The organism is Paenibacillus solani (assembly GCF_050475945.1).
GTDB lineage: Bacteria > Bacillota > Bacilli > Paenibacillales > Paenibacillaceae > Paenibacillus_AQ > Paenibacillus_AQ solani_A.
Genome location: NZ_JBCMXJ010000007.1, coordinates 115344 through 173014 on the forward strand (window position 1 = coordinate 115344; position 57671 = coordinate 173014).

The 57671-nt window shown below is 44.8% G+C and carries 45 protein-coding genes and 2 pseudogenes (2 of these 47 cut by a window edge); 28 read left to right on the forward strand and 19 right to left on the reverse strand.

Annotated elements, in window-relative coordinates; translation table 11 throughout:
- The 3 genes from ABEQ74_RS08765 to ABEQ74_RS08775 form a co-directional block, all read left to right on the forward strand.
- A protein-coding gene (locus ABEQ74_RS08765) for a sensor domain-containing diguanylate cyclase (protein ID WP_430121517.1) crosses the window boundary here: on the forward strand, positions 1 to 2103 show its 3' portion. Its footprint begins 39 nt before the window's first position; the window shows 2103 of its 2142 coding nt (coding positions 40–2142); its start codon lies beyond the left edge, outside the window; its stop codon occupies positions 2101 to 2103.
- A gap of 106 nt (positions 2104 to 2209) precedes the next feature.
- The gene (locus ABEQ74_RS08770) at positions 2210 to 3883 is read left to right on the forward strand and encodes a DUF6138 family protein (protein WP_430121519.1); all 1674 of its coding nucleotides are present in this window, start codon (positions 2210 to 2212) and stop codon (positions 3881 to 3883) included.
- A gap of 115 nt (positions 3884 to 3998) precedes the next feature.
- Entirely contained in the window at positions 3999 to 4487 is a 489-nt protein-coding gene (locus tag ABEQ74_RS08775; RefSeq protein WP_430121521.1) for an imm68 putative immunity domain-containing protein, read from the forward strand.
- Positions 4488 to 4739: 252 nt separating this feature from the next.
- On the opposite strand, the gene ABEQ74_RS08780 is transcribed toward ABEQ74_RS08775, so the two are convergent.
- From ABEQ74_RS08780 to ABEQ74_RS08805, 6 genes are all read right to left on the reverse strand, one after another.
- On the reverse strand, positions 4740 to 5219 hold the full coding sequence (locus ABEQ74_RS08780; RefSeq protein ID WP_430121523.1) for a MarR family winged helix-turn-helix transcriptional regulator: 480 nt from the start codon (positions 5217 to 5219) through the stop codon (positions 4740 to 4742).
- Positions 5216 to 6049 (reverse strand): N-acyl homoserine lactonase family protein, encoded by an 834-nt coding sequence (locus tag ABEQ74_RS08785; protein WP_430121525.1) that lies wholly within the window; start codon positions 6047 to 6049, stop codon positions 5216 to 5218. Before ABEQ74_RS08785 ends, ABEQ74_RS08780 begins: the two co-directional genes overlap by 4 nt.
- 283 nt (positions 6050 to 6332) lie before the next feature.
- Complete coding sequence (locus ABEQ74_RS08790; RefSeq protein WP_430121527.1) at positions 6333 to 7136, reverse strand: hypothetical protein; 804 nt, start codon at positions 7134 to 7136, stop codon at positions 6333 to 6335.
- 224 nt (positions 7137 to 7360) lie between these two features.
- Complete coding sequence (locus ABEQ74_RS08795; RefSeq protein WP_430121529.1) at positions 7361 to 8095, reverse strand: hypothetical protein; 735 nt, start codon at positions 8093 to 8095, stop codon at positions 7361 to 7363.
- Between the two features lie 408 nt (positions 8096 to 8503).
- The gene (locus tag ABEQ74_RS08800) at positions 8504 to 9838 is read right to left on the reverse strand and encodes a hypothetical protein (RefSeq protein ID WP_430121531.1); all 1335 of its coding nucleotides are present in this window, start codon (positions 9836 to 9838) and stop codon (positions 8504 to 8506) included.
- A complete protein-coding gene (locus ABEQ74_RS08805; RefSeq protein ID WP_430121533.1) occupies positions 9828 to 10361 on the reverse strand; it encodes a sigma-70 family RNA polymerase sigma factor in 534 nt (177 codons plus the stop codon). Before ABEQ74_RS08805 ends, ABEQ74_RS08800 begins: the two co-directional genes overlap by 11 nt.
- Before the next feature lie 288 nt (positions 10362 to 10649).
- On the opposite strand from ABEQ74_RS08805, the gene ABEQ74_RS08810 reads away from it, so the two are divergent.
- The 3 genes from ABEQ74_RS08810 (at position 10650) to ABEQ74_RS08820 (ending at position 13408) form a co-directional block, all read left to right on the forward strand.
- On the forward strand, positions 10650 to 10931 hold the full coding sequence (locus tag ABEQ74_RS08810) for an ArsR/SmtB family transcription factor (protein ID WP_430121535.1): 282 nt from the start codon (positions 10650 to 10652) through the stop codon (positions 10929 to 10931).
- A 105-nt stretch (positions 10932 to 11036) separates the two neighbouring features.
- Entirely contained in the window at positions 11037 to 12104 is a 1068-nt protein-coding gene (locus ABEQ74_RS08815) for an LLM class flavin-dependent oxidoreductase (protein WP_430121537.1), read from the forward strand.
- A 128-nt stretch (positions 12105 to 12232) separates the two neighbouring features.
- Entirely contained in the window at positions 12233 to 13408 is a 1176-nt protein-coding gene (locus tag ABEQ74_RS08820) for an MFS transporter (protein WP_430121540.1), read from the forward strand.
- 269 nt (positions 13409 to 13677) lie between these two features.
- On the opposite strand, the gene ABEQ74_RS08825 is transcribed toward ABEQ74_RS08820, so the two are convergent.
- A complete protein-coding gene (locus ABEQ74_RS08825) occupies positions 13678 to 14112 on the reverse strand; it encodes a hypothetical protein (RefSeq protein WP_430121542.1) in 435 nt (144 codons plus the stop codon).
- A gap of 305 nt (positions 14113 to 14417) precedes the next feature.
- Here ABEQ74_RS08825 and ABEQ74_RS08830 point away from each other — a divergent pair, with 305 nt between their 5' ends.
- The 4 genes and pseudogenes from ABEQ74_RS08830 to ABEQ74_RS08845 all read left to right on the forward strand — a co-directional run bounded on the left by ABEQ74_RS08830 (position 14418) and on the right by ABEQ74_RS08845 (position 24423).
- Positions 14418 to 18809, forward strand: coding sequence for an AAA family ATPase (locus tag ABEQ74_RS08830; RefSeq protein WP_430121544.1), 4392 nt, complete (start codon positions 14418 to 14420; stop codon positions 18807 to 18809).
- A gap of 217 nt (positions 18810 to 19026) precedes the next feature.
- Positions 19027 to 22491: a stalk domain-containing protein gene (locus ABEQ74_RS08835; RefSeq protein WP_430121546.1), complete on the forward strand. Its 3465-nt coding sequence runs from the start codon at positions 19027 to 19029 to the stop codon at positions 22489 to 22491.
- A gap of 81 nt (positions 22492 to 22572) precedes the next feature.
- Positions 22573 to 22722: pseudogene (locus ABEQ74_RS08840) on the forward strand (BBE domain-containing protein); the annotation flags it as partial.
- Between the two features lie 453 nt (positions 22723 to 23175).
- The gene (locus tag ABEQ74_RS08845; protein ID WP_430122144.1) at positions 23176 to 24423 is read left to right on the forward strand and encodes an RICIN domain-containing protein; all 1248 of its coding nucleotides are present in this window, start codon (positions 23176 to 23178) and stop codon (positions 24421 to 24423) included.
- A 282-nt stretch (positions 24424 to 24705) separates the two neighbouring features.
- Here the strand turns inward: ABEQ74_RS08845 and ABEQ74_RS08850 are convergent.
- From ABEQ74_RS08850 to ABEQ74_RS08860, 3 genes and pseudogenes are all read right to left on the reverse strand, one after another.
- Positions 24706 to 24876, reverse strand: a pseudogene (locus tag ABEQ74_RS08850) (helix-turn-helix domain-containing protein); the annotation flags it as partial.
- Positions 24877 to 24970: 94 nt separating this feature from the next.
- A complete protein-coding gene (locus tag ABEQ74_RS08855) occupies positions 24971 to 25114 on the reverse strand; it encodes a hypothetical protein (RefSeq protein ID WP_430121548.1) in 144 nt (47 codons plus the stop codon).
- 82 nt (positions 25115 to 25196) lie between these two features.
- Complete coding sequence (locus ABEQ74_RS08860) at positions 25197 to 26360, reverse strand: alpha-hydroxy-acid oxidizing protein (RefSeq protein ID WP_430121551.1); 1164 nt, start codon at positions 26358 to 26360, stop codon at positions 25197 to 25199.
- Between the two features lie 316 nt (positions 26361 to 26676).
- Between ABEQ74_RS08860 and ABEQ74_RS08865 the strand changes: the two genes are divergently transcribed.
- Together ABEQ74_RS08865 and trpB are read left to right on the forward strand one after the other, a co-directional pair.
- On the forward strand, positions 26677 to 28104 hold the full coding sequence (locus ABEQ74_RS08865; RefSeq protein ID WP_430121553.1) for a PQQ-dependent sugar dehydrogenase: 1428 nt from the start codon (positions 26677 to 26679) through the stop codon (positions 28102 to 28104).
- A 179-nt stretch (positions 28105 to 28283) separates the two neighbouring features.
- Entirely contained in the window at positions 28284 to 29444 is a 1161-nt protein-coding gene (gene trpB, locus ABEQ74_RS08870; protein ID WP_430121555.1) for a tryptophan synthase subunit beta, read from the forward strand.
- 65 nt (positions 29445 to 29509) lie between these two features.
- Here the strand turns inward: trpB and ABEQ74_RS08875 are convergent, their stop codons facing one another.
- Positions 29510 to 29935 carry an exosporium protein C gene (locus ABEQ74_RS08875; RefSeq protein ID WP_430121557.1) on the reverse strand — a complete coding sequence of 142 codons (426 nt, stop codon included), beginning with the start codon at positions 29933 to 29935 and terminating at the stop codon, positions 29510 to 29512.
- Between the two features lie 804 nt (positions 29936 to 30739).
- Here ABEQ74_RS08875 and ABEQ74_RS08880 point away from each other — a divergent pair.
- Positions 30740 to 31909, forward strand: a complete 1170-nt coding sequence (locus tag ABEQ74_RS08880; RefSeq protein WP_430121559.1) for a stalk domain-containing protein — start codon at positions 30740 to 30742, stop codon at positions 31907 to 31909.
- 174 nt (positions 31910 to 32083) lie between these two features.
- On the opposite strand, the gene ABEQ74_RS08885 is transcribed toward ABEQ74_RS08880, so the two are convergent.
- Positions 32084 to 32629, reverse strand: a complete 546-nt coding sequence (locus tag ABEQ74_RS08885; RefSeq protein WP_430121561.1) for a TetR/AcrR family transcriptional regulator — start codon at positions 32627 to 32629, stop codon at positions 32084 to 32086.
- A 166-nt stretch (positions 32630 to 32795) separates the two neighbouring features.
- Between ABEQ74_RS08885 and ABEQ74_RS08890 the strand changes: the two genes are divergently transcribed.
- The gene (locus ABEQ74_RS08890) at positions 32796 to 34232 is read left to right on the forward strand and encodes a DHA2 family efflux MFS transporter permease subunit (protein WP_430121563.1); all 1437 of its coding nucleotides are present in this window, start codon (positions 32796 to 32798) and stop codon (positions 34230 to 34232) included.
- A gap of 130 nt (positions 34233 to 34362) precedes the next feature.
- Here the strand turns inward: ABEQ74_RS08890 and ABEQ74_RS08895 are convergent, their stop codons facing one another.
- Entirely contained in the window at positions 34363 to 35715 is a 1353-nt protein-coding gene (locus tag ABEQ74_RS08895; RefSeq protein ID WP_430121565.1) for an MATE family efflux transporter, read from the reverse strand.
- Positions 35716 to 35845: 130 nt separating this feature from the next.
- Between ABEQ74_RS08895 and ABEQ74_RS08900 the strand changes: the two genes are divergently transcribed.
- The 10 genes from ABEQ74_RS08900 to ABEQ74_RS08945 all read left to right on the forward strand — a co-directional run bounded on the left by ABEQ74_RS08900 (position 35846) and on the right by ABEQ74_RS08945 (position 45966).
- Positions 35846 to 36532, forward strand: a complete 687-nt coding sequence (locus tag ABEQ74_RS08900; RefSeq protein ID WP_430121567.1) for a TetR/AcrR family transcriptional regulator — start codon at positions 35846 to 35848, stop codon at positions 36530 to 36532.
- A 448-nt stretch (positions 36533 to 36980) separates the two neighbouring features.
- Entirely contained in the window at positions 36981 to 37973 is a 993-nt protein-coding gene (locus tag ABEQ74_RS08905) for a glycosyltransferase family 2 protein (RefSeq protein WP_430121569.1), read from the forward strand.
- A 7-nt stretch (positions 37974 to 37980) separates the two neighbouring features.
- On the forward strand, positions 37981 to 38997 hold the full coding sequence (locus ABEQ74_RS08910; protein ID WP_430121571.1) for an ABC transporter ATP-binding protein: 1017 nt from the start codon (positions 37981 to 37983) through the stop codon (positions 38995 to 38997).
- Positions 38994 to 39779, forward strand: coding sequence for an ABC transporter permease (locus ABEQ74_RS08915; protein WP_430121573.1), 786 nt, complete (start codon positions 38994 to 38996; stop codon positions 39777 to 39779). The genes ABEQ74_RS08910 and ABEQ74_RS08915 overlap by 4 nt, the downstream gene beginning before the upstream one ends.
- 73 nt (positions 39780 to 39852) lie before the next feature.
- A complete protein-coding gene (locus ABEQ74_RS08920) occupies positions 39853 to 40590 on the forward strand; it encodes an ABC transporter permease (RefSeq protein WP_430122145.1) in 738 nt (245 codons plus the stop codon).
- 41 nt (positions 40591 to 40631) lie between these two features.
- Complete coding sequence (locus ABEQ74_RS08925) at positions 40632 to 41732, forward strand: glycosyltransferase (RefSeq protein WP_430121575.1); 1101 nt, start codon at positions 40632 to 40634, stop codon at positions 41730 to 41732.
- A 23-nt stretch (positions 41733 to 41755) separates the two neighbouring features.
- Positions 41756 to 42565, forward strand: coding sequence for a hypothetical protein (locus tag ABEQ74_RS08930; RefSeq protein ID WP_430121577.1), 810 nt, complete (start codon positions 41756 to 41758; stop codon positions 42563 to 42565).
- A 19-nt stretch (positions 42566 to 42584) separates the two neighbouring features.
- Positions 42585 to 43574: a radical SAM protein gene (locus ABEQ74_RS08935; protein ID WP_430121579.1), complete on the forward strand. Its 990-nt coding sequence runs from the start codon at positions 42585 to 42587 to the stop codon at positions 43572 to 43574.
- Between the two features lie 814 nt (positions 43575 to 44388).
- Positions 44389 to 44625 (forward strand): DUF3977 family protein, encoded by a 237-nt coding sequence (locus ABEQ74_RS08940; protein ID WP_430121581.1) that lies wholly within the window; start codon positions 44389 to 44391, stop codon positions 44623 to 44625.
- A gap of 678 nt (positions 44626 to 45303) precedes the next feature.
- Positions 45304 to 45966, forward strand: coding sequence for an MgtC/SapB family protein (locus ABEQ74_RS08945; protein ID WP_430121583.1), 663 nt, complete (start codon positions 45304 to 45306; stop codon positions 45964 to 45966).
- A gap of 197 nt (positions 45967 to 46163) precedes the next feature.
- Here the strand turns inward: ABEQ74_RS08945 and ABEQ74_RS08950 are convergent, their stop codons facing one another.
- From ABEQ74_RS08950 to ABEQ74_RS08975, 6 genes are all read right to left on the reverse strand, one after another.
- The gene (locus ABEQ74_RS08950) at positions 46164 to 46739 is read right to left on the reverse strand and encodes a hypothetical protein (protein ID WP_430121585.1); all 576 of its coding nucleotides are present in this window, start codon (positions 46737 to 46739) and stop codon (positions 46164 to 46166) included.
- A gap of 147 nt (positions 46740 to 46886) precedes the next feature.
- Entirely contained in the window at positions 46887 to 48113 is a 1227-nt protein-coding gene (locus ABEQ74_RS08955) for a phenylacetate--CoA ligase family protein (RefSeq protein ID WP_430121587.1), read from the reverse strand.
- Positions 48114 to 48151: 38 nt separating this feature from the next.
- Entirely contained in the window at positions 48152 to 49270 is a 1119-nt protein-coding gene (locus ABEQ74_RS08960; protein ID WP_430121589.1) for a 3-dehydroquinate synthase II, read from the reverse strand.
- Positions 49271 to 49342: 72 nt separating this feature from the next.
- Complete coding sequence (locus tag ABEQ74_RS08965) at positions 49343 to 50104, reverse strand: amidohydrolase family protein (RefSeq protein ID WP_430121591.1); 762 nt, start codon at positions 50102 to 50104, stop codon at positions 49343 to 49345.
- Positions 50105 to 50132: 28 nt separating this feature from the next.
- Positions 50133 to 51506, reverse strand: a complete 1374-nt coding sequence (locus ABEQ74_RS08970; protein ID WP_430121593.1) for a phenylacetate--CoA ligase family protein — start codon at positions 51504 to 51506, stop codon at positions 50133 to 50135.
- Between the two features lie 19 nt (positions 51507 to 51525).
- Entirely contained in the window at positions 51526 to 52332 is an 807-nt protein-coding gene (locus tag ABEQ74_RS08975) for a class I fructose-bisphosphate aldolase (RefSeq protein ID WP_430121595.1), read from the reverse strand.
- Positions 52333 to 52795: 463 nt separating this feature from the next.
- Here ABEQ74_RS08975 and ABEQ74_RS08980 point away from each other — a divergent pair, with 463 nt between their 5' ends.
- From ABEQ74_RS08980 to ABEQ74_RS08995, 4 genes are all read left to right on the forward strand, one after another.
- Positions 52796 to 54601 (forward strand): putative bifunctional diguanylate cyclase/phosphodiesterase, encoded by a 1806-nt coding sequence (locus ABEQ74_RS08980; RefSeq protein WP_430121597.1) that lies wholly within the window; start codon positions 52796 to 52798, stop codon positions 54599 to 54601.
- Positions 54602 to 54801: 200 nt separating this feature from the next.
- Positions 54802 to 55188, forward strand: a complete 387-nt coding sequence (locus tag ABEQ74_RS08985) for a hypothetical protein (RefSeq protein ID WP_430121599.1) — start codon at positions 54802 to 54804, stop codon at positions 55186 to 55188.
- Between the two features lie 155 nt (positions 55189 to 55343).
- Entirely contained in the window at positions 55344 to 56432 is a 1089-nt protein-coding gene (locus ABEQ74_RS08990; protein WP_430121601.1) for a GtrA family protein, read from the forward strand.
- A gap of 2 nt (positions 56433 to 56434) precedes the next feature.
- Positions 56435 to 57671, forward strand: partial view of a glycosyltransferase family 2 protein gene (locus tag ABEQ74_RS08995; RefSeq protein ID WP_430121603.1) — the 5' portion only. It continues 1055 nt past the right edge of the window; the window shows 1237 of its 2292 coding nt (coding positions 1–1237); its start codon is at positions 56435 to 56437; its stop codon lies beyond the right edge, outside the window.

Below are 57671 nucleotides of genomic sequence, written 5' to 3' on the forward strand. Positions count from 1 at the left end.
AAATATGATGAAAATTACATCATCAAAATTTGTGAAAAAATACGAGGAACTGAGTCTAAGGTTGCAATCGAAGCCTATGAGGTAGCAACTAAATTTGTAATCGAACATAATATGCTAACCTGTGCTTATCCATGGATTCTTTATAATAAAGGCTGGCTATACTTTGATTCTACAGACTTTGAAGCTGCTACTACTCTTTATGAAGGCGCTTACCACATTTTCAAAGAAAATAACAATATAGATGGCCAATTGGCGACTAGCGCTGCTCTGGTAAGTGGTTATTCGGTACAACAGAAACTCTCCAAAGCCATTGAGCATGGTATGGAGGGTATAGAGCTAGCAGAACAGGTGGGTAACTATGAGCGACTAACTCAAATCAAAGGGAACCTCGCAGCCCTGTATATGGAGATCGATGAGTATGTAAAGGCTAAAGAGCTGTTAGATCAGATCGAAAACACACCTCGTATTTATACTAATGCTTTTAAAGTGGTTTGTTACACGAATCAAGCGGAGTGCTGCAACCATTTGGGAAATCCGGATCAGGCGATCGTGTATATAACGAAGGCTCTTGAGTTAGCGGAAGAATATACACCCAAAATGGTGCCCAATGTGTTAAAAGAAATGGCTCATATTTACGCGACTAGAGGGTGCTATCATAAAGCAGAAGAATACTTCGTCAAGAGCGTAGAATTGGCGAAAGCAGCAGGCGCACAATTGTATCTCCAAGATGCACTATTGTACTGGACAGAGCTGGATTTGGTACAAGGTCGATATAAAGAGACTGTCGATAAGCTGCGGCAAGTAGAAGAAGGGATAGAAAAAGCCAAATCGATAAGGAATTTAAATAAAGTGTATTTGAATATGAGCAAGGGTTATAAAGGACTCGGTGATTATGAACAAGCCTATGACTATTTAGAAAAACATATGGAATTGGAAAAACAGATGCAGGCGATTCGCAGTGCTGAGAGCATGGAATTGTTGAATCGAAAAAGAGAAGAGGAAGAGGGAAAAATCTACAAGTTTCTCTACAATCAAACGGAAGCATTGAATGGCGTGGGTCACACCATCCTGTCTAACCTGGACAAGGAAGGTATCTTTAATATTGTTGCCAAAGAAATACAAGGCTTGATCCAGGCGGATATTATCCAAATTGGCATCTATAACGAGGAGGAAGGAATTCTCTATAATGAGCTGTCTATCGAAAAGGGACAACGCTTGGTCATAGGACCCAGATCTATATTTGACGATAGCTTTTGGGCATATAGTGTTAAGCACAAGCAGGATATCCTTGTAATGGACATCGAAAAGGAATATAGCCGTTATTTTGATAATTTTAAAGAATACCTGGAGAAGATAAGGAAGAAAAAGGAGTATGTAGTAGAGACCATACCTTATTCTCTTATATTTGTGCCTATTATTATGAAAGATAAGGTAATCGGGGTGATAAGTACCCAGGCATATAAGAAAGATTCGTTTAACTTAAAAGACTTGAGTACATTAAAGACGCTATCTAATTTTCTAGGGATTGGGTTAGAGAATGCCAGACTATATATGGAAGTTGAATATGCATCCAAGTATGATGTGTTAACCAAAGTCTTTAATCGAAAAGAGCTATTTAAACAAACAACTCAAATGTACGAGCAACTTAAAGAAAGCAAGAACGCTGATAGGGCGCTATGTATTCTGATGATTGATGTGGATGATTTTAAGAGAATAAATGATGTCTACGGTCACCAGGAAGGAGATAAGGTACTAGAGCGCGTTGCGGATCTGATTCAAGCTAGTATAGGAGAAGAGGACAGGGTAGGCAGATATGGCGGGGAAGAGTTCATGGTGGCAATTCCCGATGGGACCGTAGAGCAATGTATTCAAAAAGCAGAGATGATCCGCAAAAATGTTGAGAAGGCAGTTATAACATCAGCTCTTGGGATAAGCATTCCTATCACCGTGAGTATAGGGGGAGCTACCCTGAATACAAGGGAATATACCTTAGAGCAAATGATTAATTGTGCGGATAAAGAATTATTCATAGCTAAAAACTCAGGAAAGAATAAAGTATTTATACATCATCAGAAAGAAGATGTGAGCGATAGGGCACTCTGATTAGAGTGCCCTTTATTCATTTGAGAGAGTTTCCACAAGGTTTTCCATTTTCATAGTATGATTAGGTTGTTGAGAAAAGATGGAATACGTTGAAAGGTGAGAGAGAATGAACGAATTGCAGAGGGAAGCCCTGGAAGAGATGAGAACGGCCATTCATAAATGGTTTGACGAGCAGGAGAATCGAACGAACGTAGAGGAAGTGGTCCTTCGTACCACGCTGCAAGCAGGCATCTTTGACTTTATCATGCTCGATTATCGGCCGGGCAGGACTAGCGTTGACAGTTCGAGATCTATGGGAAGCGCAGCAGGCAAAAGGTCGATGAAAGTTTCACCCTTTACTCGGGAACAGATAGTGCATGAGGTTCAGCCACTGCTGGTGGAAATCATAAGGGAGAGGCTGAACAAGGTTGAAGCATCGCCGTTGATCAACTACCGTTTTACCTTCCAAGGGAGCTTCGCGACGACAGACGGGCTTGTGGAATTAACGGTACTGGATACAGTATATGAAGAGAAAAGGCAGCAGCTTCTGGAGCGGATTCAGTCCTATATCGAGAACAAACTGGAGAAGGGATCTTACCCCACAAAGCCGCTGGAAACTTTCTTTTTGGCACGTCATCTGCTGGATCCGAATTTGTTTCCTGAACCGGAAGCCGCAAAGACGATCGCTTTATTTGACCGAGTTCAGGAGTTGAATAAGGGACGGGTCGAGGCTCTTGCAGAACATCGAAGAGATATCATTAGAGCTTTGACTAGTTGGACCGAGGATGTATTTCTACCCTGTTACTTTGAGGTCACCCGTTCCGAATACAGGACCAATGAGTATGTGATCAAGCCGGATGCTGTTCTTGAGAATAAGGATGAGCCCAATCAGCCTATTGACCTTCTGTTGTATGGCGCGGTTATGATTATTCGTTATGAGCCGAACTACAGCAAATCTAGGGGACAGACTTTTTTAGAGCTGGCGGAGCAGCTTGGCAGCGGTAAAGCTGCACGTATGATGAAGGAGGGTAGCGACAGCTTCTCGACCGACGAAGTTCAACTGCGCAATGAGTTGGTTGAATGTAAGGCTAACGATGTTTTTTCCCTCTTCACCATCGTTATTCACAGGGAAGAAGCTGGAGCGTATGAAGGGGCGATATCGTTTATTCTCTCCCTGCTTCGAAAGGGCTTCCCGAAGAGCTATAAAATCAAGTTAAAATCCAAGGTAAGAGAGTATCTGCCCATCAAGGGGCTAGCCAAATCGGACACACACCGTTTGTTTGCGAATGCTCTGGCTTATTCTGAGCTGCATCCGTTATTAGAGGAATATGCTCGTGAGGCGATGGTAGAGTTTGAATGGTATGAAGATACAGAGGACGAAAAAAGCGTCATGCCGGGCAGTTATGCTGTGTTCGGGCTGGGACTTTCATCCGAGTCGTATTTTCCGCTTGTAGAAGCTTATATGGACCTTGTGGATGATGAGCATCAGCTGATGCATGATAAGTTCACAGCTGTTTTTGCCGAAACCTATGGCATAACGGAGCGCTCGATGCCCACTTTGATCGCCTGTTTGCTGCGCTCCCATGATTCGTTAAAGCTGAAGATACAGCCTGAGCTGGAAAGCGAAGACAAGCTGTCGATATTTGTACAACAAATAGAGACTCTATCGGATGACGAGGCCGAGCGAGTACTATACCCGATCTGGGGTAAGCTTGAGAAGCTGGCTACATTGGCTCGCAAGGCACAGGGAACGCGCAAGGAGCTGCTGCTTCGTCTGTTAAAGGCAGCGGGGGTAGAGTGATGGTGGCTGGGTGAAAGTGGTATTTGATTAAATATGCTTTTGTGGGATTACGCGTAGTTAAAGCAATGAGAAGATCTTGATAATTACAAATGCTAAAAGAAAGCGGGAGAAGAAGATGTACATCAGCAAATGGTGGGGAGAATTAATTGGCGGTTCCGATGACTCGCTGGCATTAATAGACTATTTGGAACAATTGGAATCAACGAATGTGACGCTCAATCAGATTTTAGAGAACTTAGGCTTCGATGTCCTGCTTTCTAAGGGGGATCTGGAAAACGGAGGAAGTATTGGGTTTGATATAAAAAATGCTAACGGTACGTTTCGAGCAGAGATTGATGTTGCCTGTTCAGCTCTAATTGATCTTTCGGCCATTGTGTTGGAGTCTTACAAATCAGGCTATGTTGATTTACATGATTTAGATGAGGCTAGGCAGCCATGCAAGCTTTATATAGATTCATCCCAAGAAAAAAGGAACCTGCTTCGGGATGAATTATACAAGTTTTCCCGTAATCCGCTGGCTTACGAATTAGCCGAGCTTGTTCCAGCTGATGATATGAGAGAGCTTGCGGAAAAGGCAAAAATGATCGCAGATGAGCTGGTATAAAACACCATAAGAAAGCCTTTCGTACAAACAGAGAGAGCAACACGCAGTGGCAGTCACTCGTGTTGCTCTCTTTTCTAAGCACTAGGCTTGTTAACGACGGGAATTCAAACCCCCATTTCGTATTTGCAGATGCCACGTTTATTCAGACCAAAGACTCTGTGCCTATTCGTGTTCGATGACCTGCTGGCTCTTAAATTTATCTGCTGCTAGTTCAAACTTCAAAGGCCTTATTACTAAGACCTTGTTTGTTAATCAATTTCGTTCTAATAAGCCTCGGCGACGTAATGGCTCGGCGGCCGACATGGGTGAGAGTAGCTTTTCGAATAATCTAGTTAGTTGCTGAAGTTCCTCATCAGAAAGTAAAGAAGCTAGTTGATCACAAAACATTCCTTCTAAATCTTCCAAGTACATTGCGAGCTCCTTGGCTTTTGGTGTCAAAGTGAGTTCGACAGCTCGACCATCCGCTTTTGAACGGCTTCTTTCAATGAGCCCGAGCGACACCATATGAGTGATTAACCGCGATGGTGAACCCGACTCGCAGATAAGCTGTGCACCAAGTTCCTTCAGAGTAAGTGGATCACTCTTTGAAAGTACACGGATTACCTCATAATGGGATCCAGTCAGGCCATGAGGATCAAGCAGTTCATCGAGCATCCGTGCTCCCTGTCGTTGGGCTGCCAAAATCATATAACGGAGACGTTCTGCCAGCAATCTTTTCTCAACTTGGTTCATATAACTAGTGCCTCATCCTCGAGAATCATTGGCAGTATGTCTGGGTCATGATTAGCATAAACACCTAAACAATCAGCACTATAGGTGAAGTCTCGTACCCATCTTAGCGAACATGCAGCCTCTTCACGGTTGTCAGCGACACCAGGCAGGATCATTTCCCTCCATGATCGTGATGAATAACCGACATCGCTAGCAAGGAGGACCCATCCTCCGGACATTTTGGCGAGAACGGAAAGCTGTCCTCGGCTATGACCAGGCGTATGGACGAGGAAAATAGATTCATCTCCAAATAGATCTAGTCCGAGTCCGTAAGGACCAAATGGAATAGAGTTCGGGCGAAACGAGTCAAATTTGACGCCTTCCCACATGGTTTGGGTGTAACCAGGAGATCGTTGTGCTGCCTCAATTTCCAGTTCACTAACGATTATCCGCTTCGCTCCGGCGACGTGTTTTAGTCCACTTACATGATCGGCATGAAGATGGGTTAACACAATTGCCTCCAAGTCGAGTTCACTGAGTCCAATCTTGGCGAGTTGCTCATGAATGGCGGCGCCTTCCGGCAAAGATCCTTGAAACATTGTCGAGGCCAGAAAGCCAAGATGCCGCCGTTGATCTTTGCGTATGTCCGAATGCCAGCCAGTATCGATCAGCACAGGACCATGTGAATGTTCAATTAAGTAAGCCGACACGGGAACTGTTATTCGAGTAGATGCTGGTCGCATCCAACCGGTATATGGCATCGGATGAAATGTGCGCTCGCGATAGGCAAGAGCCCGGTCTATTTTGACGGACCCGGTCTGTAAAAAGTGAATTCGTGAAATTACATTCATAAAAGCATCCCCTTTAGCAGGAAATAATGATGACATGTCATATATTGGATTTTAAATGACATGTCATGTAAATTCAATGCTATATTGAGTATAAATACAGTGGGGCGAAATCTTCACTAAGGGAAGCGTCAAAGAACATTTCAATGTCCTTGACACTTTTTTAGCTGAATTAAGGGAGTGGAACATTGCACCTCACCCCTTTTGGAATAAAAAAGGACCCCTTGAAAGAGGTCTTGATGACGGATCAATTATGATAGTTGTCCTTTTCTATCGCCTGTCATCCTCACTGTTTAAGCTTAATATCCCTCCAGTTAGTACGGCCATCCTTGTCGTAGCCAGTCATTTCGCTGGCGCTCAATATCTCGCCTGTGGTGACATCAAAGAATACGTTCATTCTTAAGCTGTCATTCTCAAGGTTGGGAGAATTCGGTGAGATGCCCGTAACTCTTAGAAGCAATCGCGGTTTGGAGGATTTGGGATCAGTAATAAATCCGGCGATATTAAAATGATAACCCTTGATCCAGTCATCCTCTATTTGAGGATTCCCGGGCTGCATACCCAGTACTTCAATAGCTTTTTTGATTACCTCGGGAGAATCAATTTTCACATCAGAAATAGCATAATGCCCTTTCATAAGTAAATGGGTCTTGTTCTTTTTTACATTATCAACAGTGGCTTTTCCATTTCGAATCGATATCAGAATACTAATATTTCCATTCTTGCTGCCAAAAAGAGCATTCCACGCATTCCTTTTTCCGTCCATACCATCGTTTCTCTCTTGGGGTAAAACAACACTATCCGTGCTTGTCAAGTCAATAAGCAATGGATCTTCTTCCGTATGCTTCTTTGCTTCCTCGTATCCAAGGCGCCACGCTTCCATTGCGGTTAAGTATTTCTTGTCATCGGTCTTCACATCGGTTTTCTCACCGGTATTCTCATTGGTCTTATCACTGGTTGTTGACAGTACCGGTTCCACTGGTTTTTGGGCAGGACTGTTAAACGGACCGATCTTGAGAGCGTATAAAAGGAAGACCATACTCACGATTATGATAGTAAGACCGATCCCGATGTATTTATTTTTTAACAAGGTTTCTTCTCCTAAATTGTATTTTTTGAAGCGAAGTTTTAGAAACTCGGAAAAGGGAGCGAGGTATCCCCTTGTGAAGAGAATTGGGGGCGTGGTAGCCGACAAGTTCTCACTCCAATGGTAATAACCTTCTCCCTTTTCGTTTCTCGATGAAGTTCTAAAGTCCGAGTTAACCCTCCATTAGTGAACGGCGATGTTTTTGCAAAAATCAGGTAAGCTTAAGGTTACAACGAATAAGTATAGTCAAGTTTAATGACACCATATTTAATGGCGGAGGCAGTATCCTTATGATAGTAGATATCGATCCAATAATCTGTCCTCTTCGGACCAGAGCCTGTATCATCTACTTTAAAAGTGCTTGTGTAGCCGACACCATCAGGCAACCAAATACTTTTGTTTGTAGTTAACTGTGTACCAAAAGGAATAACGGGTTTGTAGTCGCTGCCACCGAGATCTTTATTCCTATGGACGGCACAAATCCCTAGCACCGGCACGTTATTATTCGCTGTATTGTTACCTGTCCAATTGTATGCCGTGGAGTCTTGGTCCTTCTTGGAATATGAGGTGGCTAGAGGGCTCACCATAGACGCTTCACTTGCAGTTATAGGCTCAACGAGAGGTACCCCCGTTGAGGATAGCTTACTCGCATCAGATTTATTTGCCTGTTCTGTCGTAAGTGCTTTTTTGGTAGCAAGGTGTGAAAATGGTGAAAATCTTCCTTCTGCATCCGGTCCGCTTTCAATCGCCTTCCTTAGTTCATTAGCATCAACATTATTCAATTCTGCCAGCTTTGTAATCTCTGAACTGGTAAAGCTTGTCGTCTCTCCGTCTAACGTCACTGACACAACAGATGCTTCCTCCGTTCCCTGATTCACTGGTTGGGCAAATGCACTGGACGAAAGAGCTAGCAACATGACGGAGGATAACGCCGCTCCTGATATGACTTTGAGTAGTTTCATTGGTTCAATCCTCTTTTCTGTTTATTTTGAGGTTCCTCCAAAAAAACTTTAATTTGTTTAATTTTGGAAACCTCTAGATTTAGAGTACTTCTATTTCTCCGCTTAGTAAATAGTAATATTTTCCCATATATATTCTATCGATCGCATAACACGGTTGAACGACGTCGTTGCCGAGATGCTTGCAGTCCATCCATTTAGCATATGACATATGGATCAAAATTTTCCTTAAACGGCGACTGATGCTGGTGGAGAAGGTACGGGCGGTGAGGATTAATCGGGGAAATCCGTATCATTAGTAGGGCGAAAGACGAAAGGTCCGTCTCCAGCCGAGGCAGACCTTTCGTAATTGTTAACGGTAGCGCCGAAAGAATGCTTGAATATCGCCCATGAGCAAATCTGGCTCTGTACCTATTCGTGTTCGACGACCTGCTGGCTCTTAAATGTATCTGCTGCTATTTCAAATTTCCATGGCCCCTTCATGTCAATCATCGGCTTGGATACTTTAACATCCAGTTTTGTCGAGTTAGGATCATATTTAACCTCGAAAAATTTCATCACGCCAGTTGTTGAATCATATGCACCACCATTTTCAATTGAGGTATCTGTGGAAACATAGAAATACTTTAAAGAACGACTTAGCTGAAGAGTATTTGGCATCTCTACATAGATAGCTATGTAGTCTTCGTTAAACCTTGATTTGAGCTTTTTAAATTTGGTCAGTTCTACTGGGAAACCAGCTATGTCAAAGGATTGGTTTAATGGACCTTCTTCTCCGTCCGGAATGTTGATCGATAATTTGACTTCCTCTCGCCCGACACTAATCAATTGCGGGATTGATAACGTGTAATTCTTAACATCTGAGCTTCCCAGGTTGAAGTAAATGTCTTTAAAAGAAATCCATGTACCTTTGTTATCAATGGGATAGTCATTACCCAATTCATCTGTAACGCTGATATTTTCATTCATTATAACAAGATCACCTTTCTCAAAACTACTAAAGACATATTCAGTATATCTGAATCGATTCGAGTCTTCCGTACTTAAAAATATTCTGCCCTTATCACCTGCAGGCGTTGGAATAGCAGTAATCTTTAGATCATGGTTTTCCACGGATTCTCCGATCGCATTTAGGTTGTCGATGGTGTCCACCTTGCTGAGCGGAATCGTAAAGACTTCATTCGGTTTATCTGCAAAAAATAATTGTACATGATCTTTAACATCAATCTGAGCATTGAATTTATATGTGACATATTCATAACCTTCTTCTCCACCGGTGTCACCAGATGAGATTTTGTGGACCTTACCAGATTCGTCCTTGATTTTAATATCATAATAATCATTGGAATATTTGATCATTTCAAGCGTAGTCAAATCCTTTTGCACCAACATAGCCGTTATGGTAGCACTTTGCTTGCTATTTTTAATATCAACGGGTTCTGTCAGCATATAAGAATCTGTGGTATTGTCTGACTTCTGAACAACGCCGATTCCTGGGATGAATTGCAGTGCCCTTTGAATGGCTTCTGAAATTTGGGGATTGAATACAGCTGCTGCGCTAATGGAGATTACGCCGATCATAGAAGCAGAAATTATTCGATTCTTCAACCGCTTCCGCTTCCTCTTTGGAGTAACTAATGCCGTCTCCCATTCCGCTTTCGCTTGGTGAATGCCCATTACACTTCGTTCATGAAGCGATGCAGGAATAGGGATATCGTCAATCGCTTGTTTTATGTTATTGCTCATATACATTCTCCTCCTTAACTACCTTCCTTAACTTATGCAAGGCGCGGTATAGTATCGTTTTGCTGCTTCCGAGGGGGATTTGCAGGACTTCGGCAATCTCCTTAATCGTGAAGTCATGATAAAATCTCAGCAGGATTACACTTCGTTCATCCTCATCTAGTTGTTCAATTAATTGTTTCAATGAAATTGAAAGCGGCATATCGTAATCCTCATTACTGACAGCGAACTCCAAGTGTTCGGGCTTTAGATGAACGACTTTTTTCCGCTTACGAAGCAGATCGATTGCACAAGTTATACAAATTCGGATTAACCATGTTTTAAAATATTTTGGTTCCCTCAGGGTCGCAATCAGCTTGAATGAGCGATAGGCCGTTTCCTGGATGACATCCAAAGCATCCTGCTGGTTGTTCACGTATACGTAGGCTGTTCGATACAATTGCTCTTCATATTGCTGAAAGAGTATGATATACGCCTTGTGATCACCTAATCGTGCTTTATGTACGAGATCTTCGATTCTCCTCACCCACTTTTTGGTTCATATATCTATTAGACGTATCAAATTAGGGGTTGGCTTTATTATCCAAAAGAATTAATTCGAGAAAATTGTTTAGAGGTGTAATGGTGAAGTCAACAAAGCACATCCGTTTTGCGCACTTATTTACCATGAGCAGGATCGGGGGCTGTCTGGTTACTTTCTATCGGCGCTGATCGGGCGTAAATCAATGTTTCCCCTTTACTTTAGAACGGAGCGGTGCTAATATAGATTTCGATAGTTATAGAACTGCGGAATGGATGCGGGGAGGTGCTAATAGTGGGAGAAAATCAAGAAGATATCGGGCAAGCGGTTAAAGTGTATAAAGCTTTGGGGGAACCAACCCGGCTGAAAATCGCTTTACTGCTCGCGAAAGAGAGCAATTTATGTTTCACTGCCGTCGGTGAAAGGCTTGAATCGGTTGCAGGCTCGACGCTATCGCATCATTTGAAGCAATTGACGGACTCTGGCTTGATTGATTTTCGCAAGAATGGATCGTTTATTCACTATAACGTCAATCGAGAAATAGCAGAAAAATTTGCGCCCTTTTTGTTGGCGTAATTTTTTCGGATATCAATTCTATAAATTTAGAACTGTGGAATTGATGGAGATTTATATTTGAATGAAGTTTTAGCGAACGAATCGATTAAGAAGGAGAGAATGACTATGAGCGGTCAAACGAATACGATGGAGATTGGAATGAGTACCTTTCTCCATGCAAATCCCGGAAATGGCGGTGTCTCACATGCCGAGAGGCTACGCCAGGCGATCGAAGAGATGCAATTAGCAGATCAAGTTGGCCTCGACGTCTATGCCGTCGGCGAGCACCATCGAATCGACTATACAAGCTCGTCGCCAGCTGTCATTCTGGCCGCTGCTGCCGCTACAACGAAGCGGATCCGGCTCTCGAGCGCAGTGACGGTGCTATCTTCGGATGATCCGGTGCGGGTGTACCAGGACTTTGCAACGCTGGACGGGCTATCGAACGGGCGAGCGGAAATCATGGCCGGACGGGGTTCGTTCATCGAATCGTTCCCGCTATTCGGCTATGACCTGAAACATTACGAGGAATTGTATGAAGAGAAACTGGAACTGCTGCTGAAGATTCGTGCTTCCGAAAAGGTGACATGGCGCGGCGGTCATCGCCCGGCGATTGACAACATGGGCGTCTACCCGCGTGCACAGCAGGAGCCTTTACCTGTCTGGATCGGTACGGGGGGGAGCCCGGAATCGGCTGTTCGCGCTGGCTTGCTGGGACTTCCGGTTGTCTTCTCTATCCTGGGCGGTGAGCCGCGGAGATTCGCACCCTTGGTGGAGCTCTATAAAGAAGCCGCCGTGAAAGCCGGTCACGATCCGAATAAGCTGCAAATTGCTACGCATTCGCATGGCTTTATTTCGGATACGACACAAGAGGCAGCTAAGCGGTATTACCCTGTTATGGCCACTCAAATGAACCAGCTTGGACGGGAACGAGGCTGGCCTCCTTATACACAGGACTCGTACGATGCAGCCCGCAGCCTTCAAGGCGCTCTTTATGTTGGAGATCCCGAATATGTCGCAGAGAAGATCGTGCTGCTGCATAAGAACCTAGGCTTGACTCGATTCATGATGTATAACGATTTTAGTTCATTGTCGCATCGCGACTTGCTGCGGACAATTGAACTTCTCGGCACCAAAGTAGCGCCGATTGTCCGTAAGGAGCTCGGCCGTCAGACGTCTGGAGATAACGCTTAAAGCCGAGTGCAAACGCTTGGAACGAGGAGGCTTGATTGAGCCGAGAAATGAAGTCGGCGAATTAAGCATTATTTTTTAACTATGACTTCTATAGATTTAGAACTGATGAAATGAAAAGGGGAAAACAAATGAGAAATTCATGGAAAATTTATATTCTGGCTATTGTCAGCTTTTTAGTCGGAACTTCGGAGTTTGTGATTACTGGCATTTTGGATATGCTTGCAAGCGATATTGGAGTGTCGGTAGTAGCGGCCGGGCAGTTGATTACGGTCTACTCGCTTGCTTATGCCATTGGTACCCCGATTCTTATTGCACTCACGGCAAAAATGGATCGAAGAAAGCTTATGCTATCGGCTTTGGGATTATTTTTCGTTGGGAATTTGATCACTGTCACAACTACAGGCTACGGCATGCTGCTCGGAGCAAGAATTATTTTGGCGATCAGCACGGGGGTATTTATGGTCGTCGCCATGACGGTTGCCGCCAAAATGTCTCATCCTGGAAAACAGGGCAGCGCTATCGCCACGGTTTTAGTGGGCTTTAACCTCGCACTTATTCTAGGGGTCCCGCTTGGGAGGATCATTGCGGGCTCACATGATTGGAAAATCATCTTTACGGGAGTCGGGGCCCTAAGCTTGGTCGCGATGGTGGTCCTTTTGCTTACGATTCCGAAATCGGAAGGAGAGGCTCCCGTTCCTATTCGGGAACAGCTCGCCTTATTAAAAAACCCCCGAATCGCTGTCGCGCTTTCCATCAGTTTTTTCTGGATATTGGGCTATACGATGCTGTACACCTATATAACGCCGTTTCTTCTGGACATTACGGGGATGAGCGAAGGGATGATAAACGTCGGGTTGTTTGCGTTTGGGCTGGCCAGTCTCATAGGCTCCCAAGTTGGCGGCTACGGTGCAGATAAATGGGGCATCCCCCGTACGATGATTGGGGGCCTGCTCTTTCACTCCGGAATATTATTGTTACTGACTGCGTTCTCCCACTCGTCCATGTTCGTGTTGCCTTTGCTTATGTTATGGTCCTTTTTTGCTTGGTCGATGGGGCCGGTTCAACAGGTTTATTTAATCGGCATGGCTCCTCAGGCTTCGGGGATCGTCCTGAGTTTGAACAATTCTATCGTGCAGTTGGGAATGGCCGTAGGGGCTGTAATTGGGGGTATCGTTGTAGAAAGCATCTCTCTTGCAGCAGTTGGTTGGTTTGGCGGAGTTGGCGTCGCAATGGCACTCATCCCGGCTATTATTTCTTTATCCATGCGTCGCCGATCTGCAACGGCGGAACGAAACGGAGCGTAACCGACTAATCGGAGACAGAGAGAGCAACACGTAGTGGCGGTCACTCGTGTTGCTCTCTCTTTTTTAAGTACTAGGCGTCTTAACGACGGGAAATTAAACTTCCATTTTCGTACATGCAGTTGCCACGATCATCCAGACCAGAGACGCAGTGCCTATTCGTGTTCGATGACCTGCTTGCTCCTAAATTTATCTGCCGCTATTTCAAATTTCCATGGCCCCAATATAATAAGATCACCTTTCTCAGCAGAACTACTATAAAAATCTTCAGATTACCTGAATGAATTCGAGTGTTCCGTACTTAAAAATATTCTGCCCTTATGACCTGCAGGAGCTGAAATAGCCGTAATCTCTAGATCTTGGACTTCCACGGATTCTCCGATCGCATTTAAGCTGTCAATGCTATCCACCTTGCTAAGTGGAATGGTAAAGACTTCATTCGGTCTATCTGCGGAAAACAATTGTGCCTGATCTTTAACATCAACCTCACTAGCGAACTTATATGTGACACGTGCAAATTCATTGCCACCATATGTGTGAGAAGATGAGATTTCATGCACCTTGCCAGATTCGTCCTTGATACTAATATCATAATAATCATTCGTATATATGTTCATTTCAATCGTAGTCAAATCCTTTTGAACTAACATAGCAGTTACGGTAGCGGCTTGCTTGCTATTTTTGATTTCTATCGGTTCTGTCAGCATATAAGAATCTGAGCTGCTGTCTGCCTCCTGAACGACACCGATTCCTGGAATAAACTGTAGTGACGACTTTCATGAGCTTGTGCAAGGCGCGGTATAGTATCGTTTTGCTGGTACCGACCGACTGCTTGCCCAGGGTCCGAATTCCATTCCTCCTATGGGGCTGATTATAAAAACCGTTGGACTCGGAAAGTACGAGAGATTAAAATTTAAATAATAAGTAGATATACTCATTCCCTTATCAGAGAGAGTTAGTAGCTCCGATAATATCTATAACTCGAGTTGAGAATACCATTAGACAGGTGTGTATGATCATTAGCAGTGGTAGAAAATTAAAAGACTTTATAACCAATCATCCCATAGCACTGGCGGATCTCATTGAACTCTCCATAATATTGTCGGAAATGGTGCTTCGCGAGCATCAACAGAGTGCGTTGATTGGAGGCTTGAGCCCCTTCAACGTCATTATTCAATGGGAAGAAAAGAAAGCATACATAATGGAGATCGGGGAAGGGCATCCGGCTTACAAGTCTCCAGAACAATCGGGCCGGATCAATCGAGTACCGGATGAACGAAGTGACCTATACGCATTAGGTGTCATTATCTATGAGCTGATGACAGGCCAATTGCCTTTTCTTCCTGAGAGTGGTGAAGATTGGAGCACTGTACATATTCGCAAGACTCCCCGGTTGCTGTCTGATAATCGACCGGAGGAAGAGGGACCGCTGCAGGCCATTTTGATGAAGCTGCTGTCCAAATCCCCGGAGGACCGTTACCAAACCGTATATGGGTTACTAGATGACCTGAAGAGGTATCAGGAAATGCTGAACAACGGCAGATTGCTGGTGCCATTCGAACTGGGTCGCTTAGACAAAATCCGGTCTCTGGGTGTGCCAGATGCATGGTACGGGCGCAGCGAAGCAGTAGAGCGGATGGAAGCCGGGCTAGAGCAGGCTGTTCAAGGAAAGAATGCACTTTTATGGGTGACAGGCCAGAAGGGAGTCGGCAAAACGGTACTCGTTCGTAGACTTCAATCGAACGTCGTCCGGCAAGGTGGTAGGTTTGTAGAGGGGGAGGCAGAAACCGGTCAGCAGAGTACCTCGTATGAGCCGATTCTTCAAGCCATGCGGCAATGGGTGCATCAGTTGTGGAGTGAGCCGACCGATGTTATTTCAGAACTAAAGATGAAACTGCAGGCCAAGTATGGACAAGAAGCACAGGAGATTGTATCCTTCTTGCCCGAGGCAAAGCCGCTGTTCGAAGACGAGGTGGGGATCTCCTCAGCCCTCAACGACAAGAGGGGCCAGGACCGTTGCGGAGAGTATCTACCGGATTTGGTTCGTTGTATGGCTGAATGCAAACCTCCACTCGTCTTGTTTGTAGATAATCTGGAATGGGCTGACTCCGGAACGCACGCGGTGATCCGATCGCTTGTGCTGGAGCGCGAGGTGCCCGGGCTATTCCTGATTGGAGCTTGCAGGACGGAAGAGGGGGGCGTTTCCAGCTTGTCTGAGCCGTCGGACCCTAACCAAGCCCCGGCGGCTTCATGGCTAGCTGAGAGATGGTGTATGAATCCTGAGGAACACATATCCCTACAGCCACTGCATAATGAAGATGTGAGCCAGTATGTTTCTGACGCCTTGCATGAAGAGTCCGCTCGTATTCGTCTGCTGGCGAGGTCTGTTTATGATCAGACTGGAGGTAATCCGCGAGCTATACGCCTTTTACTGGAACACTGGCAACAAGAGAAAAGACTCGGCTTTGATGAGATACGGCGTCAGTGGACATGGGACCCTGAAGTAACCCGGCAACTGGGCGCCCTGGAAGCCAATATCCGCGCCATGGAGGCAAGCTTTAACAGGCTTCCGGATGATAAGAAAGAGCTGCTTGTTATGGCCGCCGCGGTAGGTCCGGTTTTTCGCCCATCAATTCTGGCAGAAGCGTGCGATATACTGCCGGATGTGGTGATCCACAGTCTTCAAGAAGCGGAGATGGAAGGACTCATATATCATGAGGATCATGGTGAGCAAGGGGACGGGCAAGACAGATTCTATTTATTCATGGATGAGTCGATTCACCAAATGGTTTATGCCTTCGACTCGGTACGTAATGCACAACGACACCATAAGATAGGGCAACTGCTGCAGCGTCGTTCACCGGAATGGAGTGAGCATCTGATACTGAAGGCGATTGACCATTTGAATCTGGCCTCATCGGTTTTGACGGAGCATGAGGTAAGGCAGCTGGCCGAGCATAATCTTCAGGCGGGAAAGAAGGCATTGGCTGAGGGACGCTATGCGAAAGGGAAAGAGTATGCCGAAAACGGACTTCGCCTGTCAGCGGAGCTCGAGACGGGGGAACTTTATGTTCAACTTCAGCTGGTTTTGGCATGGACGGAGCATATGGTCGGCCATCCCGAGCAGGCGAGAGTGCGATTGGTGGAATTGAACAAGAACAGCGGGTGGATGAGCCGAGCCGACCGTTTGAGCATATGGGAGCCCTTAATTCAGCTTCAGGCCTTTGTGGACAATGAGACGGCAATTCAATACGGAAAAGAGGCTCTGGCGGCCTACGGCTGGGAGATTCGGGAGAAGAGTTCCCTGTTGTCTATCGCCAAGGAAGTATTTCGGACAGAGCTTCTATTGTATCGAAAGCGCGATATGCGCTATCGGCTGTCCGACCCTCTCGATGGAGAATATGCAGAGTTATGCATACTGTTGATGAAGCTTTTTTTTCCGCTGCTCATGCACGACACAGGAGCGTTGGTTGACCTGTATGCCCGGTTTATTCGTTTCGGGCTCCAGAAAGGGGTAAACGAGTCATTGGCCGTCATCATCAGTGGATATGAACTGATCGTGCAGAGAGTGCTTCCGAGCTATAGGCAAGCACTTCCGAAGGCCGGGCCAATGTTCATGCATTATGCCGATCCTTCTAAATTCAAAAATCAGCATTTGGTTACATACGTGGGTGGTATGTCCAAGCAATTGGACAAACCTTCGGAAGCCTCCGTTATGTTGTACAAGTCCATGCGCCAGGGACTGGAAGCTGGAGATAGAGACTTTGCCAATCTCGCCATGATTACCTGTGTCGTAACACATAATGGAGACCTCTATGCTCTAAAGGAGCTATTACATTACTTTGAAGATAATATTCGTCAGAGCGCCAATGGCACGACGATGGAGATCGTGCAGATCGCAGGAAGTTATCTAGAGGCGCTGCAAGACGGTTCCCTGACAGAGAGCTTCGTTGCTATTTCGCAGGCTTCGTCCAGTGCCGATGTGGAACCACACGAAGAAGATAATTATAGCTGTGGCTGCAGGCTGGAAGTTGCTTACTTGTCGGGCAACTACCGGGAAGCGTTGTACTGGGCGAAGCAGGGAAGGACTAACGAGCTGCCACTGGACCGGACGAGAATCCGAAAGCAGCGCTTCTATGAGAGCTTGACTTTAGCTGCTGTATTCTTTGAGAAAGGTGAGGAAGAACGTAAGCAGATCAGGCGGGCCTTTCATCATCAACTACGAAAAATGAAGAGTTGGCGAGGATTTCTCGGCCATACGTCCTCGGCTTATCTACTGATGAAGGCGGAAGGGGAACGCATTGCCGGACATCCCTTATCTGCGGTATCCGGATATATGGCTGCGATCAGGAAGGCGAAAACTGAAGAGTACACTCTCATGGAAGGAATCGCTTGCGAACGTCTTGCAGCCTGTTATAGAGAGGATCTAATCAGTCGGACTGGAGCCAAGATTGCCTTAATGGATGCAAGTGCAGCTTATGCCGAATGGGGCATAACCTTCAAGGTGACCCAGAACAGAAGTCAGCATGCCGAGTTGTTATATCCGGTTCCTACGCAGCAGAAGAGGCAGGCCTTGGAGAGGGAAATTGAGAGCGATCTTACGCGCATCGATTTGCCCCGGGATAATGCTCAAGCGGAAGGTATTGAAGCAGTGAGTGAAAGCGAGTACGAGCTTTTGCGGCAACTCGTCGATGGGCCCGGCAAGCCCAAGCAGGCGAGTTGGACGACAAGTCTTTTGGAAGCATCACTTCAACAATCGGGCGCTGATCAAGCTCTCTTGCTGAGCCACCAGGAAGGCGGATTCACTATTGAAGCAAAGGGATGGGACATACCGGAGAAGGAAGCAGCATCCGGAATGTACGCAGAGAGTGTCCTGCGCCATACTGCGATGACGGGCAAACCGCTTGTTCTTGATGATGCGATCGGGCGTTTCTGGATAAAAGATTCCTATATTCAAGCACGGCAGCCCAGATCGATCTTGTGTATGCCGATAGCAGTTCCAGGAGAGCGGATTTCCTATTTGCTCTACTTGGAGAATCGGCAATTGCCGGGTGTGTTCACGGAGCGGGATGTTAAGGTGTTGGAGCTTGCAGCGGCGCGCATCATTTATGTCAAGCTGCTGGAAGATGAAGTTGGGGCTGCGAAAATAGCAGGTGCCGAGAAAGCTGTTCCTTCTTTTGTTTCAACAGTCGATCCACACGAACTGCCCGATCCACTGACCGAACGGGAGCATGAAATTTTAATGGCGATCACGGAAGGGCTATCGAACCGTGAGATTGCCGATCGACTCGGCATAGCCGAAACAACGGTCAAGACACATGCATCCAGAATCATCAGCAAGCTGGGTGTAAAGCGGCGGGGTCAAGCCGTCGTGCGTGCCAGAGAGCTGGGATTGATAGAGTGATAAACAAGGAAGCGAGCCTTATAGGGGCCGCTTCTTTTGTTTTTTTATTGATGAATATCTTTCGTACTGGAGCCACCTTTTTTACTGAGTACTACTTTAGTAGGACTTCAATTACCTATGCTTCGACTATGATGTTCTAGATATTGTCGAATGATAACCACATAGCATCATCATTTTGGTGTCCGACATGCAGATAGTGATATGAAAGGGGAACAACATGAGGAAACTGTTTAATCGTTTGTTAATTGCTGTTATGATTATGACTTTAATTGGAAGCACTGCATCAGAAGCTGCTGGAATGTATAATGAACCGATCCGGGGCGACCGCCAGGAGGCTCTGTCAAAAGTATCGAATTATGCTGGAAGCGGTGCTTATGATGATTGGGATGGAGCGGCGTCAGAGGCATCTTTTCGTATGCCCCAAGGGATCACTGTCTTACAGGATGGTTCCGTGCTAGTGGCGGACACACAGAATCATCTCATTCGGCAGGTGAAGAATGGAAAGGTCTCTACTTATGCAGGCTTGGTGCTTGATGAAGATAACGTCACTCCTGAGGGGGCTTGGCAGGACGGAGCTAAGGAAGACGCCGTATTTAATGGTCCTTCAGGCATCGATATAGATAAGGATGGCAATATCTACATAGCGGATACGGGCAATCATCGGATAAGAAAAATATCTAAAGACGGAATAGTAACCACAGTTGCCGGGGATGGCATCATCGGCGATGAGGACGGCACAGGTACCGGAGCTAGATTCTACCATCCACAGGATGTGGCTGTTGGTGCAGATGGAATGCTGTATGTCGCGGATACATTGAATCACTTGATCCGTCAAATCACGCCAGATGGGCAAGTGACTAAGCTTAATACTCCGTCTAACCGCGTGGTAGAGGTTGAAGCCGGCTATGTGGTTCCAGCGGGGGACTATGCGGACGGTGAAATGGCAGCATCCAAGTTTAATGAGCCTACCAGTATTGCCATCGATCATAAAGGCAATCTGTACGTAAGCGATACAGGTAATCAGGTGATTCGATATATTGACCTGGCAAAAGGTACGGTTGCAACCGCAGCGGGCTTGTCTACAGGGAAGAAGCCGGTGTATACGAATGGAAATCTGTATGCTGAAGGCGGTTATGCGGATGGAGCAGGTTCAGAGGCGCGCTTCCTGTTCCCTAAGGGGATCGCTGTAACAGAAGAGAATGGGCTGGTGATCGCCGACAGCTTGAACCACACGATTCGTTACCTTGTTGATGGACATGTGAGTACAATTGCCGGCAGTCCTGCCCAGTTGGGTCAATTAGATGGCATTAACGGTCATAACCTGCTGCACAATCCTACCGATGTAGCGGTGCTGCCTAGTGGAGGCTTGCTCATCGCAGACAGTTATAACAACAAGATCCGAGAACTTGAATATTATCAGCTTCCGTCCAGTCTATCCCGCAATGAGCAGGTGAAGGTTGTGGTGGATGATTCGGTAATCATCTTAGACGTACAGCCCGAAGTAGTAAAGGGACACACGATGGTGCCTGTAAGAGCCTTAAGCGAAAGGCTGGGCTACCAAGTTGAATTGGCGGATAAACAGCGCACGATTGAATTGGTAAAAGGCGAGTTAAGCATCAAGCTGCAGCTGGGAAGTGAAGTGGTTTCCATTCGGAATACCGCAGCCGCTACCGAAGAGCAGCGGAGGATTGAGGCAGCACCTTATACAAAAAATGGCCGTATCTATGTTCCGGTTAGGCTTTTCAGCGAGGTATTTGGAGCGGATGTGCAGTGGGATCCGTCCACGAGAACCGTTATTCTACGTGAAATTAAGAAGGCTGTTGATAAGCTGCCTGCAGTAGACCGCAAGTCGCGTGCAGCGGTGATTGATCAGATAAAAGGAACGGTCTGGATCAATCAGGCGGGTGGTTCATTGACTTACCGGGCTTATAATGGCATGATACTTCACCAAGGCGATCATATTGTCACTGAAAAAGGTACGACAGCGATCATCAAAACAGCCGACCGTAAGGATGAAATTACGCTTAGTGAAAATTCGAAGTTGTACATCTCAAATTTAAGTTCTATGGGTGCCTTCCAAACAAAACACACGAGCTTTATGTTATGGAGCGGTCTGGCTTCAGCCAATGTGTCCTCGCTGGTAAATGCCAAGGATACCTTCAATATTCTGACACCGACGGCAGTGACTGATGTTCGGGGCACGAATTTTATAATAAGCATTGATCCGATTACAGGACTGTCAAGGCTTGTTGTGCACAGCGGCATGGTTGTGGCAACCGGCAATAGAACTAGTCCCGATCAGAATCCAGCCTTAGTATATCCGGCGCATCAGCTGAACCTTTTTCCGGGGTCTGGTTCAACAATACCGAGTATGCCATCTATAGTTGATCCGGCTGATTTTGTTCATCAAGCTTCGCCTGCTGTCATTGAAGCCCTATTAAGAAATAAGCAGAGAATAGACCAGGAAAATAGGGAGATGCTGGGGAAATTGCAGAATGAAGCTTCCGGCTCTATGCTAGGCGGAAATTCGGAAGGTTTAACTGAAGATGATCTGGAACGATACCAGAACAATCTAGATAATCTGATTGCGAATATTTTAAAGCAGGCTCTTGATCAGAATAAAATCGATCCAACTGAGTTGCGAAAGCTTATCGATGAGGTGAATAAGCAATCTGATACCAAAATCGATTTGAATAAAGTCCAGCCACTTCAATTATCGGAAAATGAGAAGCGGCAGCAGGAAAGACAGAAGAAGCTTGAAGAAGAGCAAAATAGGCTGCTGGAGGAGCAAAATAACCAGCGCCAACTGGCCGAACAACAAAAGCAATCCTTAATCGCTAGACTGGAAGCGGAAAGAAAACGGATTGAGCAGGAAAATAAAAAGAAACAGGAGGAAGCGGCCAAGCGAGCGGAAGAAGCATATAGGCAAAGTCTTTCGCCTGCTGAAAGAGAGAGATTTGATCAGCAGCAAAAATTACTGGAGCAGAGGAAGCAGCAGCAGGTACCTGCACCAACGCCCGCACCGAAACTAACACCGACGCCTGCACCGACGCTAACACCGACGCCAACACCGACACCGACACCGACACCAACACCAACACCAACGCCGTCCAATACGGCTCCGAATGTGGTTAAGGAAATATCAGATATCATGGTGAACGTTGATCTTCCTATCGAAATGAACTTGAATGAGGTTTTTCAGGATGCGGATGGCGACAAGTTAACCTTCACAGCCCATTCGAGTGAGTTGAGCGTTGCAGAAGCGGGTGTAGACGGAGCCATGCTGCATGTTATACCAACCGGGAATGGCTCTTCCAACATTCATATTACAGCTGATGATGGAAAGGGAGGCTTAGCTGAAACCTCCTTCCGTGTCGCGTATTATCGGGAATTACAAGATCTGAGAGCTGAAGTCACGTCCGATTTCATTGGACTCTATTGGGATGAGTATGAGGCAGAGGATGTAAGCTACCTCGTTTATATGAATGGTGAGCAAATCGAATCCACCAGCACCACTCATGTTTTGCTTACGGATCTTGAACCGGATACGGTTTATGATCTGCGTGTAATTGCGGTTATTGGTGAAAAAGAGATTCAGGCGTTTGGAGACTATTTGGTAAGGACAAACCCACTTCCAATTGACTTTGATCCTATAGAAGATGAGTTGATTTTACCAGAATAATGAAGAGGCTGAACCCAGCATGGCTCATTAGTGGCGGCTTCCATCAATGATTATGAAGGGAATAGAATAAATTAACGTAAGAACTTTCCCGATTTGCAGATTAAGAACTGGCCCAAGGCGTATTATGGCGTGAACTTTGGCAGATTGAAGCAGGTGAAACGAAAGTACGATCCTCATAATGTGTTTCGTTATGCTCAGAGTATTCCAGTGGGTAAACGGGTCAGAAAATGATAATCCTCAAACCAGATCTACGAGTAAATCTTAAGGAATAGGGCTGCTTAATAAAAAGTTGATTTTCCTTACAAAAATGGCTTTCCCTCAGGTGAACTATAACGACCTTGTGGGACAGCCATTTTGTATTAGTTTCCGTTATGACTGTTACGGGGAACCGTACCCCAAATAAGGGCAAGTTTCTTTACGGAATTCCTTGCGAGACATGGATTTATGGCGGATTGCTATTCATTGTTTCGCGGCTCCTCGTGCACTTTCGACAATCGGAGTCGTATAACAGCCTATTAAACTGTTTAAAACAGGAATTAATCACTATTTTTAGCATGTTCGAGTCATGATAAACTATAATTGTAAGCGCTTTATTAATTTCTTCTGAAGGAGGCGAATCTGAAAACGACTGGCACGTAATCGGATAGATCGTCCGAAATCCAAATTATTGAGGAGGGATTTATGATGATGCGTTTGTTCAAAAGCAAGCAGTTGTATTTCATTCTTTTGATCGCGGCGCTCGCGGCGGCATTGTTCCCCGCTCCGAGCGCTAACGCAGCTTATTCGCTCGTATGGAGCGACGAATTCGACGGGACGACGATCAACGCCAACAATTGGGTATTCGAAATCGGCAACGGTAGCGGAGGCTGGGGCAACAACGAACTGCAATATTACACGAGCCGCACGGATAACGCCCGGATCGAAAACGGCAATCTCGTGATCGAGGCGAAGCGGGAATCCTACGGGGGGATGAATTATACTTCAGCCCGCTTGAAAACCCAAGGAAAAAAGAGCTTCAAATACGGGAAGATTGAAGCGAGAATGAAGCTGCCGAAGGGACAGGGGCTCTGGCCAGCGTTCTGGATGCTCGGAGCGGACATCGGAACAGTAGGCTGGCCCAGAAGTGGCGAGATCGACATTATGGAACACGTCAATAACGAAAACAACACGCACGGGTATATTCACTGGGATGACAATGGTCACGCCTCGTACGGCGGACCCAGCCATTCGGTCGACGTGACTCAATACCACAACTATTCCATAGAATGGACGCCAAGCGCGATCAAATGGTTCGTCGACGGCGTTCAGTTCTGGGAAGCCAATATCGCGAACAATATCAACTCGACGGAAGAGTTCCACAAGGAGCATTTTTTGCTGCTCAACATGGCGGTGGGCGGCAATTGGCCAGGCTCTCCGAATGCCTCGACCTCGTTCCCGGCCAAAATGTACGTCGATTATGTTAGGGTTTACCAAGATGTCGCGAATCCTCCTGGTGACCTCGTATCCGGCGGTACGTACAAATTGATCAATCCGAACAGCGGCAAAGCCTTGGACGTGTCGGGCTCTGGAACAACGGCCGGTACGAACGTGCAGATCTGGACCGACAACGGCAGCGGCGCGCAAAAATGGACGATCTACCGCAATGCAGATGGCACCTACAAATTGATTAACATGAACAGCGCCCTCGCGCTCGACGTGGCGGGATCCGGAACAGCCAACGGGACGAATGTGCAAGTATGGACCGACTTTGGTAATCCCGCACAGACATGGAATATTACCCGGAACGCTGACGGTACTTACAAGCTTATCAACCCGAACAGCGGCAAAGCGCTGGACGTTGCCTCTTCGGGCACGGACAATGGAACAAATGTGCAGATTTGGGTGGACAACGGCAGCAACGCCCAGAAGTGGAATCTGATCCGATTACAATAAGCAGTGAGGGGAAGGGCTGAAAGAGCCGCGACAATCGCGGCTTCTTCAGCTTTTAAGAACCGGCAATGACCGCCGTTCTTCCGATGCTTAACGTTACCCATCTGTCCACATTTTGTACAATAAGCAAGCACTATATTATTTTTTCTGGAACAAACGTTGAAGAAATTCGTTTAATTAGATACCAGTCTAGTAGCAATATCGCGAAACCTGCTATTAACATAATCAAATTACTAAGTATCAACGCCCCTGTAACTTGCCCGATGATAAGAAGAATGAGGGGAAGAACGAGGCTGCCAATTGCGGTAAGAAAGTTATGTCGGGGTAGCTTTGTCCGGTTTCCCACTTTGACACAGATGCTTTGGACACACCTATATAGTGGGCAAGCTCATCTTGTGTTACTCCTTTTTCCTTCCGCTTGGCTACGATCGTTCTGCCTATATTCATTTCCTTCATATGACCACCTCAACTATAAGTATATAGAGGATATACAGCAATCCACAAAGGGTTTGTGGGTGATTTTAGTTGAAAATATCAACTAACAGGCAACTTATGTTGAGACGGCATCGAACAGGCCCTCCAGTTCAACTTTTAGTCGGTTGAAGAAGCCCTTGATCTGATCGAGAAGCGCCGCCGGAAGTGCTCCGGTTCGGCAAAGGACATCAAAGTCCTTCTGGGTCTTTATGATCCTCACGCACGTTCCTCCTTAAAATGAAAAGAGCCCCTCAAAAAAGGGGCCAAGGTACTGGATCACGAATATTTCCTGCTGGCATTGGTTATTTCACTTTCATGATAAGAGATTGATCCACCTCTTGAATGGAGCTTCGTCCAGATATAGCGAGTTGCAGTTCGGTTTCCGCAATAAGGTGTTTAATCACCTCTTCTACCCCGGTTTCTCCTGCAACAGCCATGGCGTATGCATACGGGCGACCGACGAGTACAGCAGTAGCGCCAAGAGCGATGGCCTTTATGACATCTGCTCCTCTACGAATACCACTATCCATGATGATTGGAATTTTCCCCTGTATCGATTCACTAATAGAAGGTAAGACGTCCAAAGTAGCCACGGCTCCGTCAAGCTGTCTTCCTCCGTGGTTCGAGACAATGATACCGTCAACGCCATGCTCCAAAGCCAAAATGGCATCGTCCGGATGTGTAATACCTTTGATAAGTAGAGGCAACCGGGTATGTTCACGAATAAAGTCAAGTTCCTTCCAAGTAAAACAGGTATTATTCCCTTCATCTAAAGCTTTTAAGGCTGCTGCTTTGACGTTTTTATCAGGTGCTTCCTTGAGCTTTGAACAAAAGACTGGATCAGAGAAATAATTGCCCATCCCATGTCCTGTAAGGAACGGTAAGTATGCGTTACGCAAGTCAGTCTCACGCCAGCCAAGAAGTGTCGAATCCACTGTGACAACGATGGCCTTGAATCCGGAATCCTCTGCACGTTTTAGGAAGCTCTTTGTAAGTTCGTGATCTTTAGGAGGATAAAGTTGGAACCATCTAACACCATCTCCCATCTCTTTTGCCACTTGCTCCATAGATATACTGGAAACATTGCTAAGTATATAAGGAACTCCACATTTTGCCGCGGCTTTAGCGGGGGCAAGTTCGCCATCAGGATGGAGAATTGTATTGACTCCGATCGGTGCTAGTAGGAAAGGAGCGGGGAATTGGGTTCCGAAAATCGATACCGTGAGGTCACGTGTTGTAATATCACTACATACACGAGGTCTTATTCGATATTTCTGAAAAGCATCTACATTGCCACGATGTGTATCCCCTGCTCCTGCTGCGCCATAAACGTAGCCAAATGGCGCGGCAGCAAGAATTTCCTTTGCCCGGGTTTCCCATTCGTCGAACGATACTGGTAATAGCTTCGCGGCCTCATCACCGCATTGATAAAAGTCCATTTGTATAGTTTCGCTATCCATAGCCATCCCAATATCCCCCTCAATTTTTATGGGGACATTTCCCCTACACTTAGATTGATTTATGGAAACTCTCCAAAACCTTCTTGATTGAATGCCCAACCACTTCGGAAAAGGGTCAACCCCTTTCTAGCTTAAGTAAAACTGCTCACCGCAGTTCTAGCTTGGACAAATGGTTGGAAATTTAGTCGGGATTATATCAAATTTTGATCGACTGCCGAGACATGGACTTGCTCATGCAGTTTAAGTGTGTGGCTGGTACTAAAGGAACACCTCTACTCATATTTCTAAAAAAGGGAAATAAGAGGAGGGGGGCAACAGTTAATTGAAGAAAATTAAGGTTAATTTACAGCCCATTGTAAGTAAAATTAATATGCCCACTGTTTTGAAAACAGCTATACTGCCAGGTGACTCAATTGAAAGGTTATTTATCGCAACCCAAGTAGGAGAGATCTTTTACATAGGAGACGGAGTTATAAGGACTTTTGTAGATATTCGCCCACGAATCCTAAAAATAGGTGCTTCTAGAGGGGGATATGATGAACGGGGATTGGTAGGGTTAGCGTTTCATCCCGATTTTTATTATAACGGTCTTTTCTATCTTCATTATTCAGTAGCCGGGACCCAAGGTCCAGGAGCAATTCCGGGTGCTCCGTTTGAATCTTTTAAGCCTAATCCATGTGATCCTGATACTTTAAACCTCAAGTGGACGAATAGAGAAACGAATTATGATCATATCGATACAGTTGAAGAATGGGTTCTTCAATCATATGGTCAACCTCAAAGACGACGGACATTACTTAACCTAAGGAGACCATTTCTTAATCATAATGGCGTTAATAGCTTAAATTTTTCACCTGAAACAGGGAAGCTTGTTTTAACAACGGGAGATGGTGGATCAGGCTTTGATCCATTTAATTTAAGCCAAAATCCTATGGAAATCGCGGGAAAGATTATTGAGATTGATATTGGTAGAGATACGTTTATTTATAATCCGCCCGTAGTCACGCGATTTAATGAACTTCCCGTACCTATTCAGGAGACGCTTACGGTAATTGCCAGGGGAGTCCGCAATATACCAGGCATTTCATATGAAAGGGTATATAACCGGTATATCAAATATGTGGGGAATGTCGGACAGGATTTGGTCGAGTCGATTTTTTCATTCGTTCATTATAAGCCAATCCCGGTCACCCAACTTATTCAAGCTTCATTCGTGAACTCTGAGTTTGACCACGAGGGATTGATTAACCTTGGCTGGCGAGGTTGGGAAGGTGCATTTCCGACTACTCTTATTAAGAGCTGCGCTGGAAGTCCAACTTTGGATGAGAAGACAATTGCTTATTACAATGAGGCAGTAGAAACCTCAGTGAAGCGTCTTCAGCCGTTAATCAGTTATTTTCATAAAGATTCTCGGCCCGATAAGTTCGGAGGAACCGCGCTTACAGGAGTTCAGGTATATAAGGGGAATAGCATCCCCGGGTTAACAGGAAGCGTTGTGTTTACCGATCTTGCCAGGGATGAAGGGGTTCATCCTCCAGTTAGAGGGGTTTTAGCTTATACCAGGGGACAAACCGATTGTAAATCAAATGATTTTAGGGTTATTGAAACCGATTATAATTTTGGATCTGAGTCTGCTTATTATGTAAGCTTAGGAACGAATTTGGATCAAACCAGACTATACTTAGGAGTTTATGGCTCGATGAAAGTTGCTGATTTTAATCAAGGTACTGTTTTTGAAATTACTCCATAAGTAACCTGAATGGTTCACTTATTTTGGGTGAACGAAGAAAATGTAATCCTATAAAAAAACGGTGCTCCTATGCAGCATCGTTTTCTTGATTTTTTGAATGGAATAAACTCATCAGAAGCTGGATTTCATGATAATATGGTATGCAAGAATTATCTATTAATCGTTAGGGAGGCTTACTTATGGACCAACAATTGCAGCAAGAGGGGTACTTCGGAGAGTTCGGGGGCAGCTTTGTTCCGCCGGAACTGCAGGAAGTGCTGGACTATTTGAGTGAGCAATTTTACAAGTTTCGAGACAATCCAGACTTCAAGGAAGAGCTTAGCTATTATCTGCGTGAATATGTTGGTCGCAAGAGCCCGCTAACGTATGCGAAGCGACTGTCCGAAGCTTGGGGAGGCCCCAAGATCTACTTAAAGCGCGAGGATCTGAATCATACTGGAGCGCATAAGATTAACAACGCTATTGGCCAGATTCTGCTCGCTAAGCGGATGGGAGCTAAGCGAATTATTGCCGAAACCGGTGCCGGGCAGCACGGTGTCGCAACAGCAACCGCTTGTGCCATGTTTAATATGGATTGCGTCATTTACATGGGAGCTGAAGATATGCGCCGCCAAGCGCTTAATGTGTTCCGGATGGAGCTGCTCGGCGCAACCGTCATTCCGGTTCATAAGGGACAGGGCCGCCTGAAGGATGCGGTGGATGAAGCGTTAGACGATTTGGTTAATAACTATAAAAACACGTTTTATTTGCTCGGATCGGCGGTGGGTCCGCACCCGTTCCCGACGATGGTCAAACACTTCCAGGCAGTCATTAGTGAAGAGTCGAAGCTGCAGATCATGGAGAAGGAAGGACGTTTGCCGGATGCGGTGGTGGCATGCGCGGGCGGCGGCAGCAATGCTATTGGTGCATTCGCCCATTACATCGACGAGCCGAGCGTCCGTTTAATTGGCGTCGAGCCCGACAAAGCTCCAACCTTAACTCAGGGTGTGCCTAGCATCATCCACGGCTTCAAGTGCTTAGTGCTGTTGGATGATGAAGGTCAGCCGCAAAAGACTTATTCGATCGCTGCGGGGCTCGACTATCCGGGCATTGGACCGGAGCATAGCCATCTGAAGGTGACAGGACGGGCCGAATATGTCACTGTCACTAATGAGGAAGTGCTGGAAGCCTTCCAAGAACTGTCCCGTACGGAGGGAATTATCCCAGCCCTAGAAAGCGCGCATGCAGTTGCACACGCCAAGAAGTTAGCACCGACGATGGATCGAGATCAAATTCTCATCGTTAACCTGTCGGGCCGAGGGGACAAGGATGTTGAACAGGTATTTCAAATGCTTAAATAGTATTCGCAGGTAGAAAAGGCCATCCGCAAAGGATGGCCTTAATACTTGCATGATAAGAAGCGCTATTAGTTTCTGGTTTTAACAGCTAACCCACTAAATGTTATGGGTCCTACAACATCTACTCTTGTACCTGCAGTACGGTTTTCTGCTGTGACTGTGTAAGCATGAGTACCTGCTCTCACATCTCTATCTTCAGCTTGGAAGGTGACGATATAATTTTGCTCTGACCCCGTAGATTCGATACCTTGCTGTGTGTTAAAAATTTCTGTATTATCGCGGAAGACTCTAAAGCGAATTTGCCCAATGCCGGTGACACCCTTGACACCAACGGATGCTACCAAATCTACCCGGTTTGGCTGAGAATTCGCTGGAATTCGTATTTGGATCGATGCTATGCGGGATTTTTGCGGGGAACGCCGAATCGTAAAGGATCTGGCCGGGTTGAAGCGACTAAGCGGCTGGACGGCCGCTTTATCAAGGATACGTACCATACTATCAACTCCTCTGTTTTAATGCTCTAGTTTATGCAAGAGTCAGAGGGAATGATTGGGTGTATCTAAGATGATTTCATAGTCATGTAAGCTTGCTAATCCCATGTCCTCTATCATTATCGTTAAAGAGGCCGTCCATTTATTCAGAAATAAGATTCCAATCATAATCTTTACTATGGTTTGATGTTTATTTATAGGGACAAGGTGGGGTTTATACAATAAATGATATCTTGAGGAAATTTCACCAATGAAAATCGGCGGGAATTCATGATTAAGCAGACCACATCCACGAAGGTAACCAAAAATATTATTTTTACGTAAGCCTCGTCCATCCCTTGAAACCTGAGAGTATGATATCAGCGAGATTGGGTGCCTTTTGATTTTGCCCTATATACGAAACGGTGAACCGTATCACACACAAGTAGGGTCTTCGTCAATTTAGTTAAGGTCATGCTTGATCGGAGCGGGAATGAGTGGCCGGCAAGCTGTCATCCGGGTAAATAACGGCAATTCATTAAGTTACAACGCTTTTATCGTTCTTTTCATGGCAGCGTACTACTTTCGTATGACTACAAGCTCCTATAATTCGCTCTACAATGTCTAGGTGGAGTTGAATTATAGGAGTTTTTGTCGTGCTTTGGACTAATCATCAAACGTGCCCGTAGAAAAGGCGTTTATGCAGCGCTAGAAAAGTATACGGGAGAGTAATTCTGAATGAGGTGAATAGAGTAGCATCTAACGAATGATTAAGAAAGTAACGATAGAATCAAAGGAAAAAAATTCATTAATATGGAGGAAAGTTAAGTGATAAAAAGACTGAAATTATCCATTGTACTTATGCTTGTAATGACGTTGTTTGTGGTTCCTGTTGCTCAGGCGGCTTCGATCGGCCAAGTGGCCGAGATTTCTATTATCGTTAATGATAGCGTAGTCCCGAGTGATGTCGAACCCATTGTGCATAAAGGAACTACGCTTATACCTTTGAGGGTCCTAGAAGACTCGCTCGGTGTATCTCTTAATTGGAACAGTTCTACACAAACAATAACGGTTTTTAAAGGAGATGCATCGGGTACACTGATTATTGGCAACCCGACCGCCAGCGTTAAAATCGGCGATGTTGAGGAGAAGGTCACGCTCGATCAACCTGCTAAGATCATTCAGAACCGGGTTATGGTACCGTTACGTTTTATTGCGGAATTATTCGGTGCAAAAGTAGTATGGGATTCCACCATGAAAACAATCACCATCAGTACTCAGCCATCGTTTGTCCAAGAATCGGAGAATTCTAAAGGCAATAGAGACAAGGGTGATAAAGGTGATACCGGAGCGACTGGGCCAGCGGGAGCACAAGGCCCAGCAGGACCGACGGGACCGCAAGGAGGTTCTGGGCCAGCGGGAGCACAAGGTCCAGCAGGCCCGGCGGGACCACAAGGAGATCCAGGGCCAGCGGGAGCACAAGGCCCAGCAGGCCCGGTGGGACCACAAGGAGATCCAGGGCCAGCGGGGACTTCTTTTACCTCAGAGGGATTTTCTGTTACGGGTACGACATACTCAATTGCTAGTAGCACGCTATTTTCGAATTGGAGTGAGGCGTCCCCTTATTACGGAAGCCCTGCATTTAATCCTGCTACAGGGATATTTACGGCACCGGCCACTGGCAAGTATGCCATACATGCAACTGTTAACTATAAGATTGACGCTCCAGTCAGTATGAGTTTAGGAAGAGGAGTTGACCCTGTTTTTACCGTAAGGAAGAATGGCAATACTGATCTAATAAAAGGTTATATGCCTATCTTTGACGTTAATATAGCGTTAATTTTATCTATGAGGACCGTACTAGGTAGTGCAACGGTGACGCTATCCGGTGATGTAGAGCTGCAAGCAGGTGATCAAGTTGGGTTATATTACGAAGCTGACGGTCTACCCCTTGGTTTCAGTACGGATATAGTATGGTCGATTCATCGGCTATCCTAATACAAGGTTGGCATGAGGTGCAGTTGAACCTTTGGTAATGGAAACACGTCTAACAGATATAGAGTCGGGCCATTCTTTTTGGGAGAATGTCTGGCTCTATTTTTGAATAGGACTCTTTAAGCAAAAGACAAAAATCAGGCCGCTCAAGATTCATTCTTGAGCGGCCTGATCCATTTACTTTCTATACAATAATTCAACTTGGTTGGCTATGAATTCTGAACTGTAGTCATTTCCTTCTATAATCCACCACATAATGACGCCGAGCAGGGAAGCAGCTAGTATATCTAATGACACGCGTGGTGGATCTCCCTCAAAGGACCTCATCGATCTTCGGGTTTGAACGAATGTTTTTAGGACTTCATGCATTTTTCGTTTAAATCCAGCCTCCTCAACTAACACGGCAAACAACTTTCGATGTAAGTAAAAGTAATCCAGAACAGCCAATAATTGTTCACGATCATTTAGACTTTCTAACCGTAAAAGTGGTGTGAGTATCTCTTCTAAATTTGCAAAAATATCATAAACCAGCTCACGAAGCAAATCATTAATATCGACATAGTGTAGATAAAATGTAGCACGATTGAGTTCAGCTTTGTTCGCAATCTTTTGTACGGTTAGTGAGGTGATGGCTACATTCTCACTTAATAATGCGACGAGTGCCTCTTTAAACATTCTTTTAGAGCGTAGAGCACGAGGATCTGTCTTCTTTAATCCAGTCATTTGTATTCACATCCATCTATTAATCCTTATTTCCTTGACGTTTTAATCCTAATTGTCGTTTAGTTGACGCTTCTGCCCAATTTGTTTATAGGCATGTTAATTGAATGTTGTTATGATGTATTTTATCGACAATGTGTCGTAAAGGCAATGAGGAAAGGATAATGATATGACTTCAACGATTAACAAAAAAGTTTTAATGACAGTCCTTATTTTAGGCTGCTTTCTATCAACTTTAAATCAAACGCTTCTAAACGTTGCATTAAGCAGCTTAATGGAAGTCTTTAAGGTCTCGCCTAGTACCATTCAATGGCTTGCCACGGGTTTTATGCTGGTTAATGGAATTCTTGTTCCGATTACTGCCTTTTTAATGAAACGCTTTTCAACGAGACAGTTATTTATTAGCTCGATGGTTCTATTGTTAGTGGGCACCATTCTATGTGCCGTGGCGCCAAGCTTTTTTATTTTACTTATAGGGCGGATGATTCAAGCAGCAGGTGCAGGCATTATTATGCCCTTAATGATGAGTGTCGTCATGTTTGTTTACCCCGCTGAAAAACGCGGCAGCGCTATGGGTTTAATCGGCCTGGCGATCATTTTTGCACCTGCCATTGCACCGACATTAGCGGGCTTTGTCATCGATTATTCCTCATGGCATTGGCTATTTATCGGGCTAGTTCCATTTATAGTGATTGTGATCTTACTTGCTTTGAAGTATTTAGTGAATGTTTCCGAAGCGCAGCATGCAGAGCTTGATGTGATGAGCGTCATTTTATCGACAGTCGGCTTTGGCTTTATACTTTATGGTTTCAGTAACGCTGGCAGTAAGGGATGGGACAGTCCAATCGTCGTTTCGTCTCTAATTGTTGGTTTTGTGGTGGTAGCTATTTTTTGTGTACGGCAACTGCGAACAGATGAACCTTTACTCAATTTGACTGTTTTCACAAACAAAACATTTACAATGACATCGATTATAAATGTCCTTGTGACAATGCTCATGTATGCGGATATGATATTATTGCCCATGTATTTGCAGGATGGTCGTGGTTTTACAGCACTGGATGCTGGATTGCTCTTGTTACCAGGTGCAATTGTGAATGCCTTCATGTCCCCGCTTACAGGGAAAATGTATGACCGTTTCGGAGCCAAGCCATTGTTTATTGTTGGATTGATTTTTGTGATTCCTTCGATGTGGGTCGTAACCGATCTGAATGAAACAACATCCTTCGTGTTCTTGATCGTACGAACCATTTTCTTGCGCATTGGTTTAAGCTTTTTGACGATGCCACTGAATACAGCCGGTTTGAATGCCTTACCTAAAGAATTGATTACGCATGGTACCGCTGTGAATAATACAGTTCGGCAGATCGCCGGTGCAATTGGAACAGCCGTTGTCATCACGATCTTCACTTTCCAAGCAACCAAACATGTCACGAACCTATCAGGTGAATTACCTGCTGCAGGACTTGAGCAAATTAAAACTCTTGCCGCCATGTATGGTTCCAGTGACGCCTATATTTTCATGACCGTACTGGGAATGATTGCACTAGTTATCACCGTATTCTCACCTACAAGGAAACAAGGGAAAGTGAATGACTCAATTTAAATAGAAGATATGAAGGTAAAAAGGCACCAAAAGAACAAATAGCCAATTCCTTTGGAATTGGCTTGGTTATATAGAAGGGGCAGGAATCAGGGAATAACCTGATCCTGCCTTTTTGCGTGCGATCTGTTTTCTACTGCACTAAAGTGTCCAAATCTGGTTGTAATTTGTTCCGCAGAATATACAGCATAATGGCTCCAACTAGGAATGCGACGGCATCTGCAATGACGAGCGACCAGACCACCCCGTGGAATCCGTTTATGTGATTAGCGATAAATAGAACCGGAATAAGAGTAACTCCTTGAATAATTGACATAATAAACGCAGCCGTTCCTTGCGCTGTTGCCTGGAAGATCCCAATGAATAATGTGGTCATTCCTGTAATAAACAAGGATAAAAATATTACATGCAGAATGTAGCTGCCCATCTGAATTAGTTGCGGATCATTCGTAAATAAACCAATTAAGTGGTCGGAGATCAGATAGACGATGAGACCGAATACGACTGCTAACGCTGCAATCGCCTTGATCGTAAATTGGATCGTCTGCTTCATGCGTAATTTATTCGCTGTAAAAGAGAAGGCAATGAGCGGTACGACTCCCTCGCATAAGCCCATCAGAATAAACTCAGGAAATTGCAGTAAACGTGATGAGATTCCGTAGGCCGCTACAGCTGAATCCCCATATTCGACAAGAAAATGGTTTAGGATGAGTGACATGGCACCCAAGAAGATACTCATAATAAAGACAGGAACTCCAATTTTGAAAACATTGCTCAGAATGTCTTTGGTAGCCTTGAACCATTTTGCGGAGACGGTTAAGAATTGGCTCTTATATCCCATATGAAAGGCGTAGAATACACTCGCGACCAAGTTGGAAATGACGGTAGCCGACGCCACGCCAGTTACGCCCCAATGGAAAACGAAGATGACTAGCGCATCGAGAATAATATTTACGACAACGCTGAGAACCATACCCATCATCGATATGATGGCGGCACCCTCTGAGCGAACGATATTTTCCAATGTGAAAAATAAAACAACGAATGGGGAGCCGAGCAGCATTATCGTGACATACTCTTTGGTGAAACCGAAGGAGTCAGCGGTTGCCCCCAGGCCATGAACGATGGAATTGATTAACGGGAGGCCGATGGCCATCACGATCAGACCGAGAACTAAACTGCTGTAGAAGGCGAATGAAGACACATGCTTTACGTCATCATATTTTTTCTCTCCCAGCAAACGAGAGATGAATGTACCACTGCCCATGCCAATCAAATTGCCAAGCGCCATAATGACCGCGAATAACGGCAAGGTTAGCGCAAGCGCGGTTAACATGGCTGTATTGTGGAGTGTACCAAGGAAATAGGCATTTAAGATGGAATATATGACACTCATTGATGTACCGAGCATCATTGGTACAGCGAAGTGAGCTACGGCTTTTGCGACCGGTGCCTTTTCAAAGTAATGGAGGTTTTCTGCATCCATATGGATCACTTCTTTCTTTTTATGATTGTCTAACAGTGTTAGATTGAACCTTACAGTGTTAGATGTTATCATGAAACCTAAGAATCTGTAAAGTATAAACTTACACTGTTAGATAAAAGGGTGAATTCCGATGAAAAAACAGCAGCCTCAGATTTCGGAGGATAAGATTTTGGAAGCCTCATGGGAGCTACTTGGGGAGGAAGACATTGAAAAATTCAGCATGAGACGATTGGCCGACAGGCTGGGAATCCAGGCTCCCTCTCTATACTGGTACTTCAAGAGCAAACAGAATCTCTATCAGCGTCTGGCGAACCAGGTATCGAAAGTGATTCTGGAAGAGTTCCACTCCGAGGGAGACTGGAAGGAGCAACTGACGGGACTTGCGGTAACAGTGCGGAGCGTGCTCAGCCGATATCCCTGCTCCACGCAGCTCATGATGATGACGCTGCCTCACGAACCGGACATCATTCGGTTCACCAACCGTATGCTGCTTTGCGTGGAATCGACGTCGCTGGAGCAAGAGCAGAAAATGCAAGTGGTTACTACGCTGATGAATTATGTCTTCTACTTCGTACTGGACGATTATCAGCATGAGCGAAATGTTTCTGCGATTATTAAGGAAAAGGGAGCAGGAGCCCTTCCGGGTGAGGAGATGATTCACCTTCTGGACTCCATGAGTGAAGCGGATGCGGGACTGTTCCGGAGGATGTTCACGAATGGGTTGTTTGAGCTGATGGGGACTGACCGGGCGTTTGAATTTGGCTTGAGGCTGATACTGCTCGGAATTGAGCAGGTGATAAAGGAACAGGAGAAGTAGACAAAAAACGCTCATCCGGTAATCGGATGAGCGTTTTTACGTTGTCCATCGCTCATCCTCCCTGATAGCACCCGTCATTTGCAGGGCAAATTTTCCTATGGATGCATTCATGTCGAAAACTGAAAAACTAGCAGAAGGCGATGTTGTCCTTTTCCAGAAGATCGACGATATGAAGAAGGTCTATGTTGTTCTTATGAGTCACCGATTGACTTTCACGAACACTCGTCAGAATTCATGTCCTGGCATCATGGAAGAACTCGGTGGAATCTTGAGATTCCAAGGCTGTTGTGTTCTGAATGATGACCCGAAAATATAGCACCTAACCCGAAAATAGGGGCATTTACAAATAAACTGTAATAATTACATAATTAAAAAGGTCGTTTATAAATTGTTAATGTTCAGTTTTATGTTATATTACTCTGTCTATTTAAGATTAGGAGTTGCGAAAATGGATAATGGAATAGCAATTGTGATGCCAACATTTAATAAGTCTTCCTTTTTAGATCTAACGTTAGCAGGGTTTGCACGACAATCCGTGAGAGAGTTTACGGTAGTGATTGTGGATGACGGGAGTAATGACAAAACGAAGGATGTTGTGAGCGATTACCAATCATTGCTGAAAATTAATTATGTATATCAAGACAATAAAGGCCGGTCAGTCGCTAGAAATACAGCACTTAAAAGTACGGATTGCAGGAATATAATCTTTTGTGATGATGATCGAATTCCAAATGAATATTTTGTCGAGCAGCACCTAACGTACTTAAAAAAAGACGAGAATACTGTAAATATCGGTAATAAGAAAAAGATACTTGCACGGTACCATCCTGAGTTAGTCGTAAACAATAAATTGCTTGCCATTATTCTCAAGCATATTAAAGAGACGGATAAGACAATCGATACCCCTTTCTTTGATCGGGAAGATATCAGGAATAGATTTGATGATATCGTAGAAAAATTCTCAACAGGAAGTACAAACGATAACTTCTTTGACGTGTTAGGCAGGCACGGGGCTGATTTGGAGGGGTTTTACTTTCCTTGGATGTTAGGCACTACAGCAAATATGTCGTTTAGAAGAACGAATATTGAAGATTACTTATTCGATGAGAGGTATCAAACGTGGGGGATGGAGGATACGGATTTTTCTTACATGCTGTCAAAGTACGGATTTTCTTATAGATGGGCAGAGGCTGCTGTAAATTATCATCAACAACATCCAAGCAATTTTATGAAGGAAAAGGAAAACTTGCTAAAGAACATACGTTATTTTTGTAAAAAATATGACGACTTAGAATGTTATTTGTTTGCAAATTTATTTGGTATTAAAAATATTAGCAGATTGGAGGTAAATGAACTGTACGCTTCCCTGTCAGAAAATCATTCTGAAACAGGAAATATAAAAAATACACTTAAAAAATTAATAACGAATACGCTGTATTGAGGTTAATATGACGACTATTATTGATCTGAAGAATGTAATGAAAGAATTTAAAGTTCAGAGAAAGAGCACAGGGAAGTTCGGCTTTATAAAGGATTTGTTCTCTACAGATGCTCAAATTATCAGGGCAGTTAAAAATATCAGTTTCAGTATTGAGAAAGGCGAAGTGGTAGGTTTTATCGGGCCAAATGGCGCAGGAAAGTCTACTACGCTCAAAATGCTAACCGGCGTGCTGGTACCGACTGCCGGAATCATCCATGTGAACGGTTTGATACCGTATAAAAATCGTACAAAGTATGTTAAAGACATCGGCGTTGTATTCGGGCAAAGAAGTCAACTTTGGTGGGATCTATCGGTAATTGAGTCATTCAAGATGATAAAAGAACTATATGAAGTTAGTGACTTCGACTTTGAGGAAAACCTCAGGATATTCGAAGAAGAATTAAACATCTCGGAATTGTTTTATAAATCGGTCCGGCACTTATCACTTGGCCAAAAAATGCTGTGTGAAGTGGTCTCAGTATTATTGCACAATCCAGATTTGATCTTTCTCGATGAACCTACCATAGGACTTGATATTTCCACCAAAACAAAAATTAGAAAAATCATCTCTCGAATGAACAGCGAAAAGCAGACCACGGTACTACTGACGACTCATGATATGAGTGATATTGAGGCGCTCTGCAAAAAAATTATAGTTATCGATCACGGTTCGATTATCTTTAATGACGACATTCAAAACATGTATCGATTAATAGACAATAAAATGAAAAAAATCGAAATCACTTTATCCGAGCCGGCGTGCATAGATGTATTGGATAATTTGAGATCTCGATTTGAAAACGATTCCTTCGACCTGGTAGCTATGAGTCCAACTAGAATAGAAGTCATTTACAATAACCAGACGATCAACACCAATCGAATGTTAGATGAGGTTATTCGCACAATGAGCATAGAGGACATTAATATCCGGAACGAGGACATTGAGAATATTGTAAAAAAAATTTACGACGGGCATTTGTTATGAAGAAACTGATCGTTTTGATTTCAGCAGGTGTAAAGACTTCATTTCAATTTCGTTTCAAAGTTATTACTGACATTATTTTTAATGGAGTCTATTTGTTTATTTTGTATTTTGTCTGGAAGGCTATCTATGTCTTTCAGCCAAGCATAGAAGGGTCGACGTTTCACGAGACATATGCATACATTGCGTTGGCGACAGTTATAAGCTTTCTATTTACATCTAGAACGGACTGGAAAATGTCGCTAAAGGTTATGGACGGTACAATCATTTCTTATTACTTCAGGCCGATACCCATCTTTCTTCAATTTTTTATGGAGTCAATCGGGAGTGTAATTATACAGTTCTTCTCTCTAGTGTGTCCTGTGGTTATTCTACTAGTTACCTTCGGATTCACAAACATTGGAATAAATTTGCCGTTTTTTATGATAGCGCTTTTAATGGGGTTTGTTATTAGTTTTTCCTTTGATTATATGATCGGTACGGTTTCCTTTTATACGGAATCATTGTGGGGAATTATTATGTTTAAATCTACTTTAGTGGCATTTCTCTCGGGCAGCTTAATGCCGCTCAAGTTTTATCCCGAGTATTTGCAAGATATTATTGCTTGGTTGCCATTTCGCGCAATTATTAGTTTGCCTCTTGAAATAATATTAGGTAGAAACATACAAATTGATACTATTATGGAGTATTTAGGAATTCAGTTGTTTTGGATGGTGATAATAATTAACTGCGCATTGTTTGTTTATAAAAGACTTGAGAGAGTGTTGACAATTAATGGGGGCTAGTAGGGGATTTAAAAGATTCAAATACTACTGGAGGATATATGGTCTATTGGTTTCCAAATATATCCGTAGCCGAATGGAGTATAGGGCAGACTTTTTCATCAGCATAGTTGGGATATTAATCGAGAATACAATCGCTGTACTATTCTATTCGATTATATTTACCAAGGTGCCTAGCATTAACGGATGGACTTATCACCAATTGTTGTTTATGTATGGTTTTCTAGTCACATGTTCATCAATATTCCATATATTTTGCGGCAATTTGTTTCAGATTAAGGGATATTTGAGATCAGGTAGTTTCATTAAGTTTTATTTCAGGCCTGCCAATATTTTATTTTCCTATATTTCAGAGACGATAGATATCAAATCCATTTTTCAATTCATGATCGGGGTTGTTCTGCTTGCGCAATCTTCAATAGGGTTGGGAATGAATTGGGCTTTGTCGGATCTAATTCTACTTATACTTTTAATCCTGACTACGGCTGCTTTAATTATTTCGTTGATGACTACAGTCGCGTCGCTTGGTTTTTGGGTAAGAGACCCTTCTGCATTAATGGATTTCATGATGAATGTTAGATCCTATTCCAGGTATCCTTTATCCATTTATAATCGCACGTTTCAGTTGATTTTCTCAACTGTGGTTCCTGTCGGTTTTATGGCCTATTATCCGTCGCTCATATTCTTAACAGCTCGAGCGAGCGATAATTTATGGATTATTCCGACGCAATTAGTAATGACGGCATTGTTTGGTTCAATAGCTGTATTTGTTTTTCATAAAGGTACGAAAAGGTATGCAGGAACGGGAAGTTAAAATCATCCGCTAATATTAAACCGTAGACAAGGAGCAAGACCATGAAATTAAGTTTATGCATGATAGTAAAAAATGAAGAGATCAACTTGAACTCATTTTTTCCGACTATGAAGAATCAAGTAGACGAAATCATCGTTGTGGATACAGGTTCAACGGATCAGACGATTGATTTATGTAGAATGCATGCGGATAAGGTAATAAGTAACTTTACCTTTTCGGATTTTTCCGCTGCTAGAAACGAATCGATCAAATACGCAACCGGGGATTGGATCATCGTTCTTGATGCCGATGAGCTGATTTTGCAGGACGAAATGAACGATATTAAGCGCTCTTTGGCATCAAGCCAATATGATGCGCATCGATTGCCGAGATACAATTACATAGGCGAGGGAATGTGGTCTACCTCTAGTATCGTTAGATTATTTAGAAACGGAAAGAACATTTCGTTTTCACGGAAAGTGCACGAAAGTGTACGCGAGTCGCTGATGGGAAAAGAGGCGCCTCTCATCGATACCTATATCCATCATTTTCCAAGTGCGGGTCAGAACAAGAACGAAATGTATATCTCTTGGTTATCTGAGTATATCAAAGTGAACAATGATGACTTGTATGCTAAGGAACATCTGTCATGTGAGTATTTTGTTGTCGGGCAACACGAGAAGGCTTTTGAATTGGCGAACGAAGTATTGAGCCGGAATGAAAAGATACAGAGAATGCAAACGAATCTGGGGTTTATGTACTTGTCATTAAACCGATGGGAGACGGCAAAATACTATTTTGACAACGCATTGGATCAAATCGATTCGGCGAATTCAAGTAGCTTAGCAAGCACGATCTTATCCGGGTTGTCCGTTATTTCATATTCCACAGGAAAATATGAGGAGTCGCTGGCGTATAGTCAATCAGCGATAAGCAAGTCGCCTAATTCTTCACATTTATATATTAATGCGGGGTTAGCTCTTAGAAAGATGCAGAAGCAACCAGAGAGCTCAGAATATTTCGAAAAATCAGTCGAAATAAACCCTTTCATCCAGAACGACAGAATATATTTCTCATCTGAACCATACAGGAATTCGATCTACTCTTTGGATAACGTATTTGTTGAGCCCTATAAAGGGCTCTTAAAATCAAATATCCAATAACGACTAAGGAGAAGTGGTTTTCAGTGAATATGGAGAAGGAAATAAAGGTACTGGACATCGATGTTGAACAAATTCAGAGAAAGTTAATTGAACGAAACGCTACTTTTAAATCCGATGTTGTGCAGCAAATCTACGTATACGATTTGATGACCATCTACTCTCGTTTCTGCGATGTATTATCACACCTAAGAAATATTTCCTTTGATTATCAATATAGTGTGTGTAGAGATAAATTGAACGTGATTTTTCAGGAGATCGATGATTTAACATCGGAAGAACAGAAGAAAATGTTGTTCGAAATGATCGAGACAAGACGCTTTGTAGACATCCTAAAGCAAGAGAATGAAGGGTTGCTTGATTATTTGAGTAAAGTAGAAGAACTGGTGAAAGCGTTTGCAGTCAACCCTAATAAATGGATTCGGTTAAGAAAAACAGGCGACAAAACGACATTGACCATAAAACAGATCATGAATAATTCTTCTGATCGTGATGAGCTTGTATTTCAAAATGTTTCTGAGGTAGAGGTGGTCGTTCCTTCAATAGAAGAGGGCGAGAGCCTATTATGCCAACTCGGTTTTGCGTTCAGGAATTATCAAGAGAAGAGAAGAATCAGTTATATCTATCAGGGGTTAAAAATTGATATCGATTTATGGCCTATGATTCCTCCTTATTTGGAGATAGAGGGGGATGATAATAAAGAGATCATGGCATTTTGTGAAATGATGGAATTCGGCGCAGAACAACTAATCTCGTGCAATACGGAAGAAATATATCGGAAATACGGAATCAATATTTATAACCATAGAGAACTTAAACTGGATACCTACCAATAATAGTTCTAAAGGAGAAAATATGACGATTTTGATAGAACAGCCAATAAACTCTTTGAGACTTAAAGTGACCGACCGATGCCCATGGAACTGCTGGTGGTGTCATAACGAGGGAACGGGGGAGAGGGATCCGAAAGTAGTAGGGGATGTCCCTTGGGATGAGGAGACGAAATCGGTTATTACCGAATTGCAAAACGTTTTAGGTTTCACAGAAGTTCATTTGACGGGTGGAGAACCAACAGCACATCCGGCTATTCATGAAGTTATACGTGGATTGACCGGAATGGGGTTGAAAGTAAAGGCTACGAGCATTGGAAACAGGAAAGAAATCATTGAAAAAGTGGCTGGTGCCGGGCTACAGGGGTTTAATTTCAGTCTTCATAGTTTGGAACCGGAACTACTGCATACAACTCAGGTCAACAGATCGTACGAATGGACGAAGAAACAACTAGAACAGCAACTTAGATCCATTGAGTACGCCAAAGATTTTGGGGTTTCTGTTAAGGTCAATACAGTGATAGCCAATCCAGATGATTTGCCGAGGGCAAGAACCGTGCTGCAATGGGCTATCCAAAACAACATCCCGTTAAGATTAATGAATGAACTTTCTTCTGGACAAGTAGCTTATGATACCATTTACTCGTTACTAGAAGAGTTCAATGCGATAGAAGATAGAAGAGTCCATATCCTTGGCAGCTCAAGCCACTCTACCTATTACAAATTGAATCATGGATATGAATTGGCCTTTAAGCAGATTAGGGATGTTTACCTCGATTCCATGTGCGACCAGTGCGCATTAAAAGGAGATCGATGCACGGAAAAGTATTACGGTGTGAGACTTGAACGGCGGGTCTTGAATGGAATAGGGAAGTACTACATCAGGCTCTGCATCCACCATTCGACTGAGGATACTGTGATGTCAGTTCATGATTTTCTTCATTCTAAACAACGCCAGGAGATTCAAATGCTAATGAGTAAAAAAGTCCGTGACTCTGTAGGATGTGCTGAATAAATCACCTATGAAATGAATCCTCAGCTCTGCAAATGCCGTGTTCCGAGATGTATTAATTGATCTATTTTTATCCAGATTGTATAATGAAATTCGAAATTACACTTACCTCTCGGTGGATTCTATGCAAACTTAGGTACAGTCATTCTCACTGATGAACCACACTTGTAGTATAGTAATGTTATGTTCCCGCACCATTGAGATATAATGCTTGAACCTCACAGCAGCCTTCTTGTAATTGTCATATCCAAGGCCTTGCGAACTGTGATCACCCCGTGAATACTCCCAACCTGATTGCCGTTCAGGTTGGAAGTGCCCGGGAACGTTAATCTAACAATTATCCCTTGTATATGTTAACTGCTGCAAACAGTTCGCAATCTGCCGTTGTGTCCACGACTTAGCCCCCCTCTTGTCACGATATCGTTAGCTTTTTTATTAGTTCATCTGGATTTTCTAATGTACTTTACCTTGGGCAAGTTAAATTCCTTGCTCATAGATGCCGCCCATGATGTGAAACCCATGTATACTTTGATTGTTCATCGGTACACTCGAGCAGCTCCCGCAGTAAGGATAATATTCCCGCCTCGATAAACCGATATTAAGTTGCTCCAGAAGAGGTACCCCAATGTAAAGAGGGAGATAAAGATTAAATGTGGCTATTATCATAAAATAACCGCGGAGTTGTCTCCTTGCCTCCGTATCGCAATTGCTTGCTCTACTTCGTATCCCGATGCCAAGATGGGCGGACATTTCATACGGATAGCATCAATAATCTTCGCTCTTTAAGAATCAAACACATAATAAGAGGTGTTTCTTTTTGAGATATATTGAATTTGGAATAGGAAACAAATGGCTCATTAGGACGGAAACAGAATTAAGTGACGGCACAGAATATGAAGAAAAAGGAATAATCCGACCGATAAAATTCCAATCAGCATACATACGTATTTGGATAAGAAAAACTGTATTGATTATTGATTTGAAGCAAGGTTTGAAAGTGAAAAAAAAGAACCGAAACGAATTTAAAATCATCTTTGGCATAGTAAGCCTTTGAGTTTATTTGGGCCTCGCAATGTTCGGTGTTTCATGACTCAATGGACAGACCTGTAGTGTGATCGGTTAATCATCGGTTTAGGCGGAAAGTTGAGTTGACTCAAGTGTCCGAGAAGCGGCTTCTTCTCCGAGGCTTGCTCGAAAACATGGATGATGATTCATTCTCTTTAATTCTCTTCTTTACTTTCTTTGATTTTAGCGTTACTTACATCTGTATTTGAATCATTTATTCTTTAGGCATGCAGTTCTCCCCTCAAGATGGGGGGCGTTTCTCTCGCTGGATCTACTGTATCGGTACTCTTTGCGTAATACTAAAAATTCGAAGTTCGCAACCGTTTCTAGCCAGTGGAGAGCCTGAATGTTCAGGTCGTTGAGTCCCGTGAACATGCGGACGTTCTTGATGAAATTGCTGAAAATCCAATGATCATTTCATCGATCCGGCTTCGAAAATATAACCATTCCCTGCATCATTAATATATTAGGCTGAGCTAAGTTTTGCGTTCAATAACTTATCAAAGGAAGGGCCATCCACGAAGGATAGCCCTAAAATTAGTCATCCAACTCTCCCTCATAACTGCTGACTACCAGCCTGCCTTGGACTTGTTCCAACATCGTGTTATTCTCTAAGAAAAATGGTAAACGGAACTAGTGCTTATTTTATGGAACAAGGAGGAGTTTCATGGAGTTTGGATTTCTATTGCGCGTTGTGTTGGCTGGTGTTTGTGGAATGTGTATCGGATATGAGCGAAAGAGCAGGATGAAAGAAGCGGGGATTAGAACTCACTTTGTCGTTGCTGTAGGCGCGGCTCTGATGGTGATCATATCCAAATACGGTTTTGAAGATGTGATCGGCAAGAACGGCGTTGGACTCGATCCGTCACGGATTGCGGCTCAAGTGGTTAGCGGAGTTGGATTTCTCGGGGCCGGCATGATATTCATGCAGCGGCAGATGGTGAAGGGCTTGACGACAGCTGCCGGGATATGGTCAACTGCGGGGATAGGGATGGCTATTGGCGCAGATCTCTATATCGTAGGGATAGGCACGACAATTCTCATATTGATCGCTCAGAAGCTGCTGCATAGCAAAATCAATTGGTTGGAGGGCCCCAAGACAGAGCAGTTATCCATACGGTTGACGGATGAGCCGGGGGCGATTGACTATATTATGAATTTCCTCAAGGAAAGAGAGATAACGGTTATGCAATTTCATACGGAGAAGCTGAAGGAGACTTCTGAACTCGCGCTGGATATTTCCATCAAGCTGCCTGGAGACTACAAAATAGAGAACATCATACCTCTCATACAGCTGTCGCCATTGGTTACCGCGGTTGAGGTTCAATAGATCAATAAGCAGGCCACCGAGGTAATCGGTGGCCTGCTGTGTTTGTTAGGAAGGATGATGTTAATCATAGTCCCTGGGTATAAAAAGGTTACTTTGGCTATACGCTGTTCCATGCACCCTTCACATTCAGGTTCCACTGAGACTAACATGATTTGAAAAACCTACGGAGGTCGTGCCCTTATGATACTTGGGCCAGCTCACCGTACCCTTTCGAGGCCAGTCCAACTTACGTCTCTGGCACGAAGGTAATGCTCTACTAAGCTCGGATTAAAGTACTCCAGCAATTCCATACCGGAATCTTCACAACCGGAGAACTGAACCGAGTAGGTCTTGTAAGGGATCATGGCGTTTGGGCTAAAAAATATGGTTTCGGCAGGCTTTCCCTCCAGGTTGGTGATTAGGTCTGCCGGACGCCAGCCCGCAGCTTTAACCGTTCTGCGGCTAAACACGTTCAGTCTTTTCATAATTTTCCCGATAGGTTCCTTATCTAACAGCAGCTCATCCAGCAAGTCTGCAGGCATAGACTCGGGCTTTAGAAATACGAAGTTATGTGAGATAGCATTCCCTAATGAATCAAGAAGAACCGACTCTCTGTATATCATTTCGCCGGGTGCCATACTCGGATGGATAACTTCCTGCCGTATGACTTTCGGAGTCAGGGAGCCTCTGACTATGGTTTCCAACAAATCGGTCGTTCTGCCATCGGTCGCCATAATAAGCTCATAGACCAAGGCATATGCAGAGTCGCACGGCATGTGATCGAAATCTCCCATTACGTCATACCTCCTTGTAAACAATCCATCAGTCTGTTTCTCCGATTGTCATTCTACCACTGAGAGCAGCCAATGGAATGATCATGGCGGGACGCTCCGGCAAACACCACGAACAAAAACATAAACATAATCTGAAACAGAAAATATTCAGATAATATAGACAGGCTTGCGGCTGGCCTCTCGCTGCGTCAGCTGTTCAGGGTCTAACAGCATGCCTGATTGATCCACGACATTCACCGCTAGCTGCAGAGAAGATGACAGGCGTTCTTCCGTCTCTCTTATGTTCAAAGAGCCATCCGATACGTCCAACCGAATTTCCAGCCCATCCGCTGTATGCAGGCAATTCCATGCAACCGGTACATTCGGCAGGGAATAGATGCTCTCGTGAATATCTTTGGCGGTCAGATATACGCCATTCCTATAGAGCATGTCGTTGAAACGCCCATAGTGAGTCAGAATTCGGCCCGTATGTCCGCACGAGCAAGCTTCAGTACGGATGTTAACCAGATCTTCGTTCACATAACGCAGAAGCGGGGAGCCCTCGTGGGATAAAGTCGTAACCACCAGCCGGCCGAGATCGGCATGCTCGACCGGAGTGGGCGAATCCAGCTCCAACATTTCAAGATGGAAATCCTTCTCGGAAATATGCAAACGACCCTGGGAACACATCGTCGCAATGTTTCCCGTTTCTGTGGACCCAAAAAAGTTATAGACGGGCACTCCCCACAAATTCTCAATGTGCCGCTTACGGGCGTCAGCGAAGAGCTCTCCGGCAACCCAGATCGCACGCAGATGGGGAAAGAACGATTTGCAATCGATTCCCAGCAGTCTTGCGGTCTCTGCCAGAAGCTCCATTTCACGCGGAAGCCCGGCCATAACGGTGCACTCCAGCTGACCTATCAGCTCTAGAACCTTAGGATAATGGCTGATGGTGTTACGGCTGCTGGAAGGGACGATACCTGCGCCGGCCTGCCAGGCAGCCTCCTGAATGTAGAAAGCCGGCAGAGAAAGGGCATAGGGAAAACGGTTCAGTACCAAATCATTAGAGGTCAGACCGTTACCCGTGCGACGCAGCTGTGTTCCGCCGCGAATCAGGTCATTTCGGGTAAACCACGCAATGCTCGGAATGCCGGAGGACCCCGATGATTCATGATATTGAGCGATATCCTTCTTATCTACAGCCAATATGCCCCACTGCCCAGCCTCGCGCAGTTCTTTCTTCGTCGTGAACGGAAGCCGGTGGATATCATCGAGGGCCACCCCGCTCAGTTCTATGCCGTCCAGCTTGCTCCGATAGAGGGGTGAATTCTTAATTCTCTTCATTAAATATCCGAAACGGGCTCTATGAATTTCGCTGTATTCCTTTGTTATCATTCATGGTCCTCCTTGCTAAGAGCCGATAGGGTTTGCGCTTAACATTCGGTGATGGTTTCCGTAATTTTTACGCCGACATGTCTGCCGGGCTCACAGACATAAGCGAGAATAGAATCGCCCTCCTGGAAGGTTGTGGCGCTTTTAGGCTGCCGGTCTCCGTCGAATATCCGGATATGCCAGTCGTCCTGCACGATGGTGTTGATTGTTTGTCCGTCATACTCTGCTTCAATTAACAATAACGGCCTAACCTCGATTTTCATTCTTCCCACGTTGACCGTCCGCGCGTTGCCGTCATAGTCAACGGCCAGCACTTGAGTACCGACTCTCATGTCCGTGATGTATTCCGTCATTCCGCCAGGGCACCAGACATAAGAATGCACGGCTCCGGCATTAACCCGAAATGGACGAGTGTTCATATAAGGCAAGTAGTGGGTTTCACTGCATACCAGCAGTCCTCCGGAAGAGGTAGATCCTATGATCATGCTTTCTTTTTCAGTCAGCAGGCTGGTCGTATCAATGCAGGCTCTCTCACCGGCTCCGATATGTACGACTTTTGTGACAGTTGCCTTTACGATTTCCAGCTTCTCCATACGACTCTTTGATACGATCTCATTCATAGACATAATTTCTCCTATCGATTCACTTGCAAGCAATACGCCATCGGATCCGCTTTCCATAACATCGGAAGAAATACGGCCGCTTTCCGCGCTGGATACCTGCTTGAGTATTTCAACATCTTCCGGCTGCAATTTGGCTAACACGAGCTCGAGCGGAATATTGGTATCGTCTTTGAACTCCAGAATGAGGTGAGGGTTGTCCTTGCCCCAATCGCAAGCCTTATTCATCGTATCCTGATCGTAGATTTTCACGTACCAACCAGTCTTTAAGCCCATTTTCTTAAGGGCATCAAGGACGGACAGATTTTCGGAAATCCAAATATATGTATCCTGCGCTTGTTCATCCAGCTGCTTCACTTCTTCGATGTCTTCAATCATGACGGCCGTTGTAAGCCGATCGGAAATTGGATATTTCTCCACCTGATGAGGATATAGCAGCACCGCATGGAAGCAGCTTTGCTGATTCACCAGCGCGATAAAGTCTCCGTAATGGTCGCCCGCAACCGTTCTCGCATCAAACCAAACCTTTTTATTATTCATGGTCTCTGTACCTCTTCGTTTAAATTTTGTGTTCAGTCTCTTGCTATACCCGTACTCAATCCTCTTGCCATGTTAGATTCCCAGCAAGCTGGACAATGTGCCGGAAAAGATTTTTTCTTTATCCGATGAGGATATAGGGAGCCGTTCGATTTTCACTTTCTCGGTGTATGGATCGGAAAGCGGAAATTCTGAGCCATAAAACATTTTGTTAGGACCTGCTTGTGCTGCAGCGATTTTTATAGCTAATGAATTAGCAGTGGACGTTTCCAGAAACAGGTTATCGGTCGTAGCCGACAATTCAATCGCTTCGTTGTCCAAGGGACCGAAACCCATATGGCCGAATACGAAATTTGTTTTCGGAAATTCTTTGGCCAGCTTACCCAGGGCCGGTGTACTGACATCGGGGGCGACGATAACATGCGTGTAAAAACACATATTCAATTCTCCGCATAGCGCGGCCAGTTCCTTGGTGACCTGGTCGTGGAATGAGAACTGATGCACCAGTGGGGAGAGCTTTAAACCTTTGAAGCCATCACGGCTGGCTTTTTGCAGCTCTTCCAGAGCATCGTTAACCGGCTGATTCGGATTCATACAGCAAAAGCCGTAGAATACATCCGGATATTTACGAATGGTCTCCAGTACAAAATCATTGCGAGGTTCCAAGCTCTCTGGTTTGCTCTTGCCGGTAATGTAGCTGCTCATTTTTCTGACATCCAGCATTCCGCCGGGAACGATTAGCGCTTTGTCTACCTGGGCAGCTTTCAATTCCTCCAACAATGTCTCAGGGCTGGAAAAGCTGGACGGGGAGACATGGGCATGTCCATCAATAATCATAATCACAACTCCTTATTTAATAGAGTCATTAATTTTGTTTCCTAATGATACGATTTACTTTGCTGTATGTACGCGGCAGCTGGCTTGTGACTTTCACGCGGAAATCAAGACCGACCTTCTGCCTCATATGACGCTGCACCTTCTCTGCTATTTCCTCTTCAGACAAATCTGTTTTGAAGGGCTCTACCTCAATCGTAAAACCTTCCTCATCTAGGATGAAGTGATACCACATCGATATATCAGCAACTTCCATTAAGAAATGCTCAAGCATCATCGGTGATACCGGTTTGCCGTCAATCTCCAATTGCCCTGTCAATCTTCCTCTGAGGTGGAGGGTATCCAGCTGAATGCCAAGCGAGCAATTAGACTTCTCTAAATAGCCGATGTCGCCGGTACGGTAACGGATGAAAGGCATCGCTTCCTTAAGGAGCGAGGTCATTACGATTTCGCCGACTTCCCCGTATGCAAGCGGTTCTCCAGATTGAATATCGATCACCTCGACTTTGACATGCCCTTCCGCAAGGTGATATCCGTGATGTTCGGGGCACTCTACGCCGATTACACCGATTTCCGTCGAGCCGTATAAGAAGTGTACCGGGCATTTCCACCAGTCCTCCAGCCGGTTACGGAATTGGGGAGAACAGCCCTCACCAGTGATCCATATTTTCTTCAAGCGGATATCCTCGCCGAGCACAATGCCTAGCTTCTCGCACTCCTCTGCCAAAATAGAAGCGTAGGATGGGGTAGTGATCAGAATCGTCGCGTTGTATGCTTTCAGGATGTCGAGGGTCTTATCGATCGTTGAGAGATAGCCTCCCTTTCCTAAAGATAGAACAGTAGCTCCGTATATGAATTGATATAATCGCTGAAAACCTAAGGCTGCTTGAGAAAATTCATAAGGCAGGGCAATGCCGACAACATCATCTTCATGGTCGTCAAACAAAGTGGTGTACTTGGGAATGAACTCATGGATGAATTGATCTGCCAAGGAGTAGGAGAGATAAAGCGGCTGTCCCGTCGTGCCGGAAGTTGTATGAACCTGTCCGATTTTCTTGCTGTCACAGCAGAGCAGCTTGTTCTTGTCACCCTGAAGGGTGTCTTTGATTAAGAAGGGAATCCGGCCCAAATCCTGCAGGGAATCCAGCCGAGGACTGTCAAATCCAGCCTGGATCAGCTGATCTCTGTAATATGTGTTGTTATCCCACACATACTGCAAAGTCAAATTCAGAGCATGCAAGTGATATTCCTGAACCTCTTCTGGGGATACGTATTCGATCGTAGTGCCGCGGTCATGCCAATTATCAAAAAATGTAGACAAGGATTGGATATGGGTCTTCTCTCCATGCAGAACTGCGCCCATTACTTGAGTCTGTGGTGGATTTGCCCTCGCAATAGAATTCATGGCTTCCTCCTTATATCGTTTAGAATACAGTCAAACCGCTGCTTGCTTCATACATCTCAAACACATCGGCAGGTTTTCTTCGCTCATGAATGAGCAGGTTTATGGCGTGAAGCATTCTTGACGGATTCTTATCCCCAAACACATTTCTTCCTGGACAGATTCCTTTCGCTCCAGCTAACATGGCAGCATGGATCTCCTCAAACCATTTCAGCTTGTCCGTGGCTTGGGTGCCGCCTGCGATGAGAACAGGAATGGGGAAGGAACCCATGACATCAAGCAGAGCGTTTTGGTCGCCAGGGTACTCAACTTTGACCAAATCTCCCCCCAGTTCACCTACCACCCTTACGGCATGGGCAATATGTTCTGCACGGCGCTGCTCTTGATGCACGTTCACCATTGCGAGCAGCGGCATCCCCCATTTGTAAGCCTGATCGGAGAGTTGACCGAACTCTCTCAGCATGACGGCTTCCTCCGGAACCCCGAAATTGAGGTGAACGGATACGGCCGTGACTCCAAGCGAAAGGGCATGCTCCAGACTCGTGATGATTTGCTTGAAGGTAGGGTCCTTGCTCATGGAGGTGGATGCCGACATGTGAAGAATAAACTCGGTGGGTGGGGCTGATAAGCCTGATCGCAATGCCCAGTACAAAGAGCCTTTGTGGCCGATAATTGCCTGTACTTGATTCTCACAGGCCTGTTCGACGAGATCAGGAATGTTTCGCAGTCCCTGGATAGGACCAAACGTTGTTCCGTGATCAATTGGAAGCATGATCGCTTTCCCTGTTTTGGGATGAAGAAGTTTGGACATTCGAATGATCTTATTCATGGTTCGCCCCCTTCAGGAGAGAAAAATATGGATACAACCCCATTTGATTACAGAAAATGGTACCGTATTTTTAAATTGATAGGAAGAGGGTTAATTTGTAAAAAATTGAAATGATATATCGAAATAACAAGAAATTAAGTAAAAATTGGATATTTATTGTATTTTTAATAAAAATGTCACAAAATTAATGCTTTAAATTGTAAATATATGTAATATAGGAAGAGGCTCGAGATTTTTCTCTCACCATAGATTCATGGAGTTGTTACATAAGTGAGTAAGGTGCTAGCGTAAAATGCCCAATTGTCAGTTATAACGTAGGGGAATAATCCCAGAAGTTGGAGCATGGAGGGATACTATTCTATTAGAATTGGGGAAATTAAACATATTTAGAGGGAAAATCCGTTCTGATATGGAATGTTGTTTACAATAATAAACTTATTTTAGCCGAACGAGGTGTCGATCTATGAAATTGCCGAAGGTTTGGACCAAGCGCCTTATGCATCTCACGCCAAATATCGTTATCATGTTCTCGACAATCACTCTATCCATGAATTTGACTAAATACGTTAATAGTTCGCTTGGCCTGGCCTATGCCCTCATCTTCGTTGGTTTCATCTTTGCATCGATTCTTGTCAGACCGATACCACTCAAATATGTGCTGGCCGGTGTCGCTTTCTTTGCATTTTTCAACGCACTGCCGGATCTATCTTTTGATAGACTGATCGGGGTTATGAACCTCTCGCTGATTCTGCTCGCATTCCTCCTACCATCACCCCTACCGTTATACCTAGTCGCAGGATATTTAATTTATTTCACACTCTCTTATTCGCTCGAAGAGTCGATGGAGATGATTCGTCCGATTGTAATCGGTATCATTGTGAATGCGGTACTCTATTCACTGCTGGCATTCTACTTTCGGAACTTGGAGAAAGAGAACGAGGTCAATGTGGAGTTGAATACCAAGCTAAACCAAGCTTTCGGTAGGCTGGAGCATATTGCTTACTACGATACGCTTACCAGATTGCCAAATCGTGAATTGCTCAAGGAGCGGATGATAGAGGAATTGTCTGGCGAAGCACAGATGGCTGTCCTGTTTCTTGACCTTGATCATTTCAAGAACGTTAACGACATGATGGGTCATAATGCAGGAGATCAGATGCTGCGGGACGTTGCCAGTCTTCTGCGCGAAACGGTTGGCCATGTTTGCTTCATTTCCCGTTATGCCGGTGACGAATTTGTGCTGCTCATGCGCTTTCAGCAGGAGGAAGAGATTGAAGAACTAGCGGGAAGGCTGCTTCATGCGTTTCGGACTCCGTTTCAGATTGACCAGAAACAGATTTATTCGACGCTGAGTATTGGGATCAGTCTGCACCCGATGGATGCAAGTGATGCTGAAACGCTGATCCAGTACGCTGACAAAGCGATGTACAATGTTAAGAGTGGAGAAAAGAACGGATTTCGATTTTTCTCGGCCATCCGGAGTGAGGAGCTTCTGCGTCAAGTCAAGTTGGAAAACGATCTGCGGAGCGCTCTGACCAAAAGGGAGTTTAGTGTTCATTATCAGCCATTGGTGGAAATGGACACCAGAAGAATCCGGGGAGTTGAGGCACTGCTGCGCTGGACGCATCCGGAGCTTGGGCAGATTTCGCCAGCCGTATTCATTCCACTGGCTGAGCATACTGGAGCCATCGTTGAGCTGGGTGAATGGGTTCTTAGCGAGGCATGCAGGCAGGTGAAGAGCTGGCAGAGCGCTGGCAACCCCGACCTTACACTAGCTGTCAATATCTCGATCCGTCAGTTTAAGTCGCCTAAATTTGCTTCAAGAGTGTTACGTATCTTAGAAGAGACAGACTTTGAGCCCGCTCTTCTGGAGCTGGAGGTTACGGAAAGCATGGTGCAGAACTTGAATGAATCGATTACGATTCTCGGAGAACTGAAGCGCCAAGGTGTGAGAATATCAATCGACGATTTCGGAACGGGGTACTCCTCTCTGAGCGTCTTGCGGCATATGCCTGTCGACTTTCTTAAGATCGACCGTTCGTTTACACGGGAATTGACGACGGCTGTCCCTGCTGCTTCAATCGTCAAGCTCATCATTGATATTGGCCACAGCATGAACCTGCAGGTCATCTGCGAAGGCATCGAAATCCAGGAGGAGTTCGACATGCTCCGGCAATATGGCTGTCAGATCGGGCAAGGCTACTACTTTTACCGCCCCTCCTCTCCAGAGGAGATAGAGCTTCTACTTCAACGCAGAACCCCTGCCTGAGTATGAAATTGCCGCAGTACCGGTATATGGGGTAGCCGCGAGACGGCATACTCTGCTATAACTAAGCACAAAGTGGCTGTTATATAGAAGCGTCAAAGGACAGTTCCATGTCTTTGACGCTTTTTTCGTTCTATTATCATCTTAGAGCAACTAAGGCATATCTGTTTTGAATAAAAACTAACGTTAAGGAGTGTTGACTCTTGATCACTATATTTGAGGAACAGCGTAAAGGAGCTATTGCGCACACAATCGAGCATGCTCAAGCATCGCTTGAGAAGTGTCTGGAAGTCATCCGACGAATGGATGGCCTCATATGCAGCCAGGTCACGATTCAATACAGGGATAACCTGATCATGATTGGAGGCGGCAGTCGTGAGTTTATCGTTACGGTTGAGACAAGCACAGCAATCCATAACCTTATAGGCCCGCAGGAGGAAGAGGATGAGTTTGTTGAGCTAACTGTAGGTGGCCAAGCTTGTGAATTTCCCCAGATGTATGTTGTAAATCTTGAGCTTGTAAAATGCGTAATTTCCCAATTTATAGAAGATTCGTCTTCCGAACTAGATTGGGAAATCATTCATAAATAATAGATGAAATATAAGCCCTGTCATTCCTCATTTATGTAGTCCCATTCTACTATTATTTACTAATGTTTCTCGTTTACTATCTACCAATTCGGTGTTATACTCTCAATATTCCAGGGGAATTTTAGCGAAAATATAAAGAATTGGGGCTTATTAGGATGATTATGGGGAAACAAAGTGAAACCATTATCCTTATTCCATCGCTTGAGCCAGATGAGAGACTATTGACCTACGTGCAGCAATTGCGAGAATATGGCCTGATGGATATTGTCATCGTGGACGACGGCTCTGGGGAGAAGTACCGTCCGATTTTTGGGGAGCTCCAAGAGAATGGTTGTGTTTTGCTGCGTCATACGGAGAACCGGGGAAAGGGCGAGGCGCTCAAGACCGGGTTTCAGTATATCGAACAGCACTATCCGGAGGTGTCCTCCGTGGTGACTGCAGATTCAGACGGACAGCACGCAGCAGAGGATGTATTCCGGCTTGCCGAAGAAGCCAGACGCCATCCTGACGCACTGGTTCTCGGGGTAAGGAACTTCAGTGAAGGAGGAATACCAGCCAAGTCTTTACTGGGCAATCGGATTACCTCCATTTTTTTTGCCATGCTGTATGGCAAGCGGTTGTCGGATACCCAAACAGGGCTTCGGGCCTTCGGTTCCGGGCTGCTTGGATATATGCAAGGTGTTCGCGGCTCCCGGTTTGAGTACGAGCTGCAGATGCTCATCTCCTGTATTCAGTCCAGCATACCCATTCATACGCTGCCGATTCAAGTGATATATGAGAATGGAAATGCGGGGACCCATTTTAAAGCGATCCGGGACAGCGCCCGCGTGATGAATGTCCTGTTCTCCAACTTTCTAAGGTTTATATCCTCTTCGGTTGCCAGTGCGGTCGTCGATTTAGGCATCGCATGGTTTTTGATCGATTTCTTGCGGCCATTATTAGGCCAACAGGATTATCTCAGAATTCTGCTAGCAACGGTGATTGCAAGGATCGTATCCATCATGGTCAACTATTTGCTGAATAAGAACTTTGTCTTCAAGAAAGAAAATAGCCCGGGAACGCTGTGGCGCTATTTGGCGCTGTGCGCGCTCGTGATCCTGTTATCCAGCACCGGGGTATACTTGATTCATACATATCTATTCTTAGATGAGAAGATAGCGAAATTCGTCTGTGATGCCTTGCTGTTTCTGCTCAGTTTCCAGATGCAGCGGCGGTGGGTCTTTGCAGCAAGGAGGCAGCGGTAATAGTGCAAAACGAAAAGCGGCAAAATGTTCTGTTTGTCGTCACGATGATCCTCATGTCGATCTATTTGCTGTGGCGCATGATTTTTACGCTGCCATGGGATCAAGGTTTTCTGAATATCCTGTTTGGTATCCTGCTGGTTGTGGCCGAAACGGTGACGGTGCTGACTACCTTTGAATTATTTCTCCAGAAGATGCAGAAGGAGCGCACCCAGCTCCCCTTTCCCACCATTCCGCCGGAGCATTATCCGGATGTGGATGTGTTCATTGCCACGCACAATGAGCCGGTTGATCTGCTGTACAAAACCGTAAATGCCTGTACGTTCATGGATTATCCGGACAAACAGAAGGTTCATATCTATCTGTGTGACGATGGCGGACGGCCCGAGGTTGAAGAGCTTGCGAGACAGTTCGGTGTAGGGTATTTGGGCTTTCCTGGAAATAAGGAGGCCAAATCCGGCAATCTGAATAACGCACTGAGCAAAACTTCTTCTCCACTCATCGCGACATTTGATGCGGACATGATTCCGCAGCACACCTTTCTGATGAAGACCGTGCCGTATTTTCTGCTCTCCGAATTTATAGAGGAGAACGGGAAGTGGCGGCCCCGCCGTGAGGATGAAGTGGACGACAAGTTCAAGCTGGGTCTGGTTCAGACACCTCAAAGCTTCTATAATCCGGATTTATTCCAATTCAACTTGTATGCAGAACAGGAAATACCGAACGAGCAGGACTTCTTTTCAAGAGAGGTTAATATTCTGCGCAATGCCTCCAATGCCGTAGCTTACACGGGGAGCAACACGGTTATTTTGCGGAAAGCGATGGAGGAAATCGAAGGTTTCCCACTGAAAACGATCACCGAGGATTTTGAGACGAGCATTCGCTTGCAGCAAGCAGGCTATATTACTTATGCGACCCAGGAGGTTCAAGCCGCCGGGCTGACCACGACTACCATCAAGAGCATGATTAAGCAGCGTACCCGCTGGGCAAGGGGCATTATTCAAAGCTTGCAGAATACCCGTGCTATCTTCTCCAAGAAGCTTCCCGTCTGGACGAGAATTACTTACTTAAGCAGCTTCTTGTATTGGTGGTCTTTTTTCAATCGCTTAATATTCATTCTAGCTCCCATACTATTTGCACTATTTGACTTTCAAATTGTTAATACAAGCTTTTGGGAGATTTTAATTTTCTGGCTTCCGTCCTATTTCTGCTACAGTATGTCGATGCGTTATCTGTCCAGCA

Bases quoted from the DNA above. Each gene is read 5' to 3' on its own strand.
- ABEQ74_RS08770 (WP_430121519.1), top strand. From the start codon at position 2,210: ATGAACGAATTGCAGAGGGAAGCCCTGGAAGAGATGAGAACGGCCATT.
- ABEQ74_RS08775 (WP_430121521.1), top strand. From the start codon at position 3,999: ATGTACATCAGCAAATGGTGGGGAGAATTAATTGGCGGTTCCGATGAC.
- ABEQ74_RS08780 (WP_430121523.1), bottom strand. From the start codon at position 5,219: ATGAACCAAGTTGAGAAAAGATTGCTGGCAGAACGTCTCCGTTATATG.
- ABEQ74_RS08785 (WP_430121525.1), bottom strand. From the start codon at position 6,049: ATGAATGTAATTTCACGAATTCACTTTTTACAGACCGGGTCCGTCAAA.
- ABEQ74_RS08795 (WP_430121529.1), bottom strand. From the start codon at position 8,095: ATGAAACTACTCAAAGTCATATCAGGAGCGGCGTTATCCTCCGTCATG.
- ABEQ74_RS08800 (WP_430121531.1), bottom strand. From the start codon at position 9,838: ATGAGCAATAACATAAAACAAGCGATTGACGATATCCCTATTCCTGCA.
- ABEQ74_RS08815 (WP_430121537.1), top strand. From the start codon at position 11,037: ATGAGCGGTCAAACGAATACGATGGAGATTGGAATGAGTACCTTTCTC.
- ABEQ74_RS08820 (WP_430121540.1), top strand. From the start codon at position 12,233: ATGAGAAATTCATGGAAAATTTATATTCTGGCTATTGTCAGCTTTTTA.
- ABEQ74_RS08825 (WP_430121542.1), bottom strand. From the start codon at position 14,112: ATGCTGACAGAACCGATAGAAATCAAAAATAGCAAGCAAGCCGCTACC.
- ABEQ74_RS08830 (WP_430121544.1), top strand. From the start codon at position 14,418: ATGATCATTAGCAGTGGTAGAAAATTAAAAGACTTTATAACCAATCAT.
- ABEQ74_RS08835 (WP_430121546.1), top strand. From the start codon at position 19,027: ATGAGGAAACTGTTTAATCGTTTGTTAATTGCTGTTATGATTATGACT.
- ABEQ74_RS08845 (WP_430122144.1), top strand. From the start codon at position 23,176: ATGATGCGTTTGTTCAAAAGCAAGCAGTTGTATTTCATTCTTTTGATC.
- ABEQ74_RS08860 (WP_430121551.1), bottom strand. From the start codon at position 26,360: ATGGCTATGGATAGCGAAACTATACAAATGGACTTTTATCAATGCGGT.
- trpB (WP_430121555.1), top strand. From the start codon at position 28,284: ATGGACCAACAATTGCAGCAAGAGGGGTACTTCGGAGAGTTCGGGGGC.
- ABEQ74_RS08875 (WP_430121557.1), bottom strand. From the start codon at position 29,935: ATGGTACGTATCCTTGATAAAGCGGCCGTCCAGCCGCTTAGTCGCTTC.
- ABEQ74_RS08885 (WP_430121561.1), bottom strand. From the start codon at position 32,629: ATGACTGGATTAAAGAAGACAGATCCTCGTGCTCTACGCTCTAAAAGA.
- ABEQ74_RS08890 (WP_430121563.1), top strand. From the start codon at position 32,796: ATGACTTCAACGATTAACAAAAAAGTTTTAATGACAGTCCTTATTTTA.
- ABEQ74_RS08895 (WP_430121565.1), bottom strand. From the start codon at position 35,715: ATGGATGCAGAAAACCTCCATTACTTTGAAAAGGCACCGGTCGCAAAA.
- ABEQ74_RS08900 (WP_430121567.1), top strand. From the start codon at position 35,846: ATGAAAAAACAGCAGCCTCAGATTTCGGAGGATAAGATTTTGGAAGCC.
- ABEQ74_RS08905 (WP_430121569.1), top strand. From the start codon at position 36,981: ATGGATAATGGAATAGCAATTGTGATGCCAACATTTAATAAGTCTTCC.
- ABEQ74_RS08910 (WP_430121571.1), top strand. From the start codon at position 37,981: ATGACGACTATTATTGATCTGAAGAATGTAATGAAAGAATTTAAAGTT.
- ABEQ74_RS08915 (WP_430121573.1), top strand. From the start codon at position 38,994: ATGAAGAAACTGATCGTTTTGATTTCAGCAGGTGTAAAGACTTCATTT.
- ABEQ74_RS08920 (WP_430122145.1), top strand. From the start codon at position 39,853: ATGGAGTATAGGGCAGACTTTTTCATCAGCATAGTTGGGATATTAATC.
- ABEQ74_RS08925 (WP_430121575.1), top strand. From the start codon at position 40,632: ATGAAATTAAGTTTATGCATGATAGTAAAAAATGAAGAGATCAACTTG.
- ABEQ74_RS08935 (WP_430121579.1), top strand. From the start codon at position 42,585: ATGACGATTTTGATAGAACAGCCAATAAACTCTTTGAGACTTAAAGTG.
- ABEQ74_RS08945 (WP_430121583.1), top strand. From the start codon at position 45,304: ATGGAGTTTGGATTTCTATTGCGCGTTGTGTTGGCTGGTGTTTGTGGA.
- ABEQ74_RS08950 (WP_430121585.1), bottom strand. From the start codon at position 46,739: ATGGGAGATTTCGATCACATGCCGTGCGACTCTGCATATGCCTTGGTC.
- ABEQ74_RS08955 (WP_430121587.1), bottom strand. From the start codon at position 48,113: ATGATAACAAAGGAATACAGCGAAATTCATAGAGCCCGTTTCGGATAT.
- ABEQ74_RS08960 (WP_430121589.1), bottom strand. From the start codon at position 49,270: ATGAATAATAAAAAGGTTTGGTTTGATGCGAGAACGGTTGCGGGCGAC.
- ABEQ74_RS08965 (WP_430121591.1), bottom strand. From the start codon at position 50,104: ATGATTATTGATGGACATGCCCATGTCTCCCCGTCCAGCTTTTCCAGC.
- ABEQ74_RS08970 (WP_430121593.1), bottom strand. From the start codon at position 51,506: ATGAATTCTATTGCGAGGGCAAATCCACCACAGACTCAAGTAATGGGC.
- ABEQ74_RS08975 (WP_430121595.1), bottom strand. From the start codon at position 52,332: ATGAATAAGATCATTCGAATGTCCAAACTTCTTCATCCCAAAACAGGG.
- ABEQ74_RS08980 (WP_430121597.1), top strand. From the start codon at position 52,796: ATGAAATTGCCGAAGGTTTGGACCAAGCGCCTTATGCATCTCACGCCA.
- ABEQ74_RS08990 (WP_430121601.1), top strand. From the start codon at position 55,344: ATGATTATGGGGAAACAAAGTGAAACCATTATCCTTATTCCATCGCTT.